Source organism: Methylobacterium sp. J-078 (genome assembly GCF_022829285.1).
GTDB lineage: Bacteria > Pseudomonadota > Alphaproteobacteria > Rhizobiales > Beijerinckiaceae > Methylobacterium.
The window spans coordinates 228,502-286,172 of record NZ_JAKSYI010000055.1 but is presented as its reverse complement, the minus strand read 5'-3'; the positions used below and the strand labels follow the sequence as shown (position 1 = coordinate 286,172).

Genomic DNA, 57,671 nt, shown 5'->3' with positions numbered 1-57,671 from the left:
CATCCGGGCTTTGCCGCCCGGGTGTGGCTCCGTTGCGCTTGTCCGTGCGCGGTTTCGATGACAAAAGCGCGCCATCCACGGGCCCGGCGTTCGCTTGGGGCTCGGCGCTCGTACAAGATCCTCTGACCCTTACGAGAGAAATGCCACAGGCGACCCCTTCCGGCCCGTTCGATGCCGGCCCGGTTCTCATCACCGGCGCGAGCGGTTTCCTGGGAGCGGCCCTGGTCGACGTCTTCCGCCACGCTGGCTTCCCCGTCCGGATCATGATCCGGGCGACCTCGCCGCGCACCAACCTGACCTGGACCGACGTCGAGATCGTCGAAGGCGACATGCGCGACCGCGCCGCCGTGGCGCGCGCCCTCCAGGGCCAGCGCTACCTCGTCCATGCGGCCGCCGATTACCGGCTCTGGGCACCGGATCCGGAGGAGATCGTCGCCACCAACCGCGACGGCGCCGTGATCCTGATGGAGGAGGCCCTGCGGGCCGGCATCGAGCGCATCGTCTATACGTCCAGCGTCGCCACCATCAAGCCGCACGACGACGGCACGCCCGCCGACGAGACGCGGCCCCTCACCCCCGGCACCGCCATCGGCGCCTACAAGCGCAGCAAGGTCGTATCCGAGCGCGTGGTCGAGGAGATGGCGGCCCGCAACGGCCTGCCGGTGGTCATCGTCAATCCCTCGACGCCGATCGGCCCGCGCGACGTCAAGCCGACGCCGACCGGGCGGATCATCCTGGAAGCAGCACTGGGTCGGATGCCCGCCTTCGTCGATACCGGCCTCAACCTCGCCCACGTGGACGACGTCGCCGCCGGGCACCTGCTGGCCCTGCGACACGGCCGGACCGGCGAGCGCTACATCCTGGGCGGAGAGAACGTGCTGCTGTCACAGATGCTGGCCGACATCGCCGGCATGGTCGGCCGCAAGCCCCCGACCGTCAACCTGCCCCGCGCCGTGGTCTACCCGATCGCTTATGTCTCCGAGCAGATCGCGCGCTTCACCGGCAAGGCCCCCTTCGCCACCATCGACGGCATCAAGATGTCCCGCTACCGGATGTTCTTCTCGGACGCCAAGGCGCGAGCCGAACTCGGCTACACCGCCCGCCCCTACGCGGAAGGCCTCTCCGACGCGATCGCTTGGTTCCGCCAGGAAGGACGCCTGCGATGAGCACGACGATCCAGACGGCCACCGAGGCGCGCACCGGCAAGGGCTACCGCGACGAGAACTTCCCCGTCGCGTCCCACCTCATCCACCCGAAGCATCGCGGCGCGATTCTGGCGTTCTACGACTTCGTCCGCGCCGGGGACGATGTCGCGGACCACACCGGCCTGACGCCGGAGCGGAAGATCGAGCTCCTCGACGCCCTGGCCGACGACCTGACGGGCACTCGCCCGACGGATTCGGCTGCCGAGCCCCTGCGCCGGGAACTCGCCGCGCGCGGGCTGGCACCGACGCATGCCCTCGAACTCCTCGACGCTTTCCGCCTCGACGCCCGCAAGAATCGCTATGCCGATTGGGACGAGCTGATCGCCTATTGCCGGCTCTCGGCGATGCCGGTCGGCCGCTACGTGCTCGATGTGCACGGCGAGGACCGCAGCGTGGTCTGGCGCTCCTCGGACGCGATCTGCGCCGCCCTCCAGATCATCAACCATCTGCAGGATTGCGGGAAGGATTTTCGCAGCATCGACCGGGTCTACATCCCCCAGGATGCCCTGGACCGGCACGGCGCGGCGATCTCCGAACTCGGGGCCGACAAGGCCTCGCCGGCCCTGCGCGGTGTCATTTCCGAGTTGGCGGAACGCACCATGGGGCTGCTCGACGAGGGGGCTGTCCTGCCTGACCTCATCGCGGACCTGCGCCTGAGCCTGGAGATCGCGGCGATCCACCGCCTCGCCGTCGTCCTCTGCAAGGGGCTGATGGAGCGCGATCCCCTGAGCGAGAAAGTCCATCACGGCAAGGCCGCTTTTGCCCTGACGGCACTCGGCGGCATCGTCGCGACCTTGGGCCGGCGACCGTTCCGCGGCCGTACCCTGCGCGCCCAGGCCCTGAAGAATTCGCCGGGGAGCCGCCCGTGAGCGCGACCGCATCTCCTGCCGTGGCGACGACACCCGCGGAGGCCGCCGCCCTGCCGGCGAAGTCCTCGTCGTTCTACACGGCGATGCGCCTGCTGCCCCCGGAGCGCCGGACCGCGATGTACGCCGTCTACGCCTTCTGCCGCGCGGTCGATGACGTCGCCGACGATGGCGGGCCGGCGCCTGTCCGGGCGGCGGAACTCGACCGCTGGCGCGCCGACATCGACGAACTCTATGCCGGCCGTCCCGCCGCGCGGGTGCAGGATCTCGTCGTGCCGATCCAGCGCTACGGCCTCCTCCGCGCGGATTTCCAGGCCGTGATCGACGGCATGGCGATGGACGCCTTCGAGGACATCATCGCCCCCGACGAAGCCACCCTCGACCTCTATTGCGACCGGGTCGCCAGCGCGGTCGGTCGGCTGTCCGTGCGGATCTTCGGGGTGTCGGAGGCGGAGGGCATCGCCCTCGCCCACCACGAGGGCCGTGCGCTTCAACTCACCAACATCCTGCGCGACATCGACGAGGATGCGGAGCGCAACCGGCTCTACCTGCCCCGCGAGAAGCTCGCCGCCATCGGCCTCGTCGCACCGACACCGCAGCAGGCCGTCGCGCATCCGCGCATCGGCGAGGTCTGCGCCCAGGTCGCGGCCGAGGCCGAGGCCCATTACCGGGAGACCTGGGCGATCATCGCCCGCTGCCCGCGCAAGGTCACCAAGGCGCCACGCCTGATGGCAGCGGCCTACCGCCTCTATCTCGACGCCGTCCTGGCGCGGGGCTGGGACAGGCCGCGCGCGCGGGTGAAACCGGGCAAGCTCGCTCTCCTCGGCGTCGCCCTGCGGCACGGAATCCTCTGATGGCAGGAACGGTCCACGTCGTCGGCGCGGGGCTCGCCGGTCTGTCCGCTGCCGTCTCCCTCGTCGAGCGCGGCGCCCGCGTCGTCGTGCACGAGGCCGCCAAGCAGGCGGGCGGGCGCTGCCGCTCCTATTACGATTCGACCCTCGGCCTGACCATCGACAACGGCAACCACCTGCTCCTGTCGGGCAATACCTCGGCGCTCGGCTTCATGCGCACGATCGGCGCTCCCGACAGTGCGCTGAGCGGACCGGCCGAGGCCGCTTTCCCGTTCGCGGACCTGAAGACCGGCGAGCGCTGGACCCTGCGTCCGAACGCCGGCCGCGTACCCTGGTGGGTGCTCCAGGCATCCCGCCGGGTGCCCGGCACGAGCGCGCGGGACTATCTCGCGCCGCTGGGCATCCTCAAGGCCGCCGCTGGGAAGGCGCCTGGCCAGGGCGGCACCATCGGCGAGAGCATGGCCTGCAGGGGCACGCTCTACGAGCGCCTTTGGCATCCCGTGCTGCTGGCGGCCCTGAACACCGATCCCAAGGAAAGCGACACCGGCCTCGCAGCCACGATCCTGCGCGAGACCCTGGGTGCCGGCGGCAAGGCCTGCCGGCCCCTGGTCGCCGTGGGCGGTCTCTCCGCGGCCTTCGTCGATCCGGCCGTCGCCTATCTGGAGCGGCGCGGCGCGGCGCTGCGGTTCGGCCACCGCCTGCGCAGCCTGACGCTCGGCGTCGGCCGCATCGACGGGCTCGTCTTCAGCGACGAATCGATCAGCCTCGGCCCCGATGATTCGGTGGTCCTCGCCCTGCCGCCCTGGGTGGCGAGCGACCTCCTGCCCGGCCTGCCGGCGCCCCAGAGCCACCGCTCCATCGTCAACGCGCACTTCGCTGTGGTTCCGCCACCGGGCTCGCCGTTACTTCTCGGCGTGGTGAATGGACTGACCGAATGGCTGTTCGCCTATCCGGATCGTCTGTCCGTGACCATCAGCGGTGCGGATCGTCTCTTGGATGTGCCGCGCGAGGATTTGGGACGTCGGATCTGGGACGAGATCGTGACCTTGACTGGACTTGCACCGGAACTGCCAAGCTGGCAGATCGTCAAGGAGAAGCGGGCGACCTTCGCGGCAACGCCCGCCGAGGCCGCGCGGCGCTCCGGCGCCGTGACGGCCCATCGGAATCTCGTCCTGGCAGGCGACTGGACCGCGACCGGCCTGCCTTCGACGATCGAGGGAGCGATCCGTTCGGGAACGACGGCCGCCCACGCGCTCGCCCGTTCCACGGGCACGTGTGGACAGGCACCGGCACGCGGCGCGGCGTGAGTTATGGCGGCTGCCTGGGCAGCCGGTGAGGCGAGGACGATGCGGGAAGCATTCAGGAAGGTCGAGGCGCTGCAGCGACCGAAGACGCAAGAAATCTCACTCGAGGACGTCGAGCGCGGTGTCGTGCGCGCGACCCAGGCCCTCTCGGCCCTGGCGCATGCCGACGGGCACCTGTGCTTCGAACTCGAGGCCGACGCGACGATCCCGTCCGAATACATCATGTTCCACCAGTTCCGGGCCACCGAGATTCCGGCGGAACTGGAAGCCAAGATCGGTAACTACCTGCGCCGCACGCAGGGCAAGCACGGCGGCTGGGCGCTGGTCCATGACGGGCCGTTCGACATGAGCGCCAGCGTGAAGGCCTACTTCGCCCTGAAGATGAGCGGCGATTCGATCGAGGCGCCGCACATGCGCCGCGCTCGCGAGGCCATCCTCTCCCGCGGAGGCGCCGCCAATTCCAACGTCTTCACCCGCTTCCTGCTCGCGCTCTACGGCGAGGTGCCGTGGCGCGCCGTGCCGGTGATGCCCGTGGAGATCATGCACCTGCCGAAGTGGTTCCCGTTCCACCTCGACAAGGTCTCCTACTGGGCGCGCTGCGTGATCGTTCCCATGCTGGTGATCCAGGCGAAGAAGCCGCTCGCCAAGAATCCGCGCGGCATCGGCATTCCCGAACTCTTCGTGGCACCGCCCCAGACCGTACGGACCTGGCCGGGCAGCCCGCATGCGACCTGGCCCTGGACGCCGATCTTCGGCGCCATCGACCGCATGCTCCAGGTCACGCAAGAATACTTCCCGAAGAAGCGCCGCGCGCGCGCCGTCGACAAGGCGGTGGCCTGGGTCAGCGAGCGCCTGAACGGCGACGACGGCCTCGGCGCCATCTTCCCCGCCATGGTCAACACCGTGCTGATGTACGACGTGCTCGGCTACCCGGCGGACCACCCGCAGGTCCGGATCGCCTGCGAGGCGATCGAGAAGCTCGTTGTCGTCAAGGAGAACGAGGCCTACGTGCAGCCCTGCCTGTCCCCGGTCTGGGACACGGCGCTCGCCGGCCACGCCCTCCTGGAGGCCGGCGGAGCGGAAGCCGAGCACCAGGCCCGGCGCGGTCTCGACTGGCTGAAGCCGCTCCAGGTCCTGGACATCAAGGGCGATTGGGCGGCCGGTCGGCCGAACGTGCGTCCCGGCGGCTGGGCCTTCCAGTACGCCAACCCGCACTTCCCCGACCTCGACGACACCGCCGTCGTGGTGATGGCCATGGACCGGGCGACGCATCAGCGCGGCCTCGTGGCCGACGTGCCGGACTATGCCAACGCGATCGCCCGCGCCCGCGAATGGGTCGAGGGCCTGCAATCGAGCGACGGCGGCTGGGCGGCGTTCGACGCCGACAACAACCACCACTACCTCAACCACATCCCGTTCTCGGATCACGGGGCGCTGCTCGATCCGCCGACCGCCGACGTGACCGCCCGCGTCGTCTCGATGCTGTCCCAGCTCGGCGAGACCCGCGCGAGCTCGAAGGCCCTCGACCGGGGCGTGACCTACCTGCTGAACGATCAGGAGGAGGACGGCTCTTGGTACGGCCGCTGGGGCATGAACTTCATCTACGGCACCTGGTCGGTGCTCTGCGCCCTCAACGCGGCGAACGTCGATCCGGCCTCGCCGGAGATCCGCAAGTCCGTGGCCTGGCTGATCCGCATCCAGAACCCGGATGGCGGCTGGGGCGAGGATGCCTCGTCCTACAAGATCGACCCGGCCTTCGAGCCCGGCTACTCCACCGCCTCGCAGACGGCGTGGGCGCTGCTGGCCCTGATGGCGGCGGGCGAGGCCGACGATCCGGCCGTGACGCGGGGCATCAACTACCTGACGCGGACGCAAGGGGCGGACGGGTTCTGGTCCGAGGAACGCTACACCGCCACCGGCTTCCCGCGGGTGTTCTACCTGCGCTACCACGGCTACCCGAAGTTCTTCCCGCTCTGGGCCATGGCCCGCTACCGCAACCTGAAGCGCAGCAACACCCGGACGGTCGCCTTCGGGATGTGAGGCGAGCGGACCCGCGTCATGGCCTCGGATACAAGATCTCATCCCGTCCTGGCCGTGACGGGCCTCGCGAAGGAGGCGCGCCTCGCGGCCGGACCGGGGGTCGAGGCCATCGGTGCGGGCGGTAATCCCGCCCGCCTCCGCGCCCTTCTCGCCGCACGGGGCGAGCCCGGGTGCCGAGCCGTCGTCAGCATCGGCATTGCCGGCGGCCTCGATCACGACGCGCGGCCCGGCGACGTGCTGGTCGCCACGTCCATCGTCCATGCCGGCCGCAGTCACGCCGCCGATCCGTTCATCGCGAACACGCTGCTCGGCCTGCTCGCCGGATCGGGCCTGCGCTTGCGCTCCGCTCCGCTCGCGGGCGTCGATGACGCCGTCCTCGAGGTCGCCGACAAGGCCGCATTGCGGGCGGCGACGGGCTGCGCCGCCGTCGACATGGAATCCCACGTCGCCGTCGCCTTCGCGGAGCGGCATGGGCTGCCTTTCGCGGCCCTGCGCATCGTGTGCGATCCCGCCACCCGTGCCATCCCGGCCTTCGCCGCCAAAGCGCTGAAGCCGAACGGCGAGCCCGATATCTGGGGCGTCCTCGCGGCGGTGATCCGCGCGCCCGGACAGATCGGGCCCCTCATCCACCTCGCGCGTGATTCCGGCGCCGCCTTCGCCAGCCTCAAGCGCTGTCGCACGCGACTCGGCCCGGGGCTGGGTGTGCCGACGTAGCGAACCGAACGAACGCGGGACCGGCTCGGTCAGCGGCCCCCCGGTCCGCCGGAACCGCCGCCGAACCCGCCCGGCCCCCGGCCGAAGCCGCCGGGTCGTTCGAGTCCGCCGCCGGGCCCACCCCCGAATCCGCCGCCGGGTCCTCCGCCGAAACCGCTTCCGCGTTCACCGCCGAAGCCGCCATGACCGGGGCCGAACGCGCCAGGGCCGGCGCCACCGGGCGACCGCCTATCGATGTCCAGGTGCGGCGGCCCGCCGGGAGTCCCACCGTCGAAGCGCGGGGCGCTTCCACGTGATCCGCCCTCAGGAAGGGCCGGTCGCTCGGGCATGGCCGGGCGTTCGGTCCCGCGTGCGTCGATACGCAGACGCTCCACGGTGAGTCTGCCGTCGAGCCCCGGTTCCGCCGTCACGATGGCGCGCACGCTCCCCCGCCGGGGAAGGTCGGCAACGGCGGCGCCCGAGACGTCGAAGCCGGAGCCGAGATGCAGGCCGCGCCCGTTGCGGCCGACATAGGCCTCGATGGATACGCGCCGCAGGCCCGGCACGAACAGGGCGCGGGCCTCGTCCACCCGGGCAACGGTGAGGTTCGGGCCGCTCGCCTCTCCGATCACCGTGGCGCGGCGGCCGACATGCTGCGGATCGACGCCGAGCAGCGTCAGGTCCCCGATCATCGCGCGGCCTTCGGCGCCGCGCCGGATGCGCCCCGCGACCCGGGCCGGGCCGGTGCTGCGGGGCTCGATCAGGCTAGCCACCACCACACCGTCGGGCCGGCGCAGGCCGCTCACGGCGACGCGGTCGCCCGTCTTCCAGCGTCCCGCCTGGGCCGCCGGCAGCGTGACGCGCTGACCGAGGACGGTCAGCGTCCCCTTGCCGATTGCCTCGACGGGGCCGACCACCTCGCTGGTGACGTCGATGCGGCGGGTGGAGAGCGCGCGTCCGTCCGCATGGGCCACGACACGGACCACATGGCCGATTCTGAGGTCGGAGACCGAGGCCGGTGCCCCGTCGATGCGTACGGCGACGTCCTTCGGGTAGGCGATGCGCAGGTCGTTGACGACGATGGAGCCGAAACGGCGAATCGTCCCGATCACGCCGGTGCCGCCGATACCGCGGTCGCCGGTCTCCTCGGTGCCGTCACCGGGCGGCGGGGTCGGGCGGGCGCCGGTGCCGCCGATGCCCTGGTCGCGGATCGGCGGCACCGGATCGGCCTGCGCCGCGAGGGCGAGGGGAGCGAGTCCGAGCAGACGCAGGGCGTCGCGGCGGGTGGGCGCACGCATGGTCGGCCCCCTCACGCCTTGGCCGCCGTGGGCGGCACATCCTCGGCGTAGACGTAGAGGCCGAAATTCCAGCGATGGCTGCCTCCGGGATCGGTCTCGCAGGCGGCGTGCGCCTCGCGGTTGGCCTGCTGGAGCGCCTCCATGGCGATCTCGCGCGCCCGCGCTTCCAGGCGCTCGGCGAGGTCTCGCGAGAGGCCGTCATAGTGGACGGCGCGTTCGAGGAAGCGCGGCGTCGGGCCGGTGACGTTGGCGACACTCGCGGCGATGTGGTCGTGCAGGTTCCGACCGAAATAATAGAGGTGGGACTCGTCGCCCCCCTTCGGCACGTAGGCCGCCTCCGTGAGGACGATGCGGCCCTCCGCATCCGGGATGACGAGCCCCCGGTCCAGCCATTCGTCGAGGACGGCGCGGGGGCGCAGATCGCGGGTCACGGCTGACACGAGATTGTCGAAGGACGGAGCGTCCCCCTCGCCGATCCGCGCCAGGGGCAGCGGTTGGCCGTTTCCATCGGTGAAACGCGGGTCGGCGAGCCAGCGCGCGATGATCCGGCTCGTGCGCGAGACGGCCGACGGCACGACGCTGACCGGCGCGCCGGCGCCGCGCAGGCGGCTCACTTCCTTGCGGTGGATGCCGGTGAGGAGGCTGACCCGGCTGTCCGTCTGCTCCTTGCCGGGCAGCGCGAAATCATACTCGGCGACGTTCACGTAGAGTTCGCGCAGGAGCGTCGTCAGGGCCGGAAATGTGATGCCGCGGGCCACGAACAGGCGCACCAGGGGGCGCAGAAGGCGCGCCACCGGGGCGTGCAGATTGGCGCCCTCGGGCGAAGTCTCGGACGGATCGGCCATCGGAGCACCTTAACCACCGGCTTGTGGGAGACAATCCCACAACGTGTGGATCAGCACCGTATCCCCCATTCTCCATATTGACGTGGGAAATTTACACACATATCGAAGTGATGTGGTCAAATTTCCCACGGAGCCTGACATGAGTCCGTTGAAGCCCGCATTCGCAGATTCTTGCCTGCCGCCGATGCAGCTTCGACGCGGTTCGGTCGGGCCCTCCGTCGCCCCGCGCCTGCACGCGTCCTACCTCATGCGCGGCCTCTTCCTCGTAGGTGCCCTCGCGCTGCCCGCCCTCGGAATCCAGCTGGCGGATCGACCCGCCCGGACGCCGAATGCCCAGGCGATTCAAGTCGCCGCCGTCCATCCAACTCCCCCGCTCCGGACGGCAGCGGTTCTCCTCGACCCGGCCCTGCGCTGATGGTCCGAGCCCCGATGCCCATGGCGATACATCCGTTCCATGCGCGGATGCGCTACGCATCCGACCCCGTGATCGACCTGGCGCTCTGCACCGTTCTGGCGGTCTCCCTCGTTAGCCTGTTCTTCCTAGCCCTGTGACGTGATCCCGGGTTCATCGCCGATGCCGCTCTACCGATCAGACCCGCGCCTCAGCCCGTCGCTCAGAGCCTGCCTGTCCAGGCCGGCGCCGCGTGCAGGCGGAGCGTGGCGCGCGCTCGTCACGCTCCTCGGTTGGATGCGTTCGCGCGAGCACCGGGATCCGCCGGTCCCGGAGAGACATTCTTAACCAATCGACGGCACGCTCAGTCGTGTGGGAAATAGTCCCACGTAAAGGATGACAGCGATGTCGACGATCTCGGCGAATTCGGCCGCACCTCCTCCTCCGCCACCGCGTCATCGTATCTCCGAGGGCGGCTTAAGCGCGCGAACGGTCAGCGGACATACGACGACCGATGCGGTCTCCTCCGGCGCCGGCGCGAGCGGGACGACCACCACGGACGCGTCCACGGATGCGGACAGCCTCGACCCCGGCAGCTTGACGAACCGGATCGACGATCTCCTGACCCAGCAGGTCGGAACCGGGACCCTGACCGAGGCCCAGGCCGATACGCTGAAGAGCGCCTTCGAAAACCTCGGCGGCGGTACCGAGGGCGTCGGCGCCCGTCAGCGTCCGCAGGGACCGCCCCCAGGGCCGCCGCCCGATGGGTCGGGGTCCGGATCGGGAACCTCCGATGCTTCATCCGAGAACACCGGCGCGACCTCGGCGGACGACCTCCTGGCGAATTTCGTGAAGCAGTTGCAAGCGGTGCAGAACCAATCCAGCGCCTACGCCGCCGACGGAACCCGCTCGAGCAGCCAGACCGCCAGCGCCCTTCTCCTCAACTTCACGGCGTGACACCCGAAGCCCCGAAGCAAGCCGGTCGGGTGGCGCCAACGTCACGGCCGCGGATTTCCGCGATCCGCCCGGCCCGTCAGGCCGCGAAGGCGCGCGACAGGGCGCCGGATTTGGTATCGAAGGGGAAGCAGCCGGATCGTCGCGCTTGCAGGGTGTGCTCGCCAGGAAGCGCACTCGGGCTTACGCGGTCGTCCTCCCTCGGCGCCGAAGGGCAAGACCACCGCGATGTTCGTGCTGATTCTCGATGATGCCCCGCTGAACAATCTGTTGCTCGCCGAGGTCATTCGCGATCTGCCCGATTGTACGGTCCGCGACTTCACGGTTCCGTCCGACGCCCTGGCCTTCGTGCGTGAGAATGCCGAGCGGATCGGCGTCGCGATCTCCGACTTCGAGATGCCGGGGATGAACGGGGTCGAGTTCATCCGTGCCGCCCGAATGATCCCGGGCTTCGCGCATGTCCCCATCGTCATGGTGACCAGCCTCGACCAGCGCAGCCTGCGCCGGGAAGCGCTCGCGGCCGGGGCCACGGACTTTCTCGCCAAGCCCTTCGACGCCGTCGAGATCAGGGCCCGCGTCTCGAACCTGCTCGCCCTCAACCAGGCGCGGCTCGATCAGATCGACCGGGCCGCTTGGCTCGACCGCGAAGTGAAGGCCGCCACCGCCCTCATCGCGGCGCGCGAGCGCGAGATCGTCATGATGCTCATGAAGGCCGCCGAACACCGGGACAATGAGACCGGCAATCACGTGGCGCGGGTCGCCGGCCTCGTCACGGCGATCGGTCACGGCCTCGGGCTGCCGGAGGAGCAGGTCGAGCAGCTCAGCCTCGCCTCCACGATGCACGATGTCGGCAAGATCAGTGTGCCGGATTCGATCCTGCTGAAGCCGGGGCCACTCACGGCGGAGGAGCGCCACGAGATGCAGCACCATGCCGAGCGCGGCAAGCGCATTCTGGAGGGCAGCTCCTCCAGTCTGATGCAACTGGCCGCTGAGATCGCCGCTACGCATCACGAGCGCTGGGACGGTTCCGGCTATCCGCTCGGCCTCAGCGGCGAGGCGATCCCGCTCTCGGGCCGCATCGTCGCCATCGCCGACGTATTCGATGCGCTGACCTCGGAGCGCCCCTACAAGAAGGCCTGGAGCGAGGCCGAGGCGCTCAACCACATCCGCGCCAATGCGGGTTCGCATTTCGACCCGGTCTGCGTGGACGCCTTCCTGAATGCGCAGGCGGGACAGGGCTGAGCTCTGCCCGATCCGGGCCGCCCGGTCCCCATTTCAGCAGTGGGCGAGCGCGCGCCCGGACATGCCCGATGCGCGGATCGTCTCAGGACGCGGTGAGTGCGCGGGCAACGTCGCGAGGGGGAAGCCGGTCTCGCGAGCCACGATAAGTCGGTGACGCTTCATCCCCATTCGACGGGGAAGGCTGCGGCCCCCACGCGGACCGTTCGGAGTCTCGCCGACACGTTCGGGGGGCACGGCGTCGACGAGACCCGATCGGATCCGTCGTGGGTCCGACTTCTCGATCGTGTCCCCGGACGACGCGATCCGCATTCACGAAGCTCGACCGGCGAGCGAGAATCTGTCTCAATCGCGGGACGTGATGTCCACCAGCTGGGTCGAGATCCAGGCCTTGGCCGTTTCGAGATCGTCGAAGAGCGGCGCATGAACGTCCTTCACCGGACCGAAGCCGCCTTCGAGGAACCACTTCCCGGCATGTGCATCGTGTTCGCCGGAGAGCAGGACGAGCACAGCGACGAGCATGCCGTCCTCGAAAACCAGGCGACTCTCGCGGTCGTTGCTGCCCGTCGCGATCTGGACGGGTTGTAGTTTCATGGTCATGCCGCCGCCTGTGTCCCCAGGTGCAGGTACTTCGCGTTGAACTCGGCAATCGACTTCAGGCGGTGATGATCGAGGATCTTCAGCGTCCTGCCTCTGAGTTCAATCACACCTTGGCGTCGGAGTTCCTGAAGCGAGCGGTTTACGTGGACATTCGAGAGGCCGACGGTGTCGGCGAGGTCGAGCTGCGTGACTGGGAACTCGTAGGAATCCTCGCTGGCGAAGCCCACGATCTGCAGGCGAACGAGCAACTCGCACAACAGGTGGGCGATCCGCTCGATCGCGGAGCGGCAGCCCACGTTCACGAGCCACTCGCGCAGCGTCGCCTCGTCCACCAGGGTCGAGATGCGCAGGGAGCGGGCGATGGCGGGATGCTCGTCCATCAGGCGCTTCACGAGGTCCAGGGACAGACGGACGACCCGGCAGGTGGAGAGCGTCGTGATGGTGTGGTCCATCTGCGTCAGCAGGGCGACGTCGAGGTCGCAGGCATCTCCGGGCACGAGATAGGCGGTGATGTGCCGCGCACCGTTGGCCCGGTGCTTCTGCCGGCAGGCGATGCCCTCCATGATCAGGATCACGCCGTCCGGTGTGTCCCCTTCACGGATCAGGTCGACCCGCGGGCCGATCCGCTGGGCGTTCGCGCTGATCCGTTCGAGGAGGGCGCGATCGGCATCCCGGAGCGGACCGAACCCTTCGAGTTTGCGTACGAAGGGATTTGACACGTCGAAGCGCGGCGTGGGCGGAGGGGATGGCAAGGCGGGATCCGTCTGAGAGGCGTCTATCGGGCAGACCGGCAGGGACGTGACGGACTCGCACTGCATGATTGGGTCGGCCAAACGATCCCGCGGTCGGGCCTTGATGCCGCGCGCCTCGGTATCGGCGCTCCGGTCGGTCCGCAGGGCGAGCCCTGCGATGAACCCGGGGTGTGACCGGTGCCCGCCCTGACGGGCCGCGCAGGCCGGTGCGCCACGCCGACGGTTTCAAGTCTCCGACATCCAGGCCGGTGCTCCGAAGCGAGACGATCGATTGCACACACGTTCGCGTATTTAGCCTCGGCGCAGGGAACTGGTAAGAACCTGTTGAGGCTTCGTATGATTTCCGGCACTAACCTATGTTGATCTCGCCGTAGAGTTTCGTTTTTGTCGCGACCATAGGGCTCAATTTCCTTCGCTGATCTGTCTCCTTCACAAGGCTAGGGGCGCCACCGGGCAGGAGAGGCTGTATTTTCTGCGCCCAGAGCCCGGGAATCCGTCGTCATCCATGCAACTTGCGCTTCAGAATCGCGTGCTGCGACAATTGTCGCCGGAGGATCGCGCTTGCTTTGCTCCCGCTCTTCATCCCGTCGCGTTGGAGGTGCGCGATGTTCTGACGCGGCCCGGCACCGTGGTGGAGCGCGGCACCTTTCCCGAGGACGGACATGTTTCGGTGATCATGCCGATCGCCGCGACGCGTGTGGAGGTCGGCATGATCGGCTTCGAAGGCGTCGTCGGCGCCGCCGAGGCCGTGCTCGACGGTCGCTGCGCCGTGTACGAACACGTCGTTCAGAACGCAGGCTTCGCCCACGTCATCGCGGTGACGAACCTGCGGGACGCCATGTGCGCCAGCCCGGCCCTGACCGCCACCCTTCAGCGCCTCGTTCAGGCCGAACTCGACCAGGCGCGCCACACGGCCTTCGCCCCTTCGGCATCGAGGCCCCGCTCGCGCTGGGTCCTGATGTGCCACGGGGTCAAGGACGCCGACCTCACGCTCACCCACGCCGCGCCTGTCCACGCCGCGGCAATGGCGGATGTTTTAGCTGAGAAGGCGGAGGGCCGGGCACGCGGACCGGTACGGTCACGCGGCACGCGTCCGTGCAGCGGCATGCAGGTAGACCTTGACCGGGGCGCCGTCATTGACTGATTTTTGGGCACGGACCCGTCTGGCCCAGCCGCGCCCGCCGCACGGGGCGTCGCACGCGATGGCAAGGTGCACGGCGTCCGCGACCCGGTTCGGAGTTGGCGTGATCCATGCCAAGGTGCCCGCGCCACGCAATGATCGCTGCCGGCACGCGCACAGCATGCACGAAGAGGATGGAAGCCTTGTTGAAGTCCACGGTTAAAGCGTTCGCGTCGGCGGCAGTCCTCGCCGGGGTTCTCGGGCTGTCCGCCACGAACGCGGCTCAGGCCGCCAACGTCTTCCGCTTCGCCTTTCAGGGCGACATCAAGTCCCTCGACCCCTACTCGCTCAAGGAAAGCTTCACGATCGGGATGCACGGCGCGGTGTTCGATTCGTTGATCACGCGCGACAAGGACCTGAAGCTGGCGCCGATGCTGGCGGAATCCTGGGAAAATCCGGAGCCGACGCGCTGGCGCTTCCACCTGCGCAAGGGCGTGAAGTTCCATGACGGCTCGGACTTCACCGCCGACGACGTGATCTTCTCGGCCAACCGCGTACGGGCGCCGGGCTCGAATTTCACCACCAACGTGCCGTCCGACGCCGAGTGGGTAAAGGTCGACGACCACACCGTCGACATGAAGCTCAAGAGCCCCAACCCGATCGCCCTGTACCAGTTCTCGACCTGGTACATCATGTCGAAGTCCTGGGCCGAGAAGAACGGCGCCGTCGCCCCGACCCTGCCGAGCGCCAGCTCCACGAGTTACGCGGCGCTCCACGAGAACGGCACCGGGCCGTTCATCATCACCGAGCACCAGCCCGGCGTACGCACGGTGTTCAAGAAGAACCCCAACTACTGGGGCAAGGTGGAATCGAACCTCGACGAGGCGGTCTTCACCACGATCCAGAACGACGCCACCCGCGTCGCCGCGCTGATCTCCGGCGAGGTCGACTGGATCGACCCCGTGCCTCTGCAGGACGCCCAGCGCGTCAACGGGAGCGGCACCGCCACGGTGATGGCCGGGCCGGAGCTGCGCACGATCTTCCTCGGCATGGACCAGTCGCGCGACGAGCTGAAGGACTCGAACGTCAAGGGCAAGAACCCGTTCAAGGACGTCCGTGTGCGCGAGGCCTTCTACCGGGCCATCGACGAGGAGACGATCGCCAAGCGGGTCATGCGCGGCCAGGCCGTACCCTCCGCCCTCCTGATCGCGCCGGTGCTGTTTCCGCTCGCCTCCGAGTTCAAGCGGCCCGAATACGACCCGAAGCGCGCCAAGGCGCTCCTCACGGAGGCCGGCTACCCGGACGGCTTCTCGCTGGGCATGGATTGCCCCAACGACCGCTACGTCAACGACGAGGCGATCTGCCAAGCCGTGGTCTCGATGCTGGCCCGGGTCGGCGTGAAGGTGAACCTCAACGCACAGCCGAAGGCGAAGTACTTCGCCAAGGTTCTCGCGCCCGCCTACGACACGTCCTTCTACCTCGTCGGCTGGACCCCCTCCTCCCAGGATTCGCACAACATCCTGTTCGAGATCGCGGGCTGCCGGAACGGCTCCAAGCCCGGCCGCGGCAACTGGAACCTCGGCAATTACTGCAACCCGAAGGTCGACGCGCTGGCCGATTCCGTCGAGGCCGAGAGCGACCAGACCAAGCGCAACGCGCAGATCAAGGAAGGCTTCGACACCATCCAGGCCGATTGGGGCTTCATCCCCCTGCACCAGCAGGCCCTCGCCTGGGGTGTCTCGAAGAAGGTCACCCTGGTCCAGCGGCCGGACAACATGCTGATGCTGTACTGGGTCTCGAAGCAGCCGTGAGGTTTCGAGAGAGGTTTGCAGCGGTGCGTGGGCCAAGCGTCGATCCGGGGTCGCGAACCGAACAGGTCCGCAGCGGAGGACTGGTCCAGGAAGCGCTCCGTCATCCTGGGGCCGCGCTGCGGAACCGAGGATCCAGACCCGCCGACGAGGCCGGACCTGCCGCCGTCAGCGGTTCTGGATTGCACGCCGCTGGCGCGCCCCTTCGGGTCCGGGCTCGCCTCCGGTGCCCCGGAATGACGGCGCGCTTACCGGCGCCATCGATCGGACGGCTCGGACCCGGTTCGCGAGACGCCCGCGCATGATCGCCTTCATCCTCCAGCGCCTCCTGCAATCCATCGCCGTCCTGTTCGCGGTCGGCCTGATCGCCTTCTCGATGTTCCGCTTCGCGGGCGATCCGGTGAACCAGATCGTGGGCGTCGACACGCCCTATGCCGAGCGCGTCGCCATCCGGAAGGATCTCGGCCTCGACGATCCCGTGGCCGTCCAGTTCCTGCGCTATGCCGGCAACGTGGTCCGCGGCGAGTTCGGCACCTCTTACCAGTTCCGCCAGCCGGTCTCCGCGCTGCTGGCCGAGCGCATGCCCGCCACCCTCGAGCTCGCGCTCTGCGCCACGCTGTTCGCGCTCAGCGTGGGCATCCTGATGGGGGTCTACTGCGCCCTGCGGCGGGACACCTGGCTCGCCAAGATCTTCCTCGCCATCTCCCTCATCGGCATCAGCCTGCCGACCTTCCTCATCGGCATCCTACTGATCTTCCTGTTCTCGGTGACGCTGGGCTGGCTGCCCTCGTTCGGGCGCGGCGACACCGTGCGCCTCGGCTGGTGGACGACCGGGTTCCTCACCGCCTCCGGCCTGCGCGCGCTGATCCTGCCCTCCGTCACCCTCGGCCTGTTTCAGATGACACTGATCATGCGGCTGGTGCGCGCCGAGATGCTGGAGGTCCTGCGCACCGACTACATCCGCTTCGCCCGGGCGCGGGGCCTGACCACGCGCTCGATCCATCTCGGCCACGCCCTCAAGAACACCCTGGTGCCGGTGATCACCATCGCGGGCCTGCAACTTGGCTCGGTCATCGCCTTTTCGATTATCACCGAGACGGTATTCCAGTGGCCGGGTATGGGCCTGCTCTTCGTCCAGGCCGTGCAGAACGTCGATATTCCGATCATGGCGGCCTACCTGCTCCTGGTCGCTGCCATCTTCGTCGTCATCAACCTCGTGGTGGACGTGCTCTACACCATCGTCGATCCCCGACTGCGCCTGTCGACGGGCCGGGCCTCATGAGCGGGTCCGTGCAGGAAGCCCCCGTCGTCCCGCCGGCGCCAGCCAAGCGCTCGACGCTCGCCCGCTTCCTCGACTCCGACGTCTATGTCAGCTTCCGCCGATCGAAGCTGGCCATGGGGGCCTTCGCGGTGACCCTGGTCTTCGTCGTCCTGGCGGTGGCGGCGCCCTGGATCTCGCCCCAGAACCCCTACGATCCGGCCCAGCTCGAGCTGATGAACTCGAGCCTGCCGCCGCTCTGGTACGCCGACGGCGTCGCTCCCTTCACCCTCGGCACCGACGACCAGGGCCGCGACGTGCTCTCGGCGGTGTTCTACGGCCTCCGGCTCTCCCTGGTGGTCGGCCTCCTCGGCGTGCTGGTCTCGGGCACCCTCGGCATCCTTCTCGGGCTGCTGGCGGGCTATTTCGGGGGTTTCGTCGATACGCTGATCATGCGCGTCGCCGACGTGCAGCTCACCTTCCCGGCGATCCTCATCGCGTTGGTGGTGGACGGCGTCGCCAAGGCGGCGCTCGGCAGTCAGATGGACACGAACGCCGCCATCGGGCTCATCGTGCTCTCGATCGGTCTGTCGTTCTGGGTGCAGTACGCCCGCACCGTGCGCTCCTCCGTGCTGGTGGAGAAGAACAAGGATTACGTGCAGGCCGGGCGGCTCATCGGGCTGTCATCGCCGGTGATCATGGTCCGGCACGTCCTGCCCAATGTCCTCGGGCCGGTCTTCGTCATCGCCACCATCAACCTCGCCCTCGCCATCATCACCGAGGCGACGCTGTCCTTCCTCGGCACCGGCCTGCCCGATTCGATGCCCTCGCTCGGCACCCTGATCCGCACCGGCAACCGCTTCCTGTTCTCCGGCGAGTGGTGGATCGTCGCCTTCCCGGGCCTTGCGCTCGCCGGCCTCGTCCTGGCGATCAACCTGCTGGGGGACTGGCTGCGCGACGCCCTGAACCCGAAACTCCAGTGATCGCGCCGGCATGACAGAGCTGCCATGACAGAGCCCGTCCTCTCGGTCCGCAACCTGCGCGTCGCCTTCGCAGGCCGCCGCGGCACACTCACGGCCATCGACGACGTCTCGTTCGACATCGCCCGCGGGGAAATCCTCGGCGTCGTCGGCGAATCCGGAGCCGGCAAGTCCGTCACCGGTTCGGCCGTCATCGGCCTCATCGATCCGCCCGGCGCCATCGTCGGCGGTGAGATCCTGCTGAAGGGGACGCGTATCGACACCCTGTCGCCGGAGGCCATGCGGCGCATTCGCGGCCGGCGCATCGGCATGATCTTCCAGGACCCGCTCACCAGCCTGAACCCGCTCTACCGGGTCGGCCGTCAGATCGTTGAGACCGTCCGCACCCACACCGACCTGTCCGAGAAGGCGGCACGCCGGCGCGCCATCGACCTTCTCGCGGAGGTCGGCATCCCGGCCCCCGAACGGCGCATCGACGGCTATCCGCACGAATTCTCCGGCGGGATGCGCCAGCGCGTGGTGATCGCCCTGGCGCTGGCCGCCGAGCCCGAACTCATCATCGCGGACGAGCCGACCACGGCGCTGGACGTCTCGGTCCAGGCCCAGATCATCGCGCTCCTGAAGCGCCTCGGCACCGAGCGCGGGACCGCCGTGATGCTGGTGACCCACGACATGGGCGTGATCGCGGAGGCCGCCGACCGTGTGGCCGTGATGTATTCGGGGCGCATCGCCGAGATCGGCCCCGTGCGCGACGTGGTGCAGAACCCGCTCCACCCCTACGCGAAGGGCCTGATGGGGGCGATCCCGACGCTCGCCCAGGAGACCGACCGCCTCGCGCAGATCCCGGGGTCGATGCCGCGCCTTTCCAACATCCCGCAGGGCTGCGCCTTCCATCCGCGCTGCCCCTCGGCCTTCGCCCGTTGTCTGGTCGAGCGGCCGGACCCGATCCCGGTCGGGGCGCACCGGGTCGCCTGCCACCTCTACGACCGCTCGGAAGCCTCCGCCGCATGAACGCGCCCGTGATGCCGCCGCCCGCCCCGAGCGCCCGACCATCGGAGGCGCACTACGTCGCGATCGAAGGCCTGCGCCGCACCTTCGACGTGTCGCGGCCCTGGCTCGCGCGGATCATCGAGCGCCAGCCGCGTCAGATTCTGCGGGCGGTGGACGGCGTCAGCTTCGAGATCCGGCGGGGCGAGACCTTCGCGCTCGTCGGCGAGTCGGGTTCGGGCAAGTCGACCGTCGCCCGCATGGTGGTGGGGCTGCTGCCGCCCAGCGCCGGCGATGTGCGCATCACCGGAATCTCGATGACCGACCCGCGCGAGGCCGCTGCCCGCCGCCGCCTGCGCCGCCGCATCCAGATGATCTTCCAGGACCCCTACGCGTCGATGAACCCGCGCTGGCGGGTCCGGCGGATCATCGCCGAGCCGATCCGGGCCTTCAATCTGCTTCAGGGCGAGGGCGCCATCGGAGCACGCGTCGGCGAACTCCTCGGCCTCGTCGGCCTGCATCCCGACGACGGGGTGAAGTACCCGCACGAATTCTCCGGTGGCCAGCGCCAGCGCATCGCCATCGCCCGGGCGCTCGCTTCGGAGGCGGAGTTCCTGGTGGGCGACGAGCCGACCTCGGCCCTCGACGTCTCGGTCCAGGCTCAGATCCTCAACCTGATGCGCGACCTGCAGGACCGCCTCGGGCTGACCTACCTCTTCATCAGCCACAACCTCGCCGTCGTCCGCCACATGGCGAACCGGATCGGGGTGATGTATCTGGGGCGCGTGGTCGAGATCGCAGACGGACGGGAACTCTTCCGTGCTCCGAAACATCCCTACACGCGCATGCTGCTCGATGCGGTGCCGGATATCGGCCTCACCGGGCGCAAGCGCATCCCCGTCTCGGGCGAGATCCCGAACCCCATCGATCCCCCATCGGGCTGCGCCTTCAACCCGCGCTGTCCCTTCGCGAACGAGCGCTGCCGCATCGAGGTGCCGGCCCTGGTCGAGGGCGTGGCCTGCCACGCCTTCCAGGAGCGGCGGCTGCCGGCCTGAGGGCCCGCGGCACGCGCGGACGCGCTCCAGAGCCAGAGCATGAGCACAGACCCATCCATCGCCGCAGCCGTTCCGGAGGGTGAGGCGTCGGAAGACGGAATCCTCGGCCTCGGCCTCGTCGCGCTCTCGGCCGCGATCCACGCCCGGCGCGTCTCCTGCGTCGAGGTCATGACCGTCTGCCTCGATCAGATCGACCGGGTGAACCCGGGCGTCAACGCCATCGTGGCCCTGCGCGACCGCGCCGACCTCCTCGCCGCCGCCGAGGAGCGCGACGAACAGGCCGCGCGCGGTGACTTCGCCGGACCTCTGCACGGCATCCCGCTCGCCGTGAAGGACATCGACGCCGTCAAGGGCCTGCCCTTCACGCTCGGATCGCCGATTTTTCGCGACCGCATCGCGGCCGCCGATTCCATCATGGTCAAGCGCCTGCGCCGGGCCGGCACCATCATCACCGGCAAGACCAACATGCCGGAATTCGGCCTCGGCTCGCAGACCTTCAATCCCGTCTACGGCGCCACCCGGAACGCCTACGACCCGAGCAAGACCTCCGGCGGCTCCAGCGGTGGCGCGGCCGTGGCGGTGGCGCTCCGGATGCAGGCGGTGGCCGACGGCAGCGACCATGCCGGCTCGCTGCGCAACCCGCCGGCCTTCAACAACCTGTTCGGCCTGCGCACCGGCTACGGCCGCATCCCGATCGAGACCAAGGACGCCTTCACCCCCGGCCTCGGGGTCGCGGGCGGAATCGGGCGCTCCCCGGCCGATATCGGCCTGCTGCTCTCCGTCCAGGCCGGCTACGACGCGCGGGTGCCCTACTCGAACACGCAGGATCCCGGCATCTTCGCCGAGGATCTGAAGCGCGACTTCACCGGCGCCCGCATCGCCTGGTTCGACGATCTCGGCGGCCACCTGCCCTTCGAGCCGGGGGTGCTCGACCTCGACCGCAGCGCGCTTCCCGCCTTCGAGGCCCTGGGCGCCAAGGTCGAATGGGACCGCCCGCGCTTCGACATGGGCAAGGTCTGGCGCGACTGGCTCACCCTTCGGGCCTGGATGACCGCCTCGAACCTGCGTCCACTCTACGACGAGCCCGCCTATCGCAAACTCCTCAAGCCCGAGGCGGTCTGGGAGGTCGAGCGCGGCCTCGCGCTCTCCGCCGATCAGGTCACCGCCGCGCAGGAAGGCCGCACAGCCTGGTACGAGGCCGTGCGCCGGTTCCAGGAGCGCTATGACTTCCTCCTCATGCCCTCGACCCAGGTCTTCCCCTTCGACGTCGAGGAGCATTGGCCCAAAACCGTGGGCGGCCGGGCGATGGATACCTATCACCGCTGGATGGAGGCGACGATCCCCGTCACCATGAGCGGCCTGCCCGCTCTGAACGTCCCGGCGGGCTTCGACCCGGCCGGGCGCCCTTCCGGTATCCAGATCGTCGGCCCCAACAACGGCGAGCGCGCCTGTCTCCAACTCGGCGCCGCCTACGATGCCGTGACCCGGTGGGTCACCCGGCGCAGGCCTGCGCTGCTGAACCCGTCCTGACCTTTCGCCGAGACCTCCGATGACCGACACGCCCGCGCCGCATCACGGCCGCTACGCCTACAGCGCCTTGCCCGACCGGCCGGTCTACGATTGGCCCGGGGGCAAGCGTCTCGCGGTCTATCTCGGGCTCAACCTCGAGGGCTTCGACTTCGGCCGCGGCCTCGGCGCCGAACTCGCGCCCGGTGGCCCGCAGCCGGACGTGCTCAACTACGCTTGGCGCGACTGGGGCAACCGTGTCGGCGCCTGGCGGATCAAGGACACCCTCGACGCGCTGCGGATGCCCGCGAGCGTTCTCGTCAACAGCCGGCTCTATGCCGATTGCCCCGGCCTGATCGAGGCGTTCCGGGCGCGGGGCGACGAGATCGTCGGGCACGGTCGCACCAACACCGAGCGCCAGGGCGACCGAGCGGAATCCGAGGAGCGGGCGCTGATCGCCGAGGCCACCGCGATCCTGACCGCCCACGAGGGAAAAGCCCCGAAGGGCTGGCTCGGGCCATGGATCTCGCAGAGCCATCGGACGCCGGACCTCCTGGCGGAAGCGGGCTACACCTACCTCCTCGACTGGTGCCACGACGACCAGCCGACCTGGTTCTCCACCCGCGACGGCGGCCGCATCCTGGCGGTGCCGTATCCGCAGGAACTGAACGATATCCCCGCCATTGTGGCCCGCAAGGAGACCGGGCAGCAATTCGCCGACGCCCTCGTCGAGGCCTTCGACGAAATGCTGGAGCAGTCGCGGACCGCACCGCTGGTCATGGGGATCGCCCTGCATCCCTACATCGTCGGCCAGCCGCATCGCCTGCGCCCCTTGCGCCGGGCCCTCGCCCACATCGCCGCGCATCGAGACGAGATCTGGCTCACCACCGCCGGTGGCATCGCCGATTTCGCCACGGAGAGCGGCACCGCCCTGTAGTGGAGTCGGTGGCGGCCGACCGTTCAGACATCGATCAGACTGGCCCGGGTAGACAGGCGCCTCGCGTCTTCGACGCCTGCCCCGAGCCCACCCATGCATGCCGACGCCTTCCTCGCCGCCGCCGAACACCTGCCCGTCCGTGATCTCGACGCGCTGACGGGCGGCGCCGGCCTCGTGATCGTCGCCCCGCACCCGGACGACGAGAGCCTCGGCTGCGGCGGCGTCATGGCCGCCGCCCGCGCGCGCGGCCAGACGGTCGCGGTGGTCATCGTCAGCGACGGCTGCGGCTCGCACACCCATTCGGTGCTCTACCCGCCCAACAAGCTCCGGGCCCTGCGCGAGCAGGAGACCCTGGACGCAGTCGCGGCCCTCGGCGTACCCCCGGAGGCCGTGACCTTCCTGCGCATGCCCGATGCAGGCGTGCCGAGCGCCGGTCCCGACGCCGAGGCCGCCGCCGCCCGCATCGCCGAGATCGCCGTGATGGCGGGGGCTGGAGCGGTCTGCGTGACCTGGGGCCACGATCCGCATTGCGACCATCAGGCCGCCGCGGCCATCGTCCGGCTGGCCCAGGGGCGCCTCGGTGCGATCCGCAGCTACGCCTATCCGGTCTGGGGCTGGACCCTGCCCGAGGGCACCGAGGTCGGGAATGCTCCGACCGGGCTGCGCGTCGATGTCGGTGCGCATCGGTCGGCGAAGGCCGCGGCCATCGCCGCCCATCGCTCGCAGACGACGGACCTTATCGCCGACGATCCCACCGGCTTTCGCCTGGAGCCCGCAATGATCGACCGGTTCACGGGCGATTTCGAGATCTTCATCGCCCTCCACGAGTCGACCTCGTGATCCCCGGCACCACCATCATCACCCTAAACAAGGGCCGCGACGCGCACCTGGCACGCCTGCTCGAGGGGCTGGCGCGCGGGCCGCACCCGGAGGCCTGCGTCGTGGTCGAGATGGGCGCGGACCCTGCGCCACTGCCCGAACTAGGCTTTCCGATCCGGCGCGTTCCTCTGGAGGCGGCGGGCCTGCCCCTGGCGCGCGCGCGCAATGCCGGGCGCCGGGCGGCCACGACCGAGCGGCTGATCTTCCTCGATGTGGATTGCATCCCCTCCGTCGACCTCGTGCCCTGCCTGAGCCGCGACCTCGACGCGGCGGACGGCCTGATCTGCTGCGAGATCCGCTACCTGCCGGCGGGCGTGGTGGCGGATGGCTGGTCCGAAGGCGCCCTGCGCGCGGCCGGCCACCGGCATCCGGTGCGGCACTTTCCGGAGCGTGGCCTCGCCCGGTCCGAGAATGTCGGCTTGTTCTGGTCCCTCGCCTTCGGCGTGCGCGCCACGACCTTCGACCGCCTCGGCGGCTTCGACGAGGGCTTCGACGGCTACGGGGCGGAGGATACCGATCTCGCCTTCCGGGCCGACGCCCTCGGCATCCCCGTCCTGTTCACCGCCGGGGGCCTGGCCTTCCATCAGCACCATCTCGCCTGCGACCCGCCGCTGCAGCACTTTTCCGACATCGTGCGCAGCGCCGCGCGCTTCCGCGCCCGCCACGGCCTCTGGCCGATGGACGGCTGGCTCGACGCCTTCGCGACGCGGGGGCTGATCGGTTCGGACTGGCGCGACGGTGTGACGGTCCTGCGCCATCCGACACCGGAGGAGATCGCGGCCACGCGTCTGCCCGCCGACCGCCCGTTCTGAGCCTCAGGAGCGTCGGGCGTCCATCCGGTCGGCAAGGTCGGCGATGAGTCGCGCCGTCCGGGCGATCGCGCCCGGCTCGGCAAGGGCGCCGATTCGGGCCGGGTCGAGGCGAAGGCCGGCGGCGATCACCCCCGGCCACGCCGCCGGACTCGGCCATACGGGACAATGGATCGCCGCACCCAGCGCGGCCAGGGACTCGGCCTTGGCGACCTGCTCGTCGAAGGCGCGCGGTTCCGGCAGGCAGACGAAGCGCTTCCCCGCGGCAGCGACACCTGACACGACGCCGTCGCCGCCCGCCCCGACGACCAGGGCGGCCCGCGCGAGCCAGGGGGCCGGGTCCGCGACCCATCCGTGCAGGTGGAGGTTCGCCGGCCGGTCCCCGCCCGTATCCTCCACGGGTCCGAGCACGTGCCAGGACCGGTCCGGCACCGCCCGGGCCGCCTGAGCGAGATCCGCGAGGCGTCCGCCCTCCCCGCCGCGACCGTAGATCACCAGGATCGAGCCGTCCTCCGGCGTCGGCGGCAGCCGGTCGGGCACGGGCAGGCCGGCATAGAGGGTCCTGGCCCGGACCCAGTCCGGCGTCCCGGCCGCTTCGAGTTCGGGGGGAAAGAAGGCCAGCACGGCCTCGGCGCTGCGGAACGCCTCGCGATGGGGCGGATCAGTGCGGTTGCCCGACAGGCGCACCGCCAGGGTCGGCACCGACATCAGGCGCGCGAACAGGGTGATCTCGACGGAGACGTCGACGACAATCAGCGCCGGATCGGATTCCACGATCCAGGCCGCGAGGCGGCCCATGCGCGCGCGGATGTTGTCCGCCCCGACGGGGGCGTAATGCAGCGCCTCGGGCCGCTCGGATGCGTCGTCGAGGCCGTCGAAGCGTTCGCTCAGGCGGTCGTCCGGCAGATCGAGGAGGGCGCCGGCGGCATCGCGGGTGTCGATGTCCGCTAGGGTCCCGATGAGCGTCACCGGGCGGTCGAGGGCTGCGGCGATGCAGTTGGCGCGCTGCCAGTGGCCGGCGCCCTGGTGATGGACATAGTAGCCGATCGGCCGCCGCCTCATGCGACGCGCGCCATCCGGGGCCGACCGAGCAGGGCATGGAGGCCGTCCAGGGCCTCGTCGAGGGGAACCGAAACCGCCTCGGGAATGCCCTCCCCGACCCGCGCCTCCACCCGCTCGACCAGCGCGATGGCGTTCGGGCAGGCGGCCGGCGCGATGGCGGCGATGTCGGCCCGCGCGAGGCCGAGAGCCGCCAGGCCCGCCTCCGGCCCCTCGGGATGATCATAGGCGGCGGCCACGGCGCGGCGGCGCTCGATCAGCGCGCGCCAATGCTCCGCCGGGGGCAGGCAGTATGCTTCCGCACCGGCGGCCACGCGGGCGCGACGGGTCATCTCCGTGGCCATGCCGCCCTGGACCCGGCCGATGCCGCGGTCGGAGACCGCGATGGAGACATGCGGGCAGTGGCGCACCCGGCCACCGTGCACCCGCACCCGCGAGACCAGGGCGTTGTCCTCGCCGCAGGCGATGGCGGGCAGGCCGCCCACGGCACCGTAGAGCTCCGCCCGCAGGCACAGGCTCGCCGCGACGTGGTCACCGTGGCGCGGCGCCGGATCGTGGGCCGGGGGATCGAGCTGATCCTCGAGCGCGCGGACGGACGACCAGTATTCCTCGATCCTCAGGTGGAGTGCGCGCAGGGCCGGATCCTGCATCGGTGCATCCGCCTGGAGCACGAGCCGGCCGCCGACCATCTCGGCGTTGCGCAGGGCGCGCAAGTTGGCCCGTACCCAATCCGGCGGCGCGACTGCGTCCGCGTCCGTGCTGAGAAGGACACCGTCCGTGACGCCGTCCCCGGCGAGCCACGCGACACCCTCGTCGAGGGAGCGCCGGCGCGCGGTCCCGACATGGGCCTCGGGCGCCGGGATGGCGGCCTCGATCACCCGGAGATCCAGGCCCTGGGTGATGCCGTCGCGCACCATGCCGGCGAGCACGTCGACCGTCGCATCGGTGCAGTTGTTGGCGAGCACGACGACCCGCAGACGGGTACCGTCGCCGTTCCCGGCCTGCGCGGCGAGGGAGCGGATCAGGCGCGGCAGGGCTTCGGCCTCGTTGCGGGCGGGCACGCAGACGACGGCCCGGCCGAGGGACAGGTCCGGCTCAGGCATTGCTGACACGCGCCGCGATGGCCGCGCGGGCGGCGCGCTGCAATTCGATCTCGTAGAGGTCCTCGTAGCGGTCTGTCATGGTGCTGGCGTCGAAGAGGTGTTCGGCCCGGCGCCGGCAATCGGCCCGGTCGAGGCGGATGGCGCGGGTCACGGCTCGCCCGAGATCGGCCACGTCGTCGGCCTCCGCCAGCACGCCGGAGGACGCATCCAGGATGTCGGGAATGGCACCGCGCCGGAAAGCGGCGACGGGCGTTCCGCAAGCCAGGAATTCGGCCAGCACGAGGCCGAAGGGCTCCTCCCAGCGCGGCGTGCACAGGGCGACATGCGCCTCGCCGACCCAACGAGCGAGATCGTCATGTCCGAGATGCCCGATATAGGTGATGTCGTCGCCGAGGCGGGGCGCGATCTCGCTGTCCCAGTAGGCCGGGTTCGAGCGCGGCCCGGCGAACTTCAAGGGCAGCCCGGCCGCGCGGGCGGCGTCGATGGCGAGGTGCGGGCCCTTCTCCGGCACGAGCCGCCCCATCCAGATGGCGTGGGGTGCGCCCACCGGACGCGCGGAATACGCGAAGGCGTCGAGGTCGATGCCGTTGCCGATCACCTGCGGCTCGCCGATCAGATCGCGCCACTCCCGCGCCAGGGAGGGCGACACGGCCGCGAAGGTCATGTCGCGGGCGCGGGCCCGGACACCCCGCACGAAGGGCTCGAAGGGTGGCGTATGCAGCGCGGTCACCATCGGCACGGCGAGTTCGCCGGCCCGGAGCAGCGGCAGGTAGTGCAGGCTGTTGTTGTGCACGAAATCGTAGCCACCGGCGGCGACCGCATCCATGATCCGCACATAGGCCGCGTGCTCGGCGGCATCGATCCGAGCCTCGGAGACGTCGTCGAAGGCGCAGCCGGTAGGCGCGCAGACCGGAACCAGATCGAAGGTCCCGCCGGACCCCTCCGAGGCGTAGAGCGTGACCGCGTGGCCTCGGGCCTGGAGTGCGGACGCGAGCAGATGCGTGTGCATCTCCAACCCTCCCGAGAACGGCTGAGCGATCGGGAACTTGAGATGCGCGATGATGGCGATCTTCACGGGATACGGATCACGGACGTTCGAGAGGGGGAGGCGCCGGGGCGCTTGAAGACCCGGCGGCGGGCGTCGATGCCAGGGAGCATCGACCTATTCAGGAGGCCATCCCAATCCACAACGTAACGTGAACAGATGCGTGGATCGCGGCTCTTGGTGTACCACGAACCAACCGTCGTCACGATGAGAAACGGAGTGTGTATCGTGCTCGCGTCGGTCGAGCTTACGCGCTGCGATGCCTCCGTGCGCGCATCGACGCCAGCATGGCGTGCGCGCCGATCCTCATGATTCCTCCGGGGACGGCAGCGGCCGACCACGCTGTCGGGAGGGATGCAGGCTCGCCTTCGATTCTTGCCGGATACACCCTGATCTTCGCCACGTCGGCGTCCTTGGCCTCCCCTGCTTCTTGCGCCAACTGCACGGACCCGCGAAATGCCGGCCGAAGCGGCGGGGGTTCGAAGATCGAGCTCGGCTCGATCGGCAACGCTATGTCCGGCACCAAGGCTAAAATCTCCCGATATGGTCGGCGCAACGAGCAATGGGTTTCCGGACCGAGCGACTTCGACGATTGATGTCTCCAAGCAGACAGTGGAAGTCCGACCGCTGCTCGGAAGATCTTGAATTGCTGATTTCGCGAAAAACTGCCGAACGTGCGAGCGATGCTGTGTCTCGCACGGCGCGATGCGCGGTGCCGGGATTTCTAGAATTTGGTTCGATGCTGATCTTCTCGATTGCACACTTGCTTTTCGGCGGATTTTGCAATGAAAAAGGATCTGCTCGATATTATTGAATGTTATATATCGATTGCGATATATTAATACGACAACAGGGATTTATATTTAATATTCGACAATGGTTATTGCGTTTATTTTATATCGGGATGATTGATCATGACTGTCGAGCGCTAGTTCGCGCGGAACCCGACGGTTGCTCGCGTTAAACGACTTGTTTTCAATTGCAGCGTACGTGTCGCGTAGGGAGGGACCGTGGCTTCATGCAACAGAGCGCCATCTTTCTGCTGACGGACAGACCGGATCGAAGCGCCGCGCTCGAAACGTTGATCAGGACGATCGGACCCTGCGAGGTGTTCGCGACCGGCGAGAATCGGGCCGCCCGCTCCGCGCCCCGCGCCGTCGTCTCGGATCTGACCCTGAACCGTCGCGAGGCCGTGGACCGTCTGCGCGCATTCGTGCCTCACGGGAAGGCAGCCGCGATCCCGCTCCTCTGCCTGCTGCGCTCGACCTCCGATCAGGACCTCCGTCTCGCCCGCGATCTCGGCGCGACCGTCTGCTTCCCGGCCTATACGGCGCCGCACATCGTCATCCAGGCACTCCTCGATCAGATCGCCCCGCCGGAGCCCGACCCGGTGGCCGAGCCCGTGCTCCGGGGCATCTCCCAGGCGACGGAGGTCCTCACCGACCTGTTCGACGGCGTTCGCGACGGCGGCACGATCCACCTCCCGATGATCGACGCGGGGCTCAGCCCCATCCTGTCGGCCGTGCGCGAGGGCGGCCTGACCCGCTGGCTCGAGACGGTCTGGACCCACGACGACGCGACCTACCAGCATTGCCTGCTGGTGGCCGGCGTGGCCGCGCAATTCGTGCTGCATCTCGGCTTCCGCGCGGAGGATCGCGAGCACTTCGTGCGCGCCGCCCTGCTGCACGATGTCGGTAAGGCGCGCATCCCCCGCGAGATTCTGAACAAGCCGGGGCGGCTCGATGCGGACGAAACCGCGATCATGCGGCGTCACCCGGTCATCGGGTACGACATCCTGAAGGAAAGCGGTTGCGATGCCGCCACCCTCGGCGCCGTCCGCCACCATCATGAGATGCTGGACGGCTCAGGCTATCCGGACGGACTCGTTGGCGCAGAAATCAGCGACACCGTCCGGCTGCTGACAATCTGCGACATCTACGCGGCGCTGACCGAGCGCCGCTCCTACAAGCCGCCGATGCCGGCCCGGGATGCCATGGCGATCCTCGAAGGCATGACCGGCAAGCTTGAGATGGGGCTGGTGCGCCATTTCGGGGACGCGATGATCGCCGCCTGAAGCCCGCGCGATCGCAGGCGAGCCGGTGCCGCGGCACCAACCCGCCATGTTTGGGCTCTACTCGGCGGCGTCGAGGCGCGGCCGCTCGATCGCGGTGCGCTCGCGCTTGACCAGTTCGGCGGTGAGGAAGGCTACTTCGAGGGCCTGCTCCGCGTTGAGCCGGGGATCGCAGTAGGTGTGGTAGCGGTCCTGCAGGTCCTCGGCCGTGAGGGCCCGAGCACCGCCGGTGCACTCGGTGACGTCCTTGCCGGTCATCTCCAGGTGGATACCGCCCGCGACCGTACCCTCGGCGCGGTGGACACCGAAGAAGCCCTCGATCTCCTGCATCACGCGCTCGAACGGCCGCGTCTTGTAACCGCCGGCCGAGATCGTGTTGCCGTGCATGGGATCGCAGACCCAGACCACGTTGCGTCCCTCGCGCTCGATCGCCCGGATCAGGCCCGGTAGGTGGTCGCCGACCTTGTCGGCGCCGAACCGGCAGATCAGCGTCAGGCGCCCGGCCTCGTTGGCCGGGTTGAGCTGATCCACAAGCCGGATCAAGCCCTCGGCGTTCATCGACGGGCCGCACTTGAGGCCGATCGGGTTCTTGATCCCGCGCGCGTACTCGACATGGGCATGGTCCGGCTGGCGGGTCCGGTCGCCGATCCAGAGCATGTGGCCCGAGGTGGCGTACCAGTCGCCGCTCGTCGAATCGACGCGGGTGAGCGCCTCCTCGTAGCCGAGCAGCAGAGCCTCGTGGCTGGTGTAGAAATCCGTGGTGCGGACTTCCTGATGCGTCTCCGGGTTGATGCCGATGGCCCGCATGAAGTCGAGCGTCTCGGTCATGCGCTCGGCGCAATCGGCGTAACGCGAGGATTGCGGCGAATCCTTCACGAAGCCGAGCATCCAGCGGTGCGAGTTCTCCAAGTTGGCGTAGCCGCCGGTGGCGAAGGCGCGCAGGAGGTTGAGCGTCGCCGCCGACTGACGGTACGCCTCGAGCTGACGGCGCGGATCGGGCACCCGCGCCTCTTCCGTGAAGGTGAGCCCGTTGACGATGTCGCCACGGTAGCTCGGCAGCGTCACGCCCCCGATCGTCTCGGTGGGCGAGGAGCGCGGCTTGGCGAACTGCCCGGCGATCCGGCCGACCTTCACCACGGGCGAACCGCCCGCGAAGGTGAGGACCAGCGCCATCTGCAGGAACACGCGGAAGAAATCGCGGATGTTGTCGGCCGAATGCTCGTCGAAGCTCTCGGCGCAATCCCCGCCCTGGAGCAGGAAGGCGTCGCCGGTGGAGACGCGGGCCAGCGCGGACTTCAGCTTGCGCGCCTCACCTGCAAAAACCAGCGGCGGAAAGCTCGCGAGCTGCGACTCGACCGATTCCAGGGCGGCGGCATCCGGATAGGCGGGCACCTGCTGGATCGGCAGGTTTCGCCAGGTCTTCGGTGTCCAACGCTCGGCCATAATCGTCTCCGTTCCGCCTTTCGGTCGGCTCCGCGCAGGCGGAAGGCCCCGTGGAGGAGCGCGGCTTATAGAGCGGTTCTTCGGCGGATGCGAGGGAGGGCCGGAACGTGACTGGCATTCGTGTCACGCTCGGCAGACCGCATTGGAGGGATCGACCGTCGTTCCCAAGTCTATCGGCCATGAGTCTCGTGCGGTTGCGCTCAGTCTCCGGCGGGATCTCCGTCCTCGATGGCGATGCCATGCTCGGACAGGATCCAGAAGATCGCTTCCAGATCCTCGGCGGTCACGTCACGCGGCGGCAGTGCCTCCTCCAGATCCTCATAGGTCAGGCGACGCTGCCGCTGCGCCTCGGCCTTGGCCAGGAGCACATCCACCACCAGCCGCATGTCCTCCGGCAGCCCGTCATGGCTCGGGCTCCGATCGTTGGAGACCGGATGCAGCGCCTGCGCGAGCATCCGGTCGATGATGGCCTGGCGACGGTCATGGGCGTCGCGGTCATGGGCGTCGTCGGAGCGTTCCATGCCCCGATTATGGGTCGGTGGCGCCGGCCGTCGAGGGGAGCGGCTCCGGAAAACCGCGCCGGCGTCAATCGGCGACGGCGATCCGCGTTCCTTTCCGTATGCGCACCGGGATCGCCTTGGCGGCCGGCGTCATGGCCTGCGCGTCGTAATGCCAGAGCGGAATCAAGGCGTTGAGTTCGGGGTAATAGCCGCCGACATTGCCCTCGGGGATGCTGTACTGGATCACCCGCAGGCCGCTGACCTCCCGCACGAATTCGTCGTCGGCCTCGGTGCAGAGATCCACGGTCTCGCCATCGGAGAGCCCGAGTCGCTCCACGTCGTTGACGTTCATGAACAGCACCATCCGGGTGCCCTTCACGCCGCGGAAGCGGTCGTCGTAGCCGTAGACGGTGGTGTTGAACTGGTCGTTGGAGCGCAGGGTGATCAGGTCGAGCACGTCGCGGCGATTGCTGCGCATGTCCGGGTCCGCCTCCAGGCCGCCCGGGACGGTGAAGTTGGCCTTGCCGGTCTCCGTGTCCCACTTGCGGTCGCGGGCCGCGAGGGGTTTGTGCAGACCGCCGGGCTGGAACATCCGGCCGTTCAGATCGTGGAACACGTCCGGATAGGTCGCCTCGATCGCGTCGCGGACCCGGGCGTAGTCCCCGACCCAGGCGTTCCAATCCACCTTCGGGTTCGGCGGCAGCACCGCCTTGGCCATCTCGGCGACGATCCAGGGCTCCGACCGCACCCCGTCGCTGACGGGCTTGGTCTGGCCGCGCGAGCCGTGGAAGCAGGAGGTCGAATCCTCCATCGAGACCGCCTGCGGTCCGCTCGCCTGCACGTCGACCTCGATGCGGCCGAGGCACGGCAGGATGTAGGAGACCGCGCCCCGCACGAGGTGCGAGCGGTTGAGCTTGGTCGAGATCTGCACCGAGAGGCGCAAAGCGCGCCAAGCCTCCTCCATGCGGACCGTATCGGGCACCGCCCGGACGAAGTTGCCGCCGAGACCGATGAACGCCCTCACCGCCCCGGAAATGATGCCCTCGCAGGCCTCGACGGTGTTGCGGCCCTTCTCTCGCGGCGGCTCGAAACCGTAGAGTTCCTTGAGCTTGTCCAGCGGCGCCAGTTCCGGCTTCTCCGTGATGCCGACGGTGCGCTGCCCCTGCACGTTGGAATGCCCGCGCACCGGGCAGAGCCCGGCCCCGGGGCGGCCGACATTGCCGCGCAGCAGCATGAGGTTGACGAGCATCTGCACGCCCTCGGTGCCACGGCGGTGCTGGGTGAGGCCCATGCCGTAGACCGCGATCACCGAGCGGGCGCGCGCGTAGACGGTGGCGGCCGCCTCCAGCGCTTCGCGTGTCAGCCCCGAGCGCGCTTCGATCTCCGCCCAGCCTTGGGAATCGCAGAAGGCGACGAACTCGCGGAAGCCGTGTGTGTGCTCGGCGATGAAATCGACGTCGAGGATGCGCGGGCGCCCGACCTCCATGGCCTCGCGGTCGGCGGCGATCAGGACCTTGCACATCCCGGTGATCGCTGCGAGGTCACCGCCCGCCTTGACCTGATGGTACTGGGTCGAGATCTCGGTCGAGGTCCGCGTCAGCATCTCGGACGGCGATTGCGGGTTGGTGAAGCGCTCCAGGCCACGCTCCCGCAGCGGATTGAAGGTGATGATCGGAACGCGCCGCTTCCGCGCCTCCTGCAGCGGGTGGAGCATGCGGGGGGCGTTCGAGCCGACATTCTGGCCGAAGAACAGGATCAGATCGGTGGACTCGAAGTCTTCCAGGATCGTGGTGCCGACCGGCGACCCAATCGAGGATTTGAGGCCGACCGAGGTCGGCTCGTGGCACATGTTCGAGGAATCGGGCAGGTTGTTGGTGCCGTGCATGCGCGCCATCAGCGCGTACATGTACGAAGTCTCGAGGGAGGCGCGGCCCGACGTGTAGTAGACCACCGCGTTCGGATCGAGGGCGCGCAACTCGCGCCCGATCTCGGCGAACGCGTCCGCCCAAGTCACCGGGAGGTAACGGTCGCTCTCGGAGTCGTAGCGGAGCGGGTGGGTCAGCCGGCCCTTCTCTTCGAGGGCGTAGTCCGTCCAGGTGAGAAGTTCGGTCACCGAATGCCGGGCGAAGAAATCCGGCCCGACGCGCTTGGCCGTCTGCTCCCAGACGGTCGCCTTGGCGCCGTTCTCGCAATACTCGAAGGTATTGGGCTTGGCCGGCTTCGACCAGGCGCAGGACGTGCACATGAAGCCGTCGGGCTTGTTCTGCTTCAACAGCAGGGCCGCGCCCGAGACCGGGATCTGCTCTCGCGTCAGGATCTCGGCCAGGGAGCCCGCCGAACCCCAGCCCCCCGCCGGGCCCTCATAGGGTTCGATCTTGGGTTCGGCCATCGGCTTGGTCATGCGCGGGTCCAGACGTGATTCGTGTCAGGACGGCAATCATGCGCGGGGCCGGCGTGTTCCGGACTGCGACAGTCGCAGTCCGGTCGAACGTCTCGTCAGCGCGGCAGGATGCTCGCGCCCATCAGGGCTTCGTCGATGGAGCGCGCCGCCTGCCGGCCCTCGCGGATGGCCCAGACCACGAGGGACTGGCCCCGGCGCATGTCGCCGGCCGCGTAGATCTTCTCGTTCGAGGTCCGGTAGTCGAGCTCGTTGGCCGTGACGTTGCCGCGCTTGTCCATGGTGACGCCGGACTCTTCCAGGAGCCCCTTGCGCACCGAACCCGCAAAGCCGATCGCCAGGAACACGAGGTCGGCCGGCAGGACGAACTCGCCGCCGGGGATCGGCTGGCGCTTCTCGTCGACACGGGTGCAGACCACGCCGGTCAGCTTGCCCTTCTTGCCCTCAAGGCGAAGGGTGGCCGCCTGGAACTCGCGCTCGGCACCCTCGGCCTGGCTCGACGAGGTCCGCATCTTGGTCGGCCAGTACGGCCAGACCGAGAGCTTGTCCTCGCGCTCCGGCGGGCGCGGGCGGATGTCGAGCTGCGTCACCGACAGGGCGCCCTGGCGGAACGAGGTGCCGACGCAATCCGAGGCGGTGTCGCCGCCGCCGATGACCACCACGTTCTTGGCGGTGGCCAGGATCGGCGCCTCGCCGTTGCCCGGCATCGGCTCGGCCCCGACCCGGCGGTTCGACTGCACGAGGAACGGCATGGCGTAGTGCACGCCGACCAGATCCTGGCCGGGGAGCTGCGGGTTGCGCGGGTCCTCGGCGCCCCCGGCGAACAGCACCGCGTCGAACTCGGCGGTGAGTTCATCGAGCGGCTTGGTCACCCCGACATTGACGCCGTAATGGAAGCGGACGCCCTCGCCTTCCATCTGCTTCACGCGCCGGTCGATGTGGCGCTTCTCCATCTTGAAGTCGGGGATGCCGTAGCGCAGCAGGCCGCCGGCCTTGGGCTCGCGCTCGAACACGTGGACCTCGTGACCGACGCGGGCGAGCTGCTGCGCCGCCGCCATGCCGGCCGGGCCGGAGCCGATCACCGCGACCTTCTTGCCGGTCTTGTGCTCGGCGGGCTCGGGCTTGACCCAGCCGTTGTTCCAGGCCCGGTCCGCGATGGCCTGCTCGATGGTCTTGATCGCCACCGGCTGGTTCTCGAGGTTCAGCGTGCAGGCCTCTTCGCAGGGCGCGGGGCAGATGCGGCCGGTGAATTCCGGGAAGTTGTTGGTCGAGTGCAGGTTGCGCGCGGCCTCCTGCCAGTCCGACTGGTAGACGAGTTCGTTCCAATCCGGGATCTGGTTGTGGACCGGGCAGCCGGTATCGCCGTGGCAGAACGGAATGCCGCAATCCATGCAACGGGCCGCCTGCTTCTTCAGGTCATGCTCGTCGAGGGGCAGCGTGAACTCGCGGAAGTGCCGCACGCGATCGGCGGCGAGCTGATACTTCTGCTCCTGCCGGTCGAATTCGAGGAAACCCGTGACCTTGCCCATCGTCTGATCGTCTTTCGCGAGTCTGTCTGATCCGTCGCGCGGATGGCGGCCGGATCGGCCTGTTCCGCTGTTATCCACCGGACCGGCATCTGCGCCGATCCGCCTCTTCCGTCAGTGTCGCAGGATCTATTCCGCCGCCACCGGCATCCGCGCCATCTCCATCTCGCGCAGGGCCCGGCGGTACTCCACCGGCATCACCTTGACGAATTTGGTGCGGTAGCCGGCCCAGTCGTCGAGGATCGCCTTGGCACGCGGAGAGCCCGTGTACTTCAGGTGATTAGTGATGAGCTGGGACAGGCGCTCCTCGTCGTGGCCCGACATGTCGGCCAGGATGTCGACGCGGCCCTTCGTCTCCAGGTCGCCGTCTTGGTGGAAGCGGCGCATCAGGTCATCCTCCTCCTCGACGGGTTCGAGATCGACCATGGAGAGGTTGCAGCGGGCCGAGAACGAGCCGTCCTCGTCGAGGACGTAGGCGATGCCGCCCGACATGCCGGCCGCGAAGTTGCGCCCGGTCTCGCCGATCGACACGACGACGCCGCCGGTCATGTACTCGCAGCCATGGTCGCCCATGCCCTCGACCACCGCGATGGCGCCGGAGTTGCGCACCGCGAAGCGCTCGCCGGCCGAGCCCCGGATATAGGCCTCGCCCGCGATCGCACCGTACAGCACGGTGTTGCCGGCCATGATGGTGTGCGACGGCGGTGCCCGGAGGGCGTCGGACGGGCGGATGATGAGCTTGCCGCCCGACAGGCCCTTGCCGACGTAGTCGTTGGCGTGACCCGTCAGTTCCACGGTGACGCCGGCCGCGAGCCAGGCGCCGAAGCTCTGACCGGCGGTGCCGGAGAGCTCGACCCGGATCGTGTCGTCGGGCAGGCCCTCGTGGCCGTATGCCTTGGCCACCATCCCCGAGAGCATGGCACCGGCGGTCCGGTCCGAGTTCTTGATGACGTCCCGCACCACCACGGGCTCGCCGCCGTCGAGGGCGCTCTGCGCCCCCGCGATCAGGCGACGGTCCAGCACGGTGTCGATGGGGTGCTTCTGCTTCTCGGTGTGGCGGATCGCGACGTGGTCGGGCACCTCCGGACGGTGGAACAGCTTCGAGAAGTCGAGGCCGCGCGCCTTCCAGTGGTTGATCACCTCCAGCGTGTCGAGGAAGTCGGCCCGGCCGATGAGGTCCTCGAGCTTGGTGAAGCCCATGGCTGCCATCAGCTCGCGCAACTCCTCCGCCACGAAGAAGAAGTAGTTGATCACGTGCTCGGGCGTGCCCTTGAAGCGCTTGCGCAGGACCGGGTCCTGCGTCGCCACGCCCACCGGGCAGGTGTTCAGGTGGCACTTGCGCATCATGATGCAGCCGGCCGCGATCAGCGGCGCGGTGGAGAAGCCGAACTGGTCGGCGCCGAGCAGCGCCGCCACGAGCACATCGCGACCCGTGCGGATGCCGCCATCGGCCTGGAGCACGACGCGCCCGCGCAGGTGGCTCAGCACCAGGGTCTGCTGGGTCTCGGCGAGACCCGTCTCCCAAGGGCCGCCCGCATGCTTGATCGAGGTCAGGGGCGCCGCACCGGTGCCGCCGTCGAACCCTGAGATCGTGATGTGGTCTGCGCGCGCCTTGGCGACACCCGTCGCCACCGTGCCGACGCCGACCTCGGAGACGAGCTTCACCGAGACGTCAGCCGCCGGATTCACGTTCTTCAGGTCGAAGATCAGCTGGGCCAGATCCTCGATCGAATAGATGTCGTGGTGGGGCGGCGGCGAGATCAGGCCGACGCCCGGGGTGGCGTAGCGGACCTTGGCGATTTTGGCGTCGACCTTGTGACCGGGCAGCTGGCCGCCCTCGCCGGGCTTGGCGCCCTGTGCGACCTTGATCTGCATCATGTCGGAATTGACGAGGTACTCCGTCGTCACGCCGAAGCGGCCCGATGCCACCTGCTTGATGGCCGAGCGGCGCGAGCGCCCGTCGGCCATCGGCTTGAAGCGCTCCACCTCCTCGCCGCCCTCGCCGGAGTTGGAGCGTCCGCCGAACGAATTGACCGCGATGGCCAGCGTTTCGTGCGCCTCCTTCGAGATGGAGCCATAGGACATGGCGCCCGTGGCGAATCGCTTGACGATGTCGGCCGCCGGCTCGACGGACGCGATGTCCACCGGCGCACGGCCGAGCTCTTCCGCCTGCTTGATGCGGAACAGACCTCGGATGGTCTTGAGGTGGTTCTCCTGCTGGTTCACGAGCCGGGCGTACTCGCGATAGCGGTCGGGCAGGCCGAGGCGAACCGCGTGCTGCAGCGTCGCCACCGAATCCGGGGTCCAGGTGTGGCTCTCGCCACGCAGGCGGTAGGCGTACTCGCCGCCCACATCGAGGGCGGTCCGGTAGATCGGCGCGTCGCCGAAGGCGTCGGCGTGGCGCCGCGCGGTCTCCTGCGCGACCTCGGCCATGCCGATGCCCTCGATAGTGGTCGCGGTGCCGAAGAAATCACGCGCGACGAAGGACGAGTTCAGGCCGATCGCGTCGAAGATCTGTGCGCCGCAATAGGACTGATAGGTCGAGATGCCCATCTTGGACATGACCTTGAGCAGGCCCTTATCGATCGACTTGATGTAGCGGTAGACGATCTCATCCGGCGTCAGGTCCGGCGGGAACTCGTCCTTCATCGCGATCAGCGTCTCGAAGGCGAGATAGGGGTTGATCGCCTCGGCGCCGTAGCCGGCGAGACACGCGAAGTGATGCACCTCGCGCGGCTCGCCCGATTCGACCACGAGGCCGACCGAGGTGCGCAGGCCCTTGCGGATCAGGTAGTTGTGCACGGCGGCCGTCGCCAGCAGCGCTGGAATCGCGATGCGATCCGGGCCGACGCCGCGGTCCGACAGGATGATGATGTTGTAGCCGCCCCGCACCGCGACCTCGGCCCGGTCGCAAAGACGGTCGACCGCGCCTTCCATGGCGGCCGCTCCGGTCTCGGCCGGGAAGGTCATGTCGAGGGTCTTGGTGTCGAAGCGGTCCTCGAAGTGGGAGATCGAGCGGATCTTCTCCAGATCGCCGTTGGTAAGGATCGGCTGGCGGACCTCGAGGCGCTTCTTGCGCGACGCCCCCTCCATGTCGAGCAGGTTCGGGCGCGGGCCGATGAACGACACGAGGCTCATCACGGCCTCTTCGCGGATCGGGTCGATGGGTGGGTTCGTGACCTGCGCGAAGTTCTGCTTGAAGTAGGAGTAGAGCGACTTCGGCTTGTCCGAGAGCGCCGAGAGCGGCGTGTCGGTGCCCATGGAGCCGACCGCCTCCTGGCCGGTCACTGCCATCGGCGCCATGAGCAGCTTGAGGTCTTCCTGGCTGTAGCCGAAGGCCTGCTGGCGATCGAGGAGCGACACGTCCGAGCGCGAGGCGCGCGGGATGACGGGCTTCAGGTCCTCCAGCACGATCTGGGTGTTCTTGACCCACTCGGCATAGGGGTGGGCTGCGGCGAGCTCGCTCTTGATCTCCTCGTCGGAGACGATCCGCCCCTTCTCCAGGTCGATGAGCAGCATGCGGCCGGGCTGGAGGCGCCAGGATTCGACGATCTTCTCGTCGGGGATCGGCAGCACGCCCATCTCGGAGGCCAGCACAACGAGGCCGTTGTCGGTGACGAGGTAGCGCGCGGGACGCAGGCCGTTGCGGTCGAGGGTCGCGCCGATCTGACGGCCATCGGTGAAGCAGACGGCGGCCGGGCCGTCCCACGGCTCCATCAGGGCGGCATGGTACTCGTAGAACGCCTTGCGCTCCTCGTTCATGAGCGGGTTGCCCGCCCAGGCCTCGGGGATCAGCATCATCATCGCGTGGGCGAGCGAGTAGCCGCCCTGCACGAGGAACTCGAGGGCGTTGTCGAAGCACGCCGTGTCGGACTGGCCCTCGTACGAGATCGGCCAGAGCTTCGAGATGTCGTTGCCGAACAGCTCCGAATCGACGCTCGCCTGACGGGCGGCCATCCAGTTGACGTTGCCCCGCAGGGTGTTGATCTCGCCGTTATGCGCGACCATCCGGTAGGGATGGGACAGGCGCCAGGTCGGGAAGGTGTTGGTGGCGAAGCGCTGGTGGACCAGGGCCAGCCCCGAAACGAAGCGCTCGTCCTGCAGGTCGCGATAATATTCGCCGAGCTGGTCGACCAGCACCATGCCCTTGTAGACGATGGTCCGGGTCGAGAGCGAGACGGGGTAGTAGGTGCCCGTGCGCTCGTCCTTGAGGCCGTAGACCTTGTTCGAGATGACCTTGCGGGCAGTGAACAGGCGGCGCTCGAAGGCATCCTCGTCCGCGACGGTGGCGGGGCGGCCGATGAAGATCTGCCGGTGGCAGGGCTCGGTCTCCTTGACCATCACGCCGAGGTCGCTCGGATCGACCGGCACGTCGCGCCAGCCGAGGAAGGGCAGGCCCTCGTCGGCGAGGGCCTTCTCGACGATCTCTTCGACGAGCCTGCGAGCTTCGGCGTCCTTCGGCATGAAGAACTGGCCGACGCCGTAATGGCCCGGCTCCGGCAGGGTGATGCCGAGGGCCTCGCACTCTGCCTTGAAGAAGGCGTGCGGGATCTGAACGAGGATGCCGCAGCCGTCGCCCATCTTCGGATCGGCGCCGACGGCGCCGCGATGGTCGAGGTTCTTCAGGATCTGGAGACCCTGTTGGACGATGGCGTGGGTGCGGCGGTCGTGCATGTCGGCGACGAAGCCGACACCGCAGGCGTCGCTCTCGCGGGCCGGGTCGTAGAGGCCCTGGGCCTTGGGGAGGGCGGCGTCGCGCACGATCAGTGGCGCGGTGCCGTCACGGGTGGCGGGAATCGACGCCTGGAGCGCCCCGAACTCAGACAATGCGACCACGTCCACCATCCTTCGCCTCCGACCTGCCCGCATGCGAGCATGTTTCATGCCCAGGGGCCAAGGGGCCTCCGGGTTTCGCGTCTCTCGACAGCGTCGGCTCTAAGCGGGTTCTTCGGTCAGAAGCGCCCGCTCCTTGCGGGCTCGACGCCGGCTTGGTCTCAAGCCGTGCGGGCCCGGATCGCCGTCACGGCAACCGGCTTCGAATCTCGTTTGGTCGCCGGCAACGTCACCTGAGCGAGATCCTCACAGCCATCCGCGCAGGCGTGCTGCCGGAAATGGGACAGCCTTGCTGTCCTACCGAGGGAAAGTGACAGATTTTAAACGCTCCAGCAAGGGCGTGCCGAGACGCACATCGCGGTTTTCCGGCGCATTGCCGCTCGGGACGAACGCGATGTTGACGCAGCCCCTTCGCGGCCCGGACATCTTACGGTGGAACAGACGCCGATTCCGCCACGCCCGGCCCGCAATCTCGCCCCATTCCCACGGTCTATCAAGCCTCGCCGAGCACAAGCGGCATGCGGGGTCGGAGAGACCCGGCGGATCGTCACCGGGGGACCCGCGCCAACAGCTGGCCCCCGGACCGAGCCCACTTTCGGAAACCGTCATCCATGGCTCTGTGTCGCAGGACGCTGATGCGCGCATTCCCGTCACGCCGTGCCACATCGGCAGGCTCCCTGGCGCTCCTTCTCTGCCTGACGGCTCTGGGTTCCGGCACGGCGCGGGCGCAATACGCCCACGAGCCGGACCTGTTCATGCCGCCGCGCGCCGTCGTCTGGCGCCTGAATGAGCGCGGTTTCACCGAGGTGACGCGCCCCCGCTTCGACGGGCAGGCCTACATCGTCGAAGCTTCGAATCCCTACGGCGAGCGGGTGCGGCTGTTCGTGGATGCCCGCGACGGCCGGGTCCTCGGGCGCCAGCGCCTCACCGCACCGCCCCCCGAGATGCCTGCCCGAATCGTGCGCCGCGCGCCCGGTTACGGCTGGACCGAGGAGGACGAGGCGCCGCGCCGGCCGATTCGCGAGGCCGAGCGCATCGTTCCGCCCGCCGACATCCCGTTCCCGCAGACTCAACCACGCCGCGCGCCCGCCGACTTGGCCGGACGGTCCGATCTCGCCGCGCGACCCGATCCCGGGCCGCGTGCCACGACGTCCCCCCGGGTCGAGCCGGCCGACCGGAACCCGATGGGCCTCAACCCGGACGCCCGGGCGCCGGAGGCACGCCCGAAAGCCGAGACGCCCCGCAAGGTGGTGCGTCTGAACCCGCCGCCGAAGACGGCGTCCCCAGCCGCGACGCCGGAGGCTCCGAAGCTCTCCGATGTGCCGGCCGTGGCCGCGCCGCCCGAAGCCAAGGCCGGGGCGGCTAGCGCCGCGATCGCGCCGCCCCAGGCGATGACGCCGGCCACGTCCGCCACGAGCACGACGCCGGCCGCCGTACAGCCACCGCCGGACAAGGCGGCCCAGAACTGGAAGGACGTGCCGGCGGACGCCAAGCGTCCCGTCCGGGTAATCGGCGGCGCCACGATCGTGCCGGGCACGACCGCGAAGGACGCCGACAAGGACTGAGCGCCCGGCGCTCGAATGGACCGAAGGCCCGCGCGAACCACCCGCGCGGGCCTTCGTCGTTTCAAGGTCCGAGCCGACGGCTCAGCCGGCGTCGCTGGCGCCGGCGCCCTGCAGATGCGGGTCCCGGGTGCCGGCACGGACGGGGCTGTCGGCCTGCGGCGTATCCTGAAGGGCCCGGAGCGCGAGGGGGTCGAGGCCGCTCTCCGGGTTCGGGCCGTAGGCTTCCAGGGCGGCGCGCATCTTCGGCGTCCAGAACGCCACGATGTGCTTGTGGATGCCGGCCACAGCTTCCTCCTCCGGATAAGAGCGGAAGAAGGTGGCGATCTGATTGGCCATGCGGGCCAGCTTCTGGTCGGACGTCAGGGCGCTCATGGGCTCGGATCACTCTGTCGCTGGGGCGGGGCTCGCGCGGGGTCAGGTTTGCGCGGGAAGGTCGAGGCGTTCGCGGCCGGTGAAGACCGTCAGGGTGTCGGAGCGGGCGATGGCGCAGAGCGTCATGCCGTGCAGGCGCGCCCGATCGATGGCGAGCGAGGTCGGGGCCGAGATCGCCACCAGCACCGTGGCGCCGAGGCTCGCGGCCTTCTCGACCATCTCGAACGAGCACCGGCTGGTGATGACGACGAAGCCGCCCGCCGGGTCGGTGCCGCGCCGAATCAGGGCGCCGATCAGCTTGTCGAGGCCGTTGTGGCGCCCGACATCCTCGCGGAGCGCGACGAGTGTGCCGTCGAGATCGGCCCAGGCCGCAGCGTGCACCGCCCGCGTCTCCGCGTTGAGCACCTGCGCGTCCCCCATGGCGAGGAGTGCCCGCTGGATCGCCGCAATGCCGACCCGCCGCGCCCCGTGCAGCGGTGCCTCGGCCTTGGGCAGGGACGCGAGGTCGTCGATCCCGCAGACGCCGCAGCCGGTGCGACCCGTCATGGCGCGCTTGCGGGCCAGGTGCTCGCGCAGACGCCCCGGCACGAGGTCGACGAGGAGGCGCATGCCGCCCTCCGCCGCGTCCGTCTCGACCTGGACCGAGCGGATCTCGTCGGCCGCCGCGATGATGCCCTCGGTGAGGCTGAACCCGTAGGCGAAGTCCACGAGGTCGGCCGGCGTCGTCATCATCACGGCGTAAGGCACGGTGCCGTAGACGAGGTTGACCGGCATCTCGACCGCGAGGGGCCGGGTACCGGTACGGGGCTCCGCGTCGTCGTAGGCGACGACAAGGGTGGGCACGCGCCGGGCGGTCTCGACCGCCGCGTCCCCGTCGTTCGTCGTCAGATTGTCCTGGTCACTCGGCCGCATTCAGCTGGGTCGCAATCCGGGTCAGCGAGAAATCTTCCTCGAAGAAGCGCGCCTGCCAGTCGGAGGGGCGGTTCGTCCGCCGGACCTGCACCGCCGTGACCTTGTACTCGGGGCAGTTGGTGGCCCAGTCCGAGTAGTCGGTGGTGATCACGTTGGCGCCGGTCTTGGCGTGGTGGAAGGTCGTATACACCACGCCGGGCTGCATGCGCTCGGACACGATGGCCTTCAGGGCGATGTCGCCCGAGCGGCTCTCAAGGGCGACGAGATCGCCGTCCACGATGCCGCGCACCTCGGCGTCGAAGGGGTGGATCTCCAGCACGTCCTCCTCGTGCCAGCGCGAGTTCTCGGTGCGGCGGGTCTGCGCGCCGACATTGTACTGCGACAGGATGCGGCCGGTGGTGAGGATGAGCGGGAAGCGCGGACCCGTGCGCTCCTCGGTGGGCACGTACTCGGTGATCATGAACTTGCCGAGGCCCCGCACGAAGCGGTCCACGTGCATCATCGGGGTGCCGCGCGGGGCCGCGTCGTTGCACGGCCACTGGATCGATCCGAGCTCGTCGAGCTTGGCGAAGCTGACCCCCGCGAAGCTCGGGGTCAGGGACGCAATCTCGTCCATGATCTCGCTCGGGTGGCTGTAGTTCATGGGGTAGCCGAGTGCGTTCGAGAGCAGCATCGTGCCCTCCCAGTCGCCGACGCCGGAGAGCGGTGGCATCACCTTGCGCACGCGGGAGATGCGGCGCTCGGCGTTGGTGAAGGTGCCGTCCTTCTCCAGGAACGATGCGCCCGGCAGGAAGACGTGGGCGTACTTCGCCGTCTCGTTGAGGAAGATGTCCTGGATGACGATGCACTCCATCGCCATCAGGCCGGCGGTGACGTGGTGCGTGTCCGGATCGGACTGCGCGATGTCCTCACCCTGGATGTACATGCCCTTGAAGGCGCCATCGACGGCTTCATCCAGCATGTTGGTGATGCGCAGGCCCGGATGCTGGTCGAGGGAGACGCCCCAGAGCGATTCGAAGGTCTCGCGGGTGGCATCGTCCGAGACGTGGCGGTAGCCCGGCAGCTCGTGCGGGAACGAGCCCATGTCGCAGGAGCCCTGAACGTTGTTCTGGCCGCGCAGCGGGTTCACGCCGGCGCCCAGCATGCCGATGTTGCCGGTGGCCATGGCGATGTTGGCCATGCCCATGACCATGGTCGAGCCCTGGCTGTGCTCGGTGACGCCGAGACCGTAATAGATGCCGGCGGCGCCCCCCTTGGCGTAAAGACGCGCGGCGGCGCGAAGCTCGGCCGGATCGATGCCCGTATAGGTCGCCTGCGCTTCCGGCGAGTGGCGCTCGTCGGCCACGAAGCGGGCCCATGCCTCGAAGTCGCCGAGGTCGCAGCGCTCGCGCACGTACGCCTCGTCGACGAGGCCTTCGGTAACGATGACGTGCGCCATCGAATTGATGAAGGCGACGTTCGAGCCGGGCTTCAGAGGCAGGTGGTGGTCGGCCTTGATGTGGGGCGACTTGACGAGGTCGATCTTCCGCGGATCGGCGACGATGAGCTTGGCGCCCTCGCGCAGGCGTTTCTTCATGCGCGAGGCGAAGACCGGGTGGCCGTCGGTAGGGTTGGCGCCGATCACCAGGATCACGTCGGAATGCGCCACGGAGGCGAAGTCCTGCGTGCCGGCCGAAGTGCCGAGCGTCGACATCAGGCCGTAGCCGGTGGGCGAATGGCAGACGCGGGCGCAGGTGTCGACGTTGTTGTTGCCGAAGGCCGCCCGCACCAGCTTCTGGACGAGGTAGGCCTCCTCGTTGGTGCAGCGGGACGAGGTGATGCCGCCGACCGAATCCTTGCCGTACTTCGCCTGAATGCGCTTGAACTCGGAGGCGGCGCGGTCGATCGCGACCTCCCACGAAACTTCCTGCCAGGGGTCCGTGATCTTGTCGCGGATCATCGGCTTGGTGATGCGGTCCTTGTGGGTGGCGTAGCCGTAGGCGAAGCGGCCCTTCACGCAGGAATGGCCCTCGTTCGCCTTGCCGCCCTTGTAAGGGACCATGCGGACGATGCGGGTGCCCTGCATCTCGGCCTTGAACGAGCAGCCGACGCCGCAATAGGCGCAGGTGGTGATCTCGGAATGGTCCGGCTGGCCGTGCTCGATGATCGACTTTTCCTGGAGCGTCGCGGTCGGGCAGGCCTGCACGCAGGCACCGCAGGAGACGCATTCCGAGTTCATGAAGTCTGTCGGCCCGGCGGCCACGCGGCTGTCGAAGCCGCGCCCCGAAATCGTCAGCGCGAAGGTCCCCTGCGTCTCCTCGCAGGCGCGCACGCAGCGGTTGCAGACGATGCACTTCGAGGGATCGTAGGTGAAGTACGGATTCGAGGTGTCCTTGGGCAGGTACTGTTCGGAGGTCGGCTTGACGTGGTTGGCCCCGTCATAGCCGTAGCGCACGTCGCGCAAGCCCACGGCGCCGGCCATGTCCTGCAATTCGCAGTCGCCGTTGGCCGCGCAGGTCAAACAGTCGAGGGGGTGATCGGAGATGTAGAGCTCCATCACGCCCTTGCGGAGCTTGGCGAGCTTGTCCGTCTGGGTCGAGACCACCATGCCGTTCTCGGCGGGCGTGGTGCAGGAGGCGGGCGTGCCGCGCCGGCCCTCGATCTCCACGAGGCAGAGGCGGCAGGAGCCGAAGGCTTCCAGCGAATCGGTGGCGCAGAGCTTGGGGATCGCGGTGCCCGCGTGCATGGCGGCGGCCATGACCGAGGTGCCGGCCGGGACGGTGACGCTCATGCCGTCGATGGTGAGCGTCACGGTCTGCTCGTTCACCCGGATCGGGGTGCCGTAATCGATCTCTTTGATGAGGGCCATGGATCGCGCCTCCTTACTCGGCGGCGACGGACATGGGTCCGCGCTGCTGGAAATCCTCGGGAAAGTGGGTGATCGCGCTCATGACGGGCATCGGCGTGAGGCCGCCCATGGCGCAGAGCGAGCCGTCCGTCATCACGTCGCAGAGGTCGGCGACCACGGCGAGGTTCTCGGTCGGGCGGATACCCGCGATGACCTTGTCCATGGTCTCGACGCCGCGCGTCGCGCCGATGCGGCAGGGCGTGCATTTGCCGCACGACTCGACCGCGCAGAATTCGAAGGCGAAACGGGCCTGCTTGGCCATATCGACGGTGTCGTCGAACACCACGATGCCGCCATGGCCGACGAGGCCCTTCTTTGCCGCCATCGCCTCGTAATCCAGCGGCGTATCGAGGAGATGGTCGGGGAAGTAGGCGCCGAGCGGACCGCCCACCTGCACCGCGCGGACCGGGCGGCCGCTCTGAGTGCCGCCACCGAAATCCTCGATGATCTCGCGTAAGGTGATGCCGAAGGCGTACTCGATCAGGCCGCCGTGCTTGATGTTGCCGGCGAGCTGGATCGCGAGCGTCCCGAGCGAGCGGCCCATGCCGTACTCGGCATAGGCCTTGGCGCCGTGCTCCAGGATGTAGGGCACGGCCGTGAAGGTCATGACGTTGTTGACCAGCGTCGGCTGGCCGAGGAAGCCCTTCAGGGCCGGGATCGGCGGCTTGGCGCGCACGATGCCGCGACGGCCCTCCAGGCTCTCCAGCAGCGAGGTCTCCTCGCCGCAGATGTAGGCACCCGCCCCGAGGCGGACCTCGAGGTGGAAGGCCTTGCCCGAACCCATCACGTCGGCGCCGAGGACGCCCACCTTGATGCCGTTGGCGATCGCCTCCTTCAGGGTCGCGAAGGCCTGGGGATACTCGGAGCGCAGGTAGATGTAGCCGCGCGTAGCGCCCGTCGCGATTCCCGCAATGGTCATGCCCTCGATGAGGTTGAAGGGGTCGCCCTCCATCATCATGCGATCGGCGAAGGTGCCGGAATCGCCCTCGTCAGCGTTGCAGACCACGTATTTCTGGTGCGACTGCGCCAGCATCACCGTGTTCCACTTGATGCCGGCCGGGAAGCCCGCGCCGCCGCGGCCGCGCAGGCCCGACTCGCGCACTTCCGCAACGATGCCGGCGGCATCGCGCTTCAGAGCCTCTTCGAGGCCCCTGTAGCCGCCGTGGGCTCGGTAATCCGCCACCGAGACCGGATCGACGACGCCGCAGCGCTGGAAGGTCAGGCGATGCTGGCGGGCGAGGTAGGGGATCTTTTCGGGGTCGCCGAGGCGCAGAGCATGCGCCCCGCCATTAACCAGACCGGCATCGAGCAGGCCATCGACGTCGCCGAGGGTGACGGGGCCGTAGGCGATGCGGCCTTCGGCCGTGCCGACCTCGATCATCGGTTCCAGCCAGAGCATCCCGCGCGAACCCGTGCGCACGATGGTGACGTCGAGGCCTCGCCGCTCGGCTCCGGCGAACAGGGCGCGAGCGACGCGGTTGGCCCCGAGCCCGAGGGCGACGGCGTCGCGGGGGACGTAGAGGGTGACGCTCATGACTTCACCTCGGCCAAGGCCGATTCCAGTGAGTCGGCGGTGAGCCGGGCCAGGGGCTCGTCGTCGATGAGGGCGCCGGGGCCGTTGGCGCAGAGGCCGAGGCAGTAGACCGGCTCGACGGTGACCTGGCCGTCCGCCGTGGTCTCGTGCCAATCGATTCCGAGGCGCGCGAGGATCTGGGCGTGCAGGGCGTCCGATCCCATGGCCTGGCAGGCCTCGGCCCGACAGAGCTTCACCTGATGGCGGCCGGCCGGGGCGCGGCGGAAATCATGATAGAAGGTGATGCAGCCGTGGACCTCGGCCCGCGACAGATTGAGCGCATCCGCGATCAGCGGGACGGCACCCTCGTCGACGTAGCCGAAGGTCTCCTGTAGGGCGTGCAGGATCGGCAGGGTCGCGCCCTCAAGGTGGATGTGTTCGGCGATGATCCCGGCGGCGCGGGGCTCGCTCCAGGGCTCGTTCGGCACCATTGTTCCTACCCAGACTTATCTTGTTCTGGTTCCAGGGTGGAATCTCGGTGCGGGATGATCAATCGTGCAGTTCCGTTGTCCGACAACGGATTTTTGTCGAAATACGATTTTGCGACGCAAAAACGTGAGCGACAGCGTCGGCTTTTGAGGCTGTCTCAAATTCTTTTCAGAGGACGTCGATCATCTCCGCGATGCCCGGGGCTGCGTTGCGCGCCTCTACGATGAGCCCCGCGCAGAGGGGCGTCATCGGTTCGCGCTCCGGCACCACGAGACCGACGGAGTGGCTCAGGTCGGGGTCCATGATGGGCACCGCGCGGATGCGGTCGTTCAGCCGGAAGGTATCGGCCAGGACCGCCGGCATGATGCTGGCCCATTTGGCGGTGCGGACATGGGTCAGGAGTACGATCATCGAGTTCGATTCGAGGAGCGGGGCGGACTCGGTGCCGGCCTTCAGGAGTTGCCGGTCGATGATGCGCCGGTTCTGCATGTCCGGCGTGAGCAGGCAGAGCGGCAGGCTCGCCACCTCGTCCCAGGTGACGGCGTCCCGGCCCCCGAAGACGCCGTCGATGGCCGTCAGCAGGCGGTAGCGCTCCCGGTAGAGCGGGACCGCGCTGAGCCGGCCCAGGGGCTCGTTCTCCAGATAGGTGATGCCCGCGTCGATCTCGAGATCGGCGATGAGGCGCCCGATCTCGCCCGAGGTGGTCGACTGCACGGAAAAGCGCACGTTTGGATGCCGGGCGCGGAAGGGCGTGGTCAGGGCAGCGACGATCGGCGTCGCGGTGGGGATCGCCGCGAGCCGCAGGGTGCCGGAGAGGCCGCGCCGGAGGCTCGCCACCTCCTCGCGCATGGCGCGCGCGTCACCGACGATGCGGCGCGCCCATTCCAGCACGCGCTCCCCCTCCGGCGTGAAGCCCTGGAAGCGGGAGCCGCGCTGGACGAGAAGGACGCCGAGGCGATCCTCGAGTTGCTTCACCCCCGCCGAGAGGGTCTGCTGCGAGACGTTGCACGCCTGGGCGGCCCGTCCGAAATGGCGTTCGCGAGCCAGCGCCAGGATGAATTCCAGTCGATCGATCACGCGCGGACCTCGGCTTGAGGGATGCCCCGGCGGCGGGGGCCTCTGGCGTTTTGAATACCTGCAAGCGCAGGCGAACTGCCCGCACACCCTCGATAGACGGTCAAACGCCCGAGTCGAGGCCAAGACCGTGCGGGAAGGTGCATGATGCGACGCTGTTGCGGTTGCGCACCCTTCAACCATGTGGTCTGAAGCGCCAATCGGCCAGACGTGGGTTTATCCCCGCGCATGGCTCGCGGTCCGCGAAATGCACTTGCGATTTCATCTAAAGCCAGCAAGACGCGCGGCATCGTCGATCACAATCACGGGGAGCCAAGAGAGGCACATGCGGACGACGCAGGCGCAACACCGGTCATCATGGGGGCTTGCCGCGCTCGGCGCGTTCCTCGTCTCATCGTCGTCGGCGCTCGCCGCCGGCATCGGCCAGCCCGTGCCGTGGCAGATGGACCGTCAGGTCGCCGTCACCGAGAACGCACGGGACATCCATTCGTTCGAGCACGGCATGCACTGGCTCTCGTTCGGCATCTCGCTGTTCGTGCTCGGCCTGATCCTCTATTGCGTCTTCCGCTTCAGCGAGAAGGCGAACCCGACACCGTCGAAGACCACCCACAACACCATGATCGAAGTCGCCTGGACCATCGTCCCGGTGCTGATCCTGGTGGCCGTCGCGATTCCGTCGTTCCGCCTGCTGCGCACGCAGCTCTCGGACCCGAAGGCCGACGTGCTGGTGAAGGTCATCGGCCACGCCTGGTACTGGTCCTACGAGTACCCGGCCGTGGAGAACGGCGGCGGCTTCACGTTCGACGCCAACCTCGACGAGGACAAGCAGCCGAAGCTGCTCGGCACCGACAACGACATGGTCGTGCCGGTGAACAAGATCGTTAAGATCCAGGTCACCGCTGCCGACGTCATGCACTCCTGGGCGATGCCGTCCTTCGGCTTCAAGATCGACGCCGTGCCGGGCCGCCTGAACCAGTTCTGGTTCAAGGCCGAGCGCGAGGGCACCTACCACGGCCAGTGCTCCGAGCTCTGCGGTGCCCGCCACGCCTACATGCCGATCACCGTGCAGGTCGTCAGCGAGGAGGCCTACGCCAAGTGGCTCGCCGAGGGTAAGACCAAGTTCGCCCGCATCGACGACGCCTCGAAGTTCGCCGACGCCCGGTAAGGGCGCGGATCCCGGGGACCGGGCCCTCGAGCGGCGCCCGGTCCCGCCCACCGCGATGATCACGAGAAACCTGGACTAAGGTCTGCATCCATGGCGAACGCCGCAGCACATACCGGGCACCACGATGCCCACGACCACCACATGCCGTCCTTCTTCTCCCGCTGGTTCCTGTCGACGAACCACAAGGACATCGGCACCCTCTACCTGCTGTTCGCCTTCTGCGCGGGCATCATGGGCGCGTTCCTCTCCTTCGGCATCCGCATGGAGATGGAGGAGCCCGGCCTCCAGTACTTCGCCAACCCCGGCACCTACAACGTGTTCGTGACCGGGCACGGCCTCATCATGGTGTTCTTCATGGTGATGCCGGCGCTCATCGGCGGCTTCGGCAACTGGTTCGTGCCCCTCATGATCGGCGCGCCCGACATGGCGTTCCCGCGCATGAACAACATCTCGTTCTGGCTGACGGTGGCGGGCTTCTTCAGCCTCGTCTGCTCGCTGTTCGTCGAGGGCGCCCCCGGGTCTTCCGGCGCCGGCACCGGCTGGACCGTGTATCCGCCGCTGTCCTCGTCCGGCCATCCCGGCCCGGCCGTCGATTTCGCGATCTTCGCCCTCCACCTCTCGGGAGCCGGCTCGATCCTCGGCGCCATCAACTTCATCACCACCATCCTGAACATGCGCGCGCCGGGCATGACCCTGCACAAGATGCCGCTGTTCGCCTGGTCGATGCTGGTGACCGCCTTCCTGCTGCTCCTGTCGCTCCCGGTCCTCGCCGGCGCGATCACCATGCTGCTGACCGACCGCAACTTCGGCACGACCTTCTTCGATCCGGCCGGCGGCGGTGACCCGGTGCTCTACCAGCACCTGTTCTGGTTCTTCGGCCACCCCGAAGTCTACATCATGATCCTGCCGGCCTTCGGCATCGTCAGCCACATCATCTCGACCTTCTCGAGGAAGCCCGTCTTCGGTTACCTCGCCATGGCCTACGCCATGGTCGCCATCGGCGTCGTCGGCTTCGTCGTGTGGGCCCACCACATGTACACGGTCGGCCTGTCGCTGCAGACGCAGTCCTACTTCGTGTTCGCCACGATGGTCATCGCGGTGCCCACCGGCGTGAAGATCTTCTCCTGGATCGCGACGATGTGGGGCGGCTCGATCCGCTTCACCGCCGCCATGCACTGGGCGGTCGGCTTCATCTTCCTGTTCACGGTCGGCGGCGTCACCGGCGTGGTGCTCGCGAACTCGGCGGTCGATAAGTACCTGCACGACACCTACTACGTCGTGGCGCACTTCCACTACGTGCTCTCGCTCGGTGCCGTGTTCATCATCTTCGCGGGTGTCTACTACTGGTTCCCGAAGATGACTGGCCACATCATCCCCGAATGGGCCGGCAAGCTGCACTTCTGGCTGGCCTTCATCGGCGCGAACGTCCTGTTCTTCCCGATGCACTTCCTTGGTCTCGCCGGCATGCCGCGCCGCTACGCCGACTATCCGGAGGCTTTCGCCGGCTGGCACAAGGTCTCCACCTGGGGCGGGCACATCTTCGCCCTCGGCATGGTCGTGTTCTTCATCGGCGTCGTCCTGGCCTTCCGTTCCAGCCGCCGCGCTGCCGACAATCCGTGGGGCGAGGGTGCGACCACCCTCGAGTGGACGCTGTCCTCTCCCCCGCCCTTCCACCAGTTCGAGACGCTCCCCCGGATCGTCGACGAGCCGGGCCACCACTGAGACGCGACGCAGCGTTTCGAGGATTGCGAGGACCGCGCGAGCGGTCCTCGCTCTTTCCCGGAAACCCCGGCCCAGCTCATCCGAGCGGTTTCGAGGCTTCCCGCAAAGGGCGGCGCCCCGCGGCGCGATCCAAACTTCTCCGGACACGAGAACCGTATCAGGAATCCATGACGAGCCTGTCGAACAGCCTATCCGCTGGCGCCGAGCCGCAAGTTCTGTCGCCGGTCGGCGGCGAGGTGTCGGACTTCTTCGCCCTGCTGAAGCCCCGCGTGATGGTGCTCGTCATCTTCACCGCCCTCGTCGGCATGCTGGTCTCGAACGTCCACATCCAGCCGGTGGTCGGCTCGATCTCGCTCCTGATGATCGCGGTGGGCGCGGGCGCTTCCGGCTGCCTCAACATGTGGTGGGACGCCGATATCGACGCGGTGATGACCCGCACGGCCAAGCGCCCGATCCCGGACGGCCGCATCCGCCCGGACGAGGCCCTCGCCTTCGGCATCGTCCTGTCGGTGGGCTCGGTGCTGGTGCTCGGCCTCGCCTCGAACTGGCTCGCCGCAGGCCTGCTCGCCTTCACCATCGTGTTCTACGCGGTGGTCTACTCGATGTGGCTGAAGCGGGCGACGCCGCAGAACATCGTCATCGGCGGCGCGGCCGGCGCCCTCCCCCCGATGGTCGGCCAGGCCGCCGTCACCGGTAGCCTCGGCATCGAGTCCTTCGTCCTGTTCATGATCATCTTCATCTGGACGCCGCCGCATTTCTGGGCCCTGGCGCTCATCAAGTCGGCGGATTACGCCAAGGCCGGCATTCCCATGATGCCGAACGTCGCCGGGCCGCAGTCGACCCGCCGGCAGATCATCGCCTACTCTGCGCTGCTCTTCCCCGTGGGCCTCGCCCCCGTCTTCCTCGGCTTCGGCGGCTGGCTCTACGCCGTGACGGCCTTCGTCGGCGGCCTCGCCATGCTGGCCTTCAGCGTCCACGTCTTCCGCAACCGCGAGGGCGAGCCTGAGCGCAAGGCCGCCATGGGCATGTTCGGGTTCTCGATCCTGCACCTGTTCCTGATGTTCTCGGCCCTGCTGGCCGAGCAGAGCCTCGGCCTGTTCCGCCCGGTGTTCGCGTGAGCGAGCGCCCCGTGGCGCCGCGTCCGCTGACGCCCGAGGAGGCCCAGCGTCGGCGCAAGCGTTCCATTGCCATCGCGGCCGTGCTGTTCGCGCTGGTGACCATCTTCTACGTCCTCACGATCGCCAAGCTCGGGCCGCAGGTCCTGAACCGACCGATCTGACGCTCGCCCCAGCCGCGACGGAGCCCCATGACCGACCGCAGAGACGAGCAGCCCGAGGTCACGCCGTTCGGGGTTTCGCAGGCCCCGACGCCGTCCGCGCGGGCGAACCGGGCCGGCGTCACCGCCTTCGCCTGCGCGGGGCTCGCCTTCGGGATGGTCGGCCTCGCCTTCGCGTCGGTGCCGCTCTACGACATGTTCTGCAAGGCGACCGGGTTCGACGGCACGCCCCGCACCGGCCTCGCGCCGACGCGCGCGGCCGTCGACGACACCATGCTGGTCCGCTTCGACACCAACGTCTCGTCGAACCTGCCGTGGCGGTTCCAGGCCGAATCGCCGAAGGTCGAGGCGCGGCTCGGTGAGACCAAGACAGTGTTCTTCCGTGTGAAGAACACCGGCACCACCCCCTCCACCGGCATCGCGACCTTCAACGTGCAGCCGGCGCTGATGGGTGGGTTCTTCGTGAAGGTCGAGTGCTTCTGCTTCAACGAGCAGACCTTGAAGCCCGGCGAGACCATGGACTTCCCGGTGGTGTTCTACATCGACCCGGACGTGCGTAAGGACTCGAACACCGCGCATCTCTCCGAGATGACCCTGTCCTACACCTACTTCGCTTCCAAGAACGGCCAGCCCACGGCCGCGCTTGCGACAACGGGCGGCACGGGGACGAAGTCGAATTTTTGAGGCGCCAAGCGTGACAACACCGCACGACCCTGGCTAAGGGTTCGTCACAACAATCCGGGGCAACCCGGTCGAGATCGGCATTCAACGGATCGCGGGTCGGAGACGACCCGGAGGTCGGGGGCAGGAGAAGAGTTCAATGGCCGAGGCAGGCGCCAAAAATCACGATTTCCATATTCTGGCCCCGAGTCCGTGGCCGCTGATCGGCGCGTTCTCGGGCTTTCTGATGGCCTTCGGCGCCGTGTTCTGGATGAAGAGCCTGCAGATCGGCACGCTCACGCCCGGCCCCTACATCTTCGGCGCCGGCGCTATCGGCGTGCTCTACACCATGTTCGCCTGGTGGAAGGACGTGGTCCACGAGGCCGAGACCGGTGATCACACCCGCGTGGTGCAGCTGCACCACCGCTACGGGATGATCATGTTCATCGCCTCCGAGGTGATGTTCTTCGTCGCCTGGTTCTGGGCCTATTTCGAAGCGGCGCTCTACACCGCCGACCCGATCCAGGCCTCGCGCGTGGACTTCACCGGCGGGACCTGGCCGCCGAAGGGCATCGAGGCCTTCGACCCCTGGCACCTGCCCCTCCTCAACACCCTGATCCTGCTCACCTCCGGCACCACGATCACCTGGGCCCACCACGCCCTGCTGAACGACGACCGGAAGGGCCTGAAGTACGGCCTGTGGCTGACGATCATTCTCGGCGTGCTGTTCTCCGCCTGCCAGGCCTATGAGTACGCCCACGCCCATTTCGGCTTCTCGGGCAGCATCTACTCGTCGACCTTCTTCATGGCGACGGGCTTCCACGGCTTCCACGTCATCATCGGCACGATCTTCCTCGCGATCTGCCTGTACCGCGCCTATCTGGGCCAGTTCACGGTGCGCCAGCACCTCGGCTTCGAATTCGCGGCCTGGTACTGGCACTTCGTGGACGTGGTCTGGCTGTTCCTGTTCGCCTCCATCTACGTCTGGGGCGCCGGCGTGGGCCACGGCGCGCACTGAGGGCGTCACCGACCGCATGACAGGGTTGAAGAGGGCGGCGCAAGCCGCCCTTTTTCGTGGGAGCCGCGTGAAGGTCGGTCCGCCGATCCCCATATCGTGCCCGTCGGCGCCACGCCGGCCGAGGAGTTTGACATCTTGGACGTCTCTAGGCCGAAGCCCCCACCGATTTCCGCCGGCCTGCGCGGGCGCTGCCCGCGCTGCGGCGAGGGGCACATGTTCGACGGCTTCCTCACCTTTCGCCCGTCCTGCGAGGTCTGCGACCTCGATTACGAGAGCTTCAATTCCGGTGACGGTCCGGCTTTCTTCGTGATGTCCATCGTGGGCATCCTCGTGGTGGGCCTCGCCCTCTGGATGGAGATCACCTACGAGCCGCCGATGTGGGTCCACGCCCTCGTGGCCGGCTCGCTATCGATTGGGTTGAGCCTCGCCATGGTGCGCCCCCTCAAAGGTGTTCTGGCCGCCCTGCAATTCACCAACAAGGCCGAGCAGGGACGCTTTCGCTGATCATGGCTTCGACCCTTCGGACCGGCAGCCCTCTTCGTTCCGGTGCTTGGCGCAGCATCCTGGCGCCCGGCCTCGTCTCGCTGGTCTGCCTCGCCATCCTGCTCGGACTCGGGTTCTGGCAGCTGGAGCGCAAGGGCGAGAAGGAGGCATTGATCGGCCGCATCCTGGCGCGCTCGAAGGTCGAGCCGCCGGCTCCGTTGCCGCCGATCCAGAGCTGGGACCCGGCGCGGGACGAGTTCCGGCGGGTCCGCATCGCCGGACGCTTCCGGCACGAGGCGGAGACGCTGGTGCATGGTCTCGCCGCCGGCGCGGTTCCGGGCCGGGCGCTTCAGGGCTACTACGTGCTGACCCCCTTCCGGCTGGAGGATGGCGGCACCGTGCTGGTCAATCGCGGCTTCGTGCCCACCGAGCTGAAGGCACCCGCCGACCGCGCGTCCGGTCAGGTCGAGGGGCCGACCACGGTCACCGGGATCCTGCGCGGCTCCGAGCCGCGCACCATGTTCGTGCCCGCACCGGACCCGGTCCGCAACGAGTGGTTCAACCGCGACATCGCCGGCATCAGTGCCGCCCGTGGCATCGCCGATCCGCGCCCCTACCTCGTCGAGGCTGACGGGACACCCAATCCCGGGGGATGGCCGAAGGGCGGCCAGCTTCGGGTCGACCTGCCGAACAACCATCTCCAGTACGCCTTTACCTGGTTCGGCATCGCGGGCTGCCTCGTCGCGGTCTTCGGCGTGTTCGCCTGGCGACGCCTGCACGAGGCATCGGAGCCCGCGCCCGCGCGTTCGTGACGGCACCGGCCGGAAACTTGCATTGCCGGCTGGCGTGATCGGCGTAGGCTTACCCGCTCGGTCACGTCACGGAGTCGGCATCATGCGCGCGGTTCTCCTGTTCCTCGCAATCCTCTTCGCCGCCCCGGCGATGGCGGCCGACACCGCCGCGCGGGACGCGGCCCGGGCCACGGTGGAGCGCCAGATCGAGGCGTTTCGGCGCGACGACGCGGCCACCGCCTACGCTCAGGCGGCCCCGGCCATCCAGAACATGTTCCCCTCCCCCGACACCTTCCTGGCGATGGTGCGGGAGGGCTATGCGGCCGTCTACCGCGCCCGGCGCTACAGCGTGGACCGCATCGAGGAGGCCGGGGACGACGGCCTCGCCCTCGGGGTCAGCCTTCAGGACGAGGCCGGCACCGACTGGGCCGCCCTCTACAGCCTGGAGCGCCAGCCCGATGGCGCCTGGCGCATAAGCGGATGCCGCCTCGTGAAGGCGCCGGGGAGCAGCGCCTGACCGGACCGGCGCCTTTCGACACGCCCGCCGACATCGTGTAGACGGGGCGCCTTCCCGGAGGCCCCCTTGCTTCACGTTTCGACCCGCGGCGCCGCGGCGCCCCTCAGCTTTTCCGATGCCCTGCTTGCCGGCCTCGCCCGCGACGGCGGCCTCTACGTGCCCGAGACCTGGCCGCAGATCGCGAAACCCGCCATCGCGAACCTCGCGGGTCTGCGCTACGCCGACGCCGCCAAGACTGTGCTGCGCCCCCTCATCGACGGGGAGATCGCCGATGGGGACCTCGATCGGATGATCGAGGAGGCTTACGCCACCTTCCGGCACCCGGCGGTCTGCCCGCTGACCCAGCTCGACGACAACCTGTTCCTGCTCGAGCTTTTCCACGGCCCGACGCTCGCGTTCAAGGACGTGGCGATGCAGCTCCTCGGGCGCCTGATGGACCACGTCCTGCGGGCGCGCGGCGCCCGGGCCACCATCGTGGGCGCCACCTCGGGTGACACCGGGAGCGCAGCGGTCGAGGCCTTCCGGGGCCTCGATCAGGTCGACATCTTCATCCTGTTCCCGGAAGGCCGGGTCTCCGAGGTGCAGCGCCGGCAGATGACCTCGGTGGGGGCGCACAACGTCCACGCCATCGCCATCGACGGTAACTTCGACGATTGCCAGAACATCGTCAAAGCGCTGTTCCAGCACGCGGACTTCGCCGACGACGTGCGCCTCTCCGGCGTCAACTCGATCAACTGGGCCCGCGTCGCCGCCCAGGCGGTCTACTACTTCACCGCGGCCGTGGCGCTCGGCGCGCCGCATCGCCCGGTCTCCTTCGCGGTGCCGACCGGCAATTTCGGCGACATCCTGGCCGGCTGGGTCGCCAAGCGCAT

49 protein-coding genes (1 of these 49 running past the window's edge) are annotated in these 57,671 nt (G+C 68.6%); 31 read left to right on the top strand and 18 right to left on the bottom strand.

Annotated elements, in window-relative coordinates:
- The first annotated feature begins 140 nt into the window (after positions 1-140).
- Genes hpnA through MKK58_RS07505 form a run of 6 tightly spaced genes read left to right on the top strand, consistent with a single transcriptional unit; the run spans position 141 to position 6,980 of the window.
- Positions 141-1,166 carry a hopanoid-associated sugar epimerase gene (hpnA, locus tag MKK58_RS07530; RefSeq protein ID WP_243911472.1) on the top strand — a complete coding sequence of 342 codons (1,026 nt, stop codon included), beginning with the start codon at positions 141-143 and terminating at the stop codon, positions 1,164-1,166.
- Positions 1,163-2,074: a squalene synthase HpnC gene (gene hpnC / locus MKK58_RS07525; protein ID WP_243911471.1), complete on the top strand. Its 912-nt coding sequence runs from the start codon at positions 1,163-1,165 to the stop codon at positions 2,072-2,074. Before hpnA ends, hpnC begins: the two co-directional genes overlap by 4 nt.
- Entirely contained in the window at positions 2,071-2,925 is an 855-nt protein-coding gene (hpnD, locus tag MKK58_RS07520; protein ID WP_243911470.1) for a presqualene diphosphate synthase HpnD, read from the top strand. The genes hpnC and hpnD overlap by 4 nt, the downstream gene beginning before the upstream one ends.
- Complete coding sequence (hpnE, locus tag MKK58_RS07515; protein WP_243911469.1) at positions 2,925-4,229, top strand: hydroxysqualene dehydroxylase HpnE; 1,305 nt, start codon at positions 2,925-2,927, stop codon at positions 4,227-4,229. The genes hpnD and hpnE overlap by 1 nt, the downstream gene beginning before the upstream one ends.
- Before the next feature lie 39 nt (positions 4,230-4,268).
- Positions 4,269-6,266, top strand: coding sequence for a squalene--hopene cyclase (shc, locus tag MKK58_RS07510; RefSeq protein ID WP_243911468.1), 1,998 nt, complete (start codon positions 4,269-4,271; stop codon positions 6,264-6,266).
- Between the two features lie 18 nt (positions 6,267-6,284).
- On the top strand, positions 6,285-6,980 hold the full coding sequence (locus MKK58_RS07505) for a phosphorylase (RefSeq protein ID WP_243911467.1): 696 nt from the start codon (positions 6,285-6,287) through the stop codon (positions 6,978-6,980).
- 29 nt (positions 6,981-7,009) lie between these two features.
- On the opposite strand, the gene MKK58_RS07500 is transcribed toward MKK58_RS07505, so the two are convergent.
- Positions 7,010-8,257, bottom strand: coding sequence for a DUF5666 domain-containing protein (locus MKK58_RS07500; protein ID WP_243911466.1), 1,248 nt, complete (start codon positions 8,255-8,257; stop codon positions 7,010-7,012).
- Between the two features lie 11 nt (positions 8,258-8,268).
- Positions 8,269-9,102, bottom strand: coding sequence for a DUF6502 family protein (locus MKK58_RS07495; protein ID WP_243911465.1), 834 nt, complete (start codon positions 9,100-9,102; stop codon positions 8,269-8,271).
- A gap of 139 nt (positions 9,103-9,241) precedes the next feature.
- Between MKK58_RS07495 and MKK58_RS07490 the strand changes: the two genes are divergently transcribed.
- From MKK58_RS07490 to MKK58_RS07480, 3 genes are all read left to right on the top strand, one after another.
- A complete protein-coding gene (locus MKK58_RS07490) occupies positions 9,242-9,517 on the top strand; it encodes a hypothetical protein (RefSeq protein ID WP_243911464.1) in 276 nt (91 codons plus the stop codon).
- Positions 9,518-10,090: 573 nt separating this feature from the next.
- On the top strand, positions 10,091-10,450 hold the full coding sequence (locus MKK58_RS07485; protein WP_243911463.1) for a hypothetical protein: 360 nt from the start codon (positions 10,091-10,093) through the stop codon (positions 10,448-10,450).
- Positions 10,451-10,675: 225 nt separating this feature from the next.
- Positions 10,676-11,689, top strand: coding sequence for an HD-GYP domain-containing protein (locus MKK58_RS07480; RefSeq protein ID WP_243911462.1), 1,014 nt, complete (start codon positions 10,676-10,678; stop codon positions 11,687-11,689).
- Between the two features lie 342 nt (positions 11,690-12,031).
- On the opposite strand, the gene MKK58_RS07475 is transcribed toward MKK58_RS07480, so the two are convergent.
- A complete protein-coding gene (locus MKK58_RS07475) occupies positions 12,032-12,286 on the bottom strand; it encodes a hypothetical protein (protein WP_243911461.1) in 255 nt (84 codons plus the stop codon).
- The gene (locus tag MKK58_RS07470) at positions 12,283-13,038 is read right to left on the bottom strand and encodes a Crp/Fnr family transcriptional regulator (protein WP_243911460.1); all 756 of its coding nucleotides are present in this window, start codon (positions 13,036-13,038) and stop codon (positions 12,283-12,285) included. Before MKK58_RS07470 ends, MKK58_RS07475 begins: the two co-directional genes overlap by 4 nt.
- A gap of 598 nt (positions 13,039-13,636) precedes the next feature.
- Here MKK58_RS07470 and MKK58_RS07465 point away from each other — a divergent pair.
- The 10 genes from MKK58_RS07465 to MKK58_RS07420 all read left to right on the top strand — a co-directional run bounded on the left by MKK58_RS07465 (position 13,637) and on the right by MKK58_RS07420 (position 24,380).
- Entirely contained in the window at positions 13,637-14,182 is a 546-nt protein-coding gene (locus MKK58_RS07465; RefSeq protein WP_243911459.1) for a hypothetical protein, read from the top strand.
- Positions 14,183-14,421: 239 nt separating this feature from the next.
- Entirely contained in the window at positions 14,422-15,969 is a 1,548-nt protein-coding gene (locus MKK58_RS07460; protein ID WP_409565212.1) for an ABC transporter substrate-binding protein, read from the top strand.
- A 298-nt stretch (positions 15,970-16,267) separates the two neighbouring features.
- Positions 16,268-17,248, top strand: a complete 981-nt coding sequence (locus MKK58_RS07455; protein ID WP_243911457.1) for an ABC transporter permease — start codon at positions 16,268-16,270, stop codon at positions 17,246-17,248.
- On the top strand, positions 17,245-18,207 hold the full coding sequence (locus MKK58_RS07450) for an ABC transporter permease (protein ID WP_243911456.1): 963 nt from the start codon (positions 17,245-17,247) through the stop codon (positions 18,205-18,207). Before MKK58_RS07455 ends, MKK58_RS07450 begins: the two co-directional genes overlap by 4 nt.
- Before the next feature lie 24 nt (positions 18,208-18,231).
- On the top strand, positions 18,232-19,215 hold the full coding sequence (locus MKK58_RS07445; protein WP_243911455.1) for an ABC transporter ATP-binding protein: 984 nt from the start codon (positions 18,232-18,234) through the stop codon (positions 19,213-19,215).
- 11 nt (positions 19,216-19,226) lie between these two features.
- Positions 19,227-20,246, top strand: coding sequence for an ABC transporter ATP-binding protein (locus MKK58_RS07440; RefSeq protein ID WP_243911498.1), 1,020 nt, complete (start codon positions 19,227-19,229; stop codon positions 20,244-20,246).
- Between the two features lie 39 nt (positions 20,247-20,285).
- Positions 20,286-21,776 (top strand): amidase, encoded by a 1,491-nt coding sequence (locus MKK58_RS07435; protein WP_243911454.1) that lies wholly within the window; start codon positions 20,286-20,288, stop codon positions 21,774-21,776.
- 19 nt (positions 21,777-21,795) lie between these two features.
- The gene (locus MKK58_RS07430) at positions 21,796-22,689 is read left to right on the top strand and encodes a polysaccharide deacetylase family protein (protein WP_243911453.1); all 894 of its coding nucleotides are present in this window, start codon (positions 21,796-21,798) and stop codon (positions 22,687-22,689) included.
- Between the two features lie 93 nt (positions 22,690-22,782).
- Positions 22,783-23,529, top strand: a complete 747-nt coding sequence (locus tag MKK58_RS07425; protein ID WP_243911452.1) for a PIG-L deacetylase family protein — start codon at positions 22,783-22,785, stop codon at positions 23,527-23,529.
- Positions 23,529-24,380, top strand: coding sequence for a glycosyltransferase family 2 protein (locus MKK58_RS07420; protein WP_243911497.1), 852 nt, complete (start codon positions 23,529-23,531; stop codon positions 24,378-24,380). The genes MKK58_RS07425 and MKK58_RS07420 overlap by 1 nt, the downstream gene beginning before the upstream one ends.
- A gap of 3 nt (positions 24,381-24,383) precedes the next feature.
- Here MKK58_RS07420 and MKK58_RS07415 read toward each other — a convergent pair whose 3' ends face one another.
- From MKK58_RS07415 to MKK58_RS07405, 3 genes are read right to left on the bottom strand one after another with little or no spacing between them, the layout of a single operon-like run.
- Positions 24,384-25,439: a glycosyltransferase gene (locus MKK58_RS07415; protein ID WP_243911451.1), complete on the bottom strand. Its 1,056-nt coding sequence runs from the start codon at positions 25,437-25,439 to the stop codon at positions 24,384-24,386.
- A complete protein-coding gene (locus tag MKK58_RS07410) occupies positions 25,436-26,539 on the bottom strand; it encodes a glycosyltransferase (protein WP_243911450.1) in 1,104 nt (367 codons plus the stop codon). Before MKK58_RS07410 ends, MKK58_RS07415 begins: the two co-directional genes overlap by 4 nt.
- On the bottom strand, positions 26,532-27,614 hold the full coding sequence (locus MKK58_RS07405; protein WP_243911449.1) for a glycosyltransferase family 4 protein: 1,083 nt from the start codon (positions 27,612-27,614) through the stop codon (positions 26,532-26,534). The genes MKK58_RS07410 and MKK58_RS07405 overlap by 8 nt, the downstream gene beginning before the upstream one ends.
- A gap of 1,078 nt (positions 27,615-28,692) precedes the next feature.
- On the opposite strand from MKK58_RS07405, the gene MKK58_RS07400 reads away from it, so the two are divergent.
- On the top strand, positions 28,693-29,658 hold the full coding sequence (locus MKK58_RS07400; protein WP_243911448.1) for an HD-GYP domain-containing protein: 966 nt from the start codon (positions 28,693-28,695) through the stop codon (positions 29,656-29,658).
- Positions 29,659-29,715: 57 nt separating this feature from the next.
- Here MKK58_RS07400 and MKK58_RS07395 read toward each other — a convergent pair whose 3' ends face one another.
- The 5 genes from MKK58_RS07395 to gltB form a co-directional block, all read right to left on the bottom strand.
- Positions 29,716-31,098 (bottom strand): class II 3-deoxy-7-phosphoheptulonate synthase, encoded by a 1,383-nt coding sequence (locus MKK58_RS07395; RefSeq protein ID WP_243911447.1) that lies wholly within the window; start codon positions 31,096-31,098, stop codon positions 29,716-29,718.
- A 200-nt stretch (positions 31,099-31,298) separates the two neighbouring features.
- On the bottom strand, positions 31,299-31,619 hold the full coding sequence (locus MKK58_RS07390) for an RNA polymerase sigma factor region1.1 domain-containing protein (protein ID WP_243911446.1): 321 nt from the start codon (positions 31,617-31,619) through the stop codon (positions 31,299-31,301).
- A 64-nt stretch (positions 31,620-31,683) separates the two neighbouring features.
- A complete protein-coding gene (locus tag MKK58_RS07385; RefSeq protein ID WP_243911496.1) occupies positions 31,684-33,987 on the bottom strand; it encodes an FdhF/YdeP family oxidoreductase in 2,304 nt (767 codons plus the stop codon).
- 107 nt (positions 33,988-34,094) lie between these two features.
- Positions 34,095-35,525 (bottom strand): glutamate synthase subunit beta, encoded by a 1,431-nt coding sequence (locus MKK58_RS07380; RefSeq protein ID WP_243911445.1) that lies wholly within the window; start codon positions 35,523-35,525, stop codon positions 34,095-34,097.
- Between the two features lie 126 nt (positions 35,526-35,651).
- A complete protein-coding gene (gene gltB, locus MKK58_RS07375) occupies positions 35,652-40,367 on the bottom strand; it encodes a glutamate synthase large subunit (RefSeq protein ID WP_409565207.1) in 4,716 nt (1,571 codons plus the stop codon).
- A 623-nt stretch (positions 40,368-40,990) separates the two neighbouring features.
- On the opposite strand from gltB, the gene MKK58_RS07370 reads away from it, so the two are divergent.
- On the top strand, positions 40,991-41,920 hold the full coding sequence (locus MKK58_RS07370) for a hypothetical protein (RefSeq protein ID WP_243911444.1): 930 nt from the start codon (positions 40,991-40,993) through the stop codon (positions 41,918-41,920).
- A gap of 81 nt (positions 41,921-42,001) precedes the next feature.
- Here the strand turns inward: MKK58_RS07370 and MKK58_RS07365 are convergent, their stop codons facing one another.
- From MKK58_RS07365 to MKK58_RS07340, 6 genes are all read right to left on the bottom strand, one after another.
- Complete coding sequence (locus tag MKK58_RS07365) at positions 42,002-42,292, bottom strand: formate dehydrogenase subunit delta (RefSeq protein ID WP_243911443.1); 291 nt, start codon at positions 42,290-42,292, stop codon at positions 42,002-42,004.
- A 42-nt stretch (positions 42,293-42,334) separates the two neighbouring features.
- Positions 42,335-43,204, bottom strand: coding sequence for a formate dehydrogenase accessory sulfurtransferase FdhD (gene fdhD, locus MKK58_RS07360; protein ID WP_243911442.1), 870 nt, complete (start codon positions 43,202-43,204; stop codon positions 42,335-42,337).
- Positions 43,191-46,052: a formate dehydrogenase subunit alpha gene (gene fdhF / locus MKK58_RS07355; RefSeq protein WP_243911441.1), complete on the bottom strand. Its 2,862-nt coding sequence runs from the start codon at positions 46,050-46,052 to the stop codon at positions 43,191-43,193. The genes fdhD and fdhF overlap by 14 nt, the downstream gene beginning before the upstream one ends.
- A gap of 13 nt (positions 46,053-46,065) precedes the next feature.
- Positions 46,066-47,625 (bottom strand): formate dehydrogenase beta subunit, encoded by a 1,560-nt coding sequence (locus MKK58_RS07350; RefSeq protein ID WP_243911440.1) that lies wholly within the window; start codon positions 47,623-47,625, stop codon positions 46,066-46,068.
- A complete protein-coding gene (locus MKK58_RS07345; protein ID WP_243911439.1) occupies positions 47,622-48,095 on the bottom strand; it encodes a formate dehydrogenase subunit gamma in 474 nt (157 codons plus the stop codon). The genes MKK58_RS07350 and MKK58_RS07345 overlap by 4 nt, the downstream gene beginning before the upstream one ends.
- A gap of 166 nt (positions 48,096-48,261) precedes the next feature.
- Positions 48,262-49,170, bottom strand: coding sequence for a LysR family transcriptional regulator (locus MKK58_RS07340; RefSeq protein ID WP_243911438.1), 909 nt, complete (start codon positions 49,168-49,170; stop codon positions 48,262-48,264).
- 322 nt (positions 49,171-49,492) lie between these two features.
- Between MKK58_RS07340 and coxB the strand changes: the two genes are divergently transcribed.
- From coxB to thrC, 10 genes are all read left to right on the top strand, one after another.
- Positions 49,493-50,332, top strand: a complete 840-nt coding sequence (coxB, locus tag MKK58_RS07335) for a cytochrome c oxidase subunit II (RefSeq protein WP_243911437.1) — start codon at positions 49,493-49,495, stop codon at positions 50,330-50,332.
- Between the two features lie 90 nt (positions 50,333-50,422).
- Complete coding sequence (gene ctaD / locus MKK58_RS07330) at positions 50,423-52,054, top strand: cytochrome c oxidase subunit I (RefSeq protein ID WP_243911436.1); 1,632 nt, start codon at positions 50,423-50,425, stop codon at positions 52,052-52,054.
- A 167-nt stretch (positions 52,055-52,221) separates the two neighbouring features.
- Positions 52,222-53,172, top strand: a complete 951-nt coding sequence (locus tag MKK58_RS07325; protein WP_243911435.1) for a heme o synthase — start codon at positions 52,222-52,224, stop codon at positions 53,170-53,172.
- Positions 53,169-53,333, top strand: a complete 165-nt coding sequence (locus tag MKK58_RS07320) for a hypothetical protein (RefSeq protein WP_238281171.1) — start codon at positions 53,169-53,171, stop codon at positions 53,331-53,333. The genes MKK58_RS07325 and MKK58_RS07320 overlap by 4 nt, the downstream gene beginning before the upstream one ends.
- Before the next feature lie 27 nt (positions 53,334-53,360).
- Positions 53,361-54,014 carry a cytochrome c oxidase assembly protein gene (locus MKK58_RS07315; RefSeq protein WP_243911434.1) on the top strand — a complete coding sequence of 218 codons (654 nt, stop codon included), beginning with the start codon at positions 53,361-53,363 and terminating at the stop codon, positions 54,012-54,014.
- Between the two features lie 136 nt (positions 54,015-54,150).
- Positions 54,151-55,008 (top strand): cytochrome c oxidase subunit 3, encoded by an 858-nt coding sequence (locus tag MKK58_RS07310; RefSeq protein ID WP_243911433.1) that lies wholly within the window; start codon positions 54,151-54,153, stop codon positions 55,006-55,008.
- A 135-nt stretch (positions 55,009-55,143) separates the two neighbouring features.
- Positions 55,144-55,512 carry a DUF983 domain-containing protein gene (locus tag MKK58_RS07305; RefSeq protein ID WP_243911432.1) on the top strand — a complete coding sequence of 123 codons (369 nt, stop codon included), beginning with the start codon at positions 55,144-55,146 and terminating at the stop codon, positions 55,510-55,512.
- A gap of 2 nt (positions 55,513-55,514) precedes the next feature.
- On the top strand, positions 55,515-56,303 hold the full coding sequence (locus MKK58_RS07300) for an SURF1 family protein (protein WP_243911431.1): 789 nt from the start codon (positions 55,515-55,517) through the stop codon (positions 56,301-56,303).
- Between the two features lie 82 nt (positions 56,304-56,385).
- Positions 56,386-56,799, top strand: coding sequence for a DUF4864 domain-containing protein (locus MKK58_RS07295; protein WP_243911430.1), 414 nt, complete (start codon positions 56,386-56,388; stop codon positions 56,797-56,799).
- A gap of 66 nt (positions 56,800-56,865) precedes the next feature.
- On the top strand, positions 56,866-57,671 hold the 5' portion of the coding sequence (thrC, locus tag MKK58_RS07290) for a threonine synthase (RefSeq protein WP_243911429.1). The gene runs 607 nt beyond the window's last position; 806 of the gene's 1,413 nt are visible here — the first part of the coding sequence; the start codon lies at positions 56,866-56,868; the stop codon falls past the right edge of the window.

Coding starts and splice junctions, on each gene's coding strand:
- MKK58_RS07345 (WP_243911439.1), bottom strand. CDS start 48,095: ATGGTGCCGAACGAGCCCTGGAGCGAGCCCCGCGCCGCCGGGATCATC.
- fdhF (WP_243911441.1), bottom strand. CDS start 46,052: ATGGCCCTCATCAAAGAGATCGATTACGGCACCCCGATCCGGGTGAAC.
- MKK58_RS07370 (WP_243911444.1), top strand. CDS start 40,991: ATGCGCGCATTCCCGTCACGCCGTGCCACATCGGCAGGCTCCCTGGCG.
- MKK58_RS07455 (WP_243911457.1), top strand. CDS start 16,268: ATGATCGCCTTCATCCTCCAGCGCCTCCTGCAATCCATCGCCGTCCTG.
- MKK58_RS07425 (WP_243911452.1), top strand. CDS start 22,783: ATGCATGCCGACGCCTTCCTCGCCGCCGCCGAACACCTGCCCGTCCGT.
- MKK58_RS07490 (WP_243911464.1), top strand. CDS start 9,242: ATGAGTCCGTTGAAGCCCGCATTCGCAGATTCTTGCCTGCCGCCGATG.
- MKK58_RS07315 (WP_243911434.1), top strand. CDS start 53,361: ATGACCGACCGCAGAGACGAGCAGCCCGAGGTCACGCCGTTCGGGGTT.
- MKK58_RS07445 (WP_243911455.1), top strand. CDS start 18,232: ATGACAGAGCCCGTCCTCTCGGTCCGCAACCTGCGCGTCGCCTTCGCA.
- hpnA (WP_243911472.1), top strand. CDS start 141: ATGCCACAGGCGACCCCTTCCGGCCCGTTCGATGCCGGCCCGGTTCTC.
- MKK58_RS07440 (WP_243911498.1), top strand. CDS start 19,227: ATGCCGCCGCCCGCCCCGAGCGCCCGACCATCGGAGGCGCACTACGTC.
- MKK58_RS07310 (WP_243911433.1), top strand. CDS start 54,151: ATGGCCGAGGCAGGCGCCAAAAATCACGATTTCCATATTCTGGCCCCG.
- MKK58_RS07385 (WP_243911496.1), bottom strand. CDS start 33,987: ATGGCCGAACCCAAGATCGAACCCTATGAGGGCCCGGCGGGGGGCTGG.
- gltB (WP_409565207.1), bottom strand. CDS start 40,367: ATGGTGGACGTGGTCGCATTGTCTGAGTTCGGGGCGCTCCAGGCGTCG.
- hpnC (WP_243911471.1), top strand. CDS start 1,163: ATGAGCACGACGATCCAGACGGCCACCGAGGCGCGCACCGGCAAGGGC.
- MKK58_RS07325 (WP_243911435.1), top strand. CDS start 52,222: ATGACGAGCCTGTCGAACAGCCTATCCGCTGGCGCCGAGCCGCAAGTT.
- fdhD (WP_243911442.1), bottom strand. CDS start 43,204: ATGCGGCCGAGTGACCAGGACAATCTGACGACGAACGACGGGGACGCG.
- MKK58_RS07430 (WP_243911453.1), top strand. CDS start 21,796: ATGACCGACACGCCCGCGCCGCATCACGGCCGCTACGCCTACAGCGCC.
- MKK58_RS07475 (WP_243911461.1), bottom strand. CDS start 12,286: ATGACCATGAAACTACAACCCGTCCAGATCGCGACGGGCAGCAACGAC.
- MKK58_RS07365 (WP_243911443.1), bottom strand. CDS start 42,292: ATGAGCGCCCTGACGTCCGACCAGAAGCTGGCCCGCATGGCCAATCAG.
- MKK58_RS07415 (WP_243911451.1), bottom strand. CDS start 25,439: ATGAGGCGGCGGCCGATCGGCTACTATGTCCATCACCAGGGCGCCGGC.
- coxB (WP_243911437.1), top strand. CDS start 49,493: ATGCGGACGACGCAGGCGCAACACCGGTCATCATGGGGGCTTGCCGCG.
- MKK58_RS07380 (WP_243911445.1), bottom strand. CDS start 35,525: ATGGGCAAGGTCACGGGTTTCCTCGAATTCGACCGGCAGGAGCAGAAG.
- MKK58_RS07395 (WP_243911447.1), bottom strand. CDS start 31,098: ATGGCCGAGCGTTGGACACCGAAGACCTGGCGAAACCTGCCGATCCAG.
- MKK58_RS07480 (WP_243911462.1), top strand. CDS start 10,676: ATGTTCGTGCTGATTCTCGATGATGCCCCGCTGAACAATCTGTTGCTC.
- ctaD (WP_243911436.1), top strand. CDS start 50,423: ATGGCGAACGCCGCAGCACATACCGGGCACCACGATGCCCACGACCAC.
- MKK58_RS07350 (WP_243911440.1), bottom strand. CDS start 47,625: ATGAGCGTCACCCTCTACGTCCCCCGCGACGCCGTCGCCCTCGGGCTC.
- MKK58_RS07500 (WP_243911466.1), bottom strand. CDS start 8,257: ATGCGTGCGCCCACCCGCCGCGACGCCCTGCGTCTGCTCGGACTCGCT.
- hpnE (WP_243911469.1), top strand. CDS start 2,925: ATGGCAGGAACGGTCCACGTCGTCGGCGCGGGGCTCGCCGGTCTGTCC.
- MKK58_RS07435 (WP_243911454.1), top strand. CDS start 20,286: ATGAGCACAGACCCATCCATCGCCGCAGCCGTTCCGGAGGGTGAGGCG.
- MKK58_RS07450 (WP_243911456.1), top strand. CDS start 17,245: ATGAGCGGGTCCGTGCAGGAAGCCCCCGTCGTCCCGCCGGCGCCAGCC.
- shc (WP_243911468.1), top strand. CDS start 4,269: ATGCGGGAAGCATTCAGGAAGGTCGAGGCGCTGCAGCGACCGAAGACG.
- MKK58_RS07300 (WP_243911431.1), top strand. CDS start 55,515: ATGGCTTCGACCCTTCGGACCGGCAGCCCTCTTCGTTCCGGTGCTTGG.
- MKK58_RS07295 (WP_243911430.1), top strand. CDS start 56,386: ATGCGCGCGGTTCTCCTGTTCCTCGCAATCCTCTTCGCCGCCCCGGCG.
- MKK58_RS07410 (WP_243911450.1), bottom strand. CDS start 26,539: ATGCCTGAGCCGGACCTGTCCCTCGGCCGGGCCGTCGTCTGCGTGCCC.
- MKK58_RS07505 (WP_243911467.1), top strand. CDS start 6,285: ATGGCCTCGGATACAAGATCTCATCCCGTCCTGGCCGTGACGGGCCTC.
- MKK58_RS07390 (WP_243911446.1), bottom strand. CDS start 31,619: ATGGAACGCTCCGACGACGCCCATGACCGCGACGCCCATGACCGTCGC.
- MKK58_RS07495 (WP_243911465.1), bottom strand. CDS start 9,102: ATGGCCGATCCGTCCGAGACTTCGCCCGAGGGCGCCAATCTGCACGCC.